The sequence below is a fragment of the Flavobacterium frigoritolerans genome, assembly GCF_025847275.1.
In the GTDB taxonomy this organism is placed as follows: domain Bacteria; phylum Bacteroidota; class Bacteroidia; order Flavobacteriales; family Flavobacteriaceae; genus Flavobacterium; species Flavobacterium frigoritolerans.
In genome coordinates, this window is the sequence record NZ_JAOZEV010000006.1 from 1 (window position 1) to 57,671 (window position 57,671).

General features: G+C 32.1%; 53 protein-coding genes and 1 tRNA gene (1 of these 54 running past the window's edge). 30 read left to right on the forward strand and 24 right to left on the reverse strand.

What is annotated here, in order from left to right:
- Positions 1-211: 211 nt before the first annotated feature.
- Positions 212-925: a hypothetical protein gene (locus tag OIU80_RS09425; protein WP_264286771.1), complete on the forward strand. Its 714-nt coding sequence runs from the start codon at positions 212-214 to the stop codon at positions 923-925.
- A gap of 206 nt (positions 926-1,131) precedes the next feature.
- Here the strand turns inward: OIU80_RS09425 and OIU80_RS09430 are convergent, their stop codons facing one another.
- Positions 1,132-1,434, reverse strand: a complete 303-nt coding sequence (locus OIU80_RS09430; protein WP_264286772.1) for a hypothetical protein — start codon at positions 1,432-1,434, stop codon at positions 1,132-1,134.
- A gap of 171 nt (positions 1,435-1,605) precedes the next feature.
- Between OIU80_RS09430 and OIU80_RS09435 the strand changes: the two genes are divergently transcribed.
- Complete coding sequence (locus tag OIU80_RS09435) at positions 1,606-1,833, forward strand: helix-turn-helix domain-containing protein (protein WP_264286989.1); 228 nt, start codon at positions 1,606-1,608, stop codon at positions 1,831-1,833.
- A 234-nt stretch (positions 1,834-2,067) separates the two neighbouring features.
- Here OIU80_RS09435 and OIU80_RS09440 read toward each other — a convergent pair whose 3' ends face one another.
- The 3 genes from OIU80_RS09440 to OIU80_RS09450 form a co-directional block, all read right to left on the reverse strand.
- The gene (locus OIU80_RS09440; protein WP_264286773.1) at positions 2,068-2,955 is read right to left on the reverse strand and encodes an alpha/beta hydrolase family protein; all 888 of its coding nucleotides are present in this window, start codon (positions 2,953-2,955) and stop codon (positions 2,068-2,070) included.
- A 192-nt stretch (positions 2,956-3,147) separates the two neighbouring features.
- The gene (locus OIU80_RS09445; RefSeq protein WP_264286774.1) at positions 3,148-3,954 is read right to left on the reverse strand and encodes a formylglycine-generating enzyme family protein; all 807 of its coding nucleotides are present in this window, start codon (positions 3,952-3,954) and stop codon (positions 3,148-3,150) included.
- 238 nt (positions 3,955-4,192) lie between these two features.
- Positions 4,193-5,008: a DUF5694 domain-containing protein gene (locus tag OIU80_RS09450; protein ID WP_264286775.1), complete on the reverse strand. Its 816-nt coding sequence runs from the start codon at positions 5,006-5,008 to the stop codon at positions 4,193-4,195.
- A gap of 488 nt (positions 5,009-5,496) precedes the next feature.
- Here OIU80_RS09450 and OIU80_RS09455 point away from each other — a divergent pair, with 488 nt between their 5' ends.
- The 5 genes from OIU80_RS09455 to OIU80_RS09475 all read left to right on the forward strand — a co-directional run bounded on the left by OIU80_RS09455 (position 5,497) and on the right by OIU80_RS09475 (position 11,815).
- Positions 5,497-6,195 carry a pseudouridine synthase gene (locus OIU80_RS09455; protein WP_264286776.1) on the forward strand — a complete coding sequence of 233 codons (699 nt, stop codon included), beginning with the start codon at positions 5,497-5,499 and terminating at the stop codon, positions 6,193-6,195.
- A 200-nt stretch (positions 6,196-6,395) separates the two neighbouring features.
- Positions 6,396-7,607, forward strand: a complete 1,212-nt coding sequence (locus OIU80_RS09460; protein ID WP_264286777.1) for a PQQ-binding-like beta-propeller repeat protein — start codon at positions 6,396-6,398, stop codon at positions 7,605-7,607.
- Positions 7,608-8,115: 508 nt separating this feature from the next.
- Positions 8,116-9,381 carry a DUF2268 domain-containing protein gene (locus OIU80_RS09465; protein ID WP_264286778.1) on the forward strand — a complete coding sequence of 422 codons (1,266 nt, stop codon included), beginning with the start codon at positions 8,116-8,118 and terminating at the stop codon, positions 9,379-9,381.
- A gap of 592 nt (positions 9,382-9,973) precedes the next feature.
- Positions 9,974-10,045: transfer RNA gene (locus OIU80_RS09470), tRNA-Glu, on the forward strand.
- A gap of 828 nt (positions 10,046-10,873) precedes the next feature.
- The gene (locus tag OIU80_RS09475; RefSeq protein ID WP_264286779.1) at positions 10,874-11,815 is read left to right on the forward strand and encodes a hypothetical protein; all 942 of its coding nucleotides are present in this window, start codon (positions 10,874-10,876) and stop codon (positions 11,813-11,815) included.
- 77 nt (positions 11,816-11,892) lie between these two features.
- On the opposite strand, the gene OIU80_RS09480 is transcribed toward OIU80_RS09475, so the two are convergent.
- On the reverse strand, positions 11,893-13,602 hold the full coding sequence (locus tag OIU80_RS09480) for a hypothetical protein (protein WP_264286780.1): 1,710 nt from the start codon (positions 13,600-13,602) through the stop codon (positions 11,893-11,895).
- Between the two features lie 265 nt (positions 13,603-13,867).
- Here OIU80_RS09480 and OIU80_RS09485 point away from each other — a divergent pair, with 265 nt between their 5' ends.
- The 3 genes from OIU80_RS09485 to OIU80_RS09495 all read left to right on the forward strand — a co-directional run bounded on the left by OIU80_RS09485 (position 13,868) and on the right by OIU80_RS09495 (position 15,824).
- Positions 13,868-14,587: a S24 family peptidase gene (locus OIU80_RS09485; protein WP_264286781.1), complete on the forward strand. Its 720-nt coding sequence runs from the start codon at positions 13,868-13,870 to the stop codon at positions 14,585-14,587.
- 186 nt (positions 14,588-14,773) lie between these two features.
- Positions 14,774-15,274 carry a GNAT family N-acetyltransferase gene (locus tag OIU80_RS09490; protein WP_264286782.1) on the forward strand — a complete coding sequence of 167 codons (501 nt, stop codon included), beginning with the start codon at positions 14,774-14,776 and terminating at the stop codon, positions 15,272-15,274.
- Between the two features lie 133 nt (positions 15,275-15,407).
- Positions 15,408-15,824 (forward strand): hypothetical protein, encoded by a 417-nt coding sequence (locus tag OIU80_RS09495; RefSeq protein WP_264286783.1) that lies wholly within the window; start codon positions 15,408-15,410, stop codon positions 15,822-15,824.
- 161 nt (positions 15,825-15,985) lie between these two features.
- Here the strand turns inward: OIU80_RS09495 and OIU80_RS09500 are convergent, their stop codons facing one another.
- A complete protein-coding gene (locus OIU80_RS09500; protein ID WP_264286784.1) occupies positions 15,986-16,291 on the reverse strand; it encodes a hypothetical protein in 306 nt (101 codons plus the stop codon).
- Positions 16,292-16,588: 297 nt separating this feature from the next.
- On the opposite strand from OIU80_RS09500, the gene OIU80_RS09505 reads away from it, so the two are divergent.
- A complete protein-coding gene (locus tag OIU80_RS09505; protein ID WP_264286785.1) occupies positions 16,589-17,077 on the forward strand; it encodes a DUF1761 domain-containing protein in 489 nt (162 codons plus the stop codon).
- 137 nt (positions 17,078-17,214) lie between these two features.
- On the forward strand, positions 17,215-18,360 hold the full coding sequence (locus tag OIU80_RS09510) for a peptidogalycan biosysnthesis protein (RefSeq protein ID WP_264286786.1): 1,146 nt from the start codon (positions 17,215-17,217) through the stop codon (positions 18,358-18,360).
- A 44-nt stretch (positions 18,361-18,404) separates the two neighbouring features.
- Here the strand turns inward: OIU80_RS09510 and OIU80_RS09515 are convergent, their stop codons facing one another.
- Positions 18,405-19,274, reverse strand: a complete 870-nt coding sequence (locus tag OIU80_RS09515) for a diacylglycerol/lipid kinase family protein (RefSeq protein ID WP_264286787.1) — start codon at positions 19,272-19,274, stop codon at positions 18,405-18,407.
- 61 nt (positions 19,275-19,335) lie between these two features.
- Between OIU80_RS09515 and OIU80_RS09520 the strand changes: the two genes are divergently transcribed.
- Complete coding sequence (locus OIU80_RS09520) at positions 19,336-20,304, forward strand: App1 family protein (protein ID WP_264286788.1); 969 nt, start codon at positions 19,336-19,338, stop codon at positions 20,302-20,304.
- Positions 20,305-20,501: 197 nt separating this feature from the next.
- On the opposite strand, the gene OIU80_RS09525 is transcribed toward OIU80_RS09520, so the two are convergent.
- The gene (locus OIU80_RS09525; RefSeq protein WP_264286789.1) at positions 20,502-22,409 is read right to left on the reverse strand and encodes an ABC transporter ATP-binding protein; all 1,908 of its coding nucleotides are present in this window, start codon (positions 22,407-22,409) and stop codon (positions 20,502-20,504) included.
- A gap of 461 nt (positions 22,410-22,870) precedes the next feature.
- Between OIU80_RS09525 and OIU80_RS09530 the strand changes: the two genes are divergently transcribed.
- Positions 22,871-23,254 carry a DUF983 domain-containing protein gene (locus tag OIU80_RS09530; protein WP_264286790.1) on the forward strand — a complete coding sequence of 128 codons (384 nt, stop codon included), beginning with the start codon at positions 22,871-22,873 and terminating at the stop codon, positions 23,252-23,254.
- A gap of 66 nt (positions 23,255-23,320) precedes the next feature.
- On the opposite strand, the gene OIU80_RS09535 is transcribed toward OIU80_RS09530, so the two are convergent.
- The 8 genes from OIU80_RS09535 to OIU80_RS09570 form a co-directional block, all read right to left on the reverse strand.
- Positions 23,321-24,373, reverse strand: coding sequence for an NAD(P)/FAD-dependent oxidoreductase (locus tag OIU80_RS09535; RefSeq protein ID WP_264286791.1), 1,053 nt, complete (start codon positions 24,371-24,373; stop codon positions 23,321-23,323).
- 96 nt (positions 24,374-24,469) lie between these two features.
- Positions 24,470-25,459 (reverse strand): type IX secretion system ring subunit PorN/GldN, encoded by a 990-nt coding sequence (gene porN, locus OIU80_RS09540; RefSeq protein ID WP_264286990.1) that lies wholly within the window; start codon positions 25,457-25,459, stop codon positions 24,470-24,472.
- A gap of 50 nt (positions 25,460-25,509) precedes the next feature.
- Complete coding sequence (porM, locus tag OIU80_RS09545; protein ID WP_264286792.1) at positions 25,510-27,048, reverse strand: type IX secretion system motor protein PorM/GldM; 1,539 nt, start codon at positions 27,046-27,048, stop codon at positions 25,510-25,512.
- Positions 27,049-27,096: 48 nt separating this feature from the next.
- A complete protein-coding gene (gene porL / locus OIU80_RS09550; RefSeq protein WP_264286793.1) occupies positions 27,097-27,744 on the reverse strand; it encodes a type IX secretion system motor protein PorL/GldL in 648 nt (215 codons plus the stop codon).
- A 76-nt stretch (positions 27,745-27,820) separates the two neighbouring features.
- The gene (gene porK, locus OIU80_RS09555; RefSeq protein ID WP_264286794.1) at positions 27,821-29,212 is read right to left on the reverse strand and encodes a T9SS ring complex lipoprotein PorK/GldK; all 1,392 of its coding nucleotides are present in this window, start codon (positions 29,210-29,212) and stop codon (positions 27,821-27,823) included.
- Between the two features lie 265 nt (positions 29,213-29,477).
- Complete coding sequence (locus OIU80_RS09560; protein ID WP_264286795.1) at positions 29,478-30,629, reverse strand: formimidoylglutamase; 1,152 nt, start codon at positions 30,627-30,629, stop codon at positions 29,478-29,480.
- A 3-nt stretch (positions 30,630-30,632) separates the two neighbouring features.
- Positions 30,633-33,152 carry a type I DNA topoisomerase gene (gene topA, locus OIU80_RS09565; RefSeq protein ID WP_264286796.1) on the reverse strand — a complete coding sequence of 840 codons (2,520 nt, stop codon included), beginning with the start codon at positions 33,150-33,152 and terminating at the stop codon, positions 30,633-30,635.
- 195 nt (positions 33,153-33,347) lie between these two features.
- Entirely contained in the window at positions 33,348-34,121 is a 774-nt protein-coding gene (locus OIU80_RS09570; protein ID WP_264286797.1) for a DeoR/GlpR family DNA-binding transcription regulator, read from the reverse strand.
- 153 nt (positions 34,122-34,274) lie between these two features.
- Between OIU80_RS09570 and OIU80_RS09575 the strand changes: the two genes are divergently transcribed.
- The 12 genes from OIU80_RS09575 to groL all read left to right on the forward strand — a co-directional run bounded on the left by OIU80_RS09575 (position 34,275) and on the right by groL (position 46,577).
- Positions 34,275-35,864 carry a glycerol-3-phosphate dehydrogenase/oxidase gene (locus OIU80_RS09575; RefSeq protein ID WP_264286798.1) on the forward strand — a complete coding sequence of 530 codons (1,590 nt, stop codon included), beginning with the start codon at positions 34,275-34,277 and terminating at the stop codon, positions 35,862-35,864.
- Between the two features lie 12 nt (positions 35,865-35,876).
- Positions 35,877-37,373 carry a glycerol kinase GlpK gene (glpK, locus tag OIU80_RS09580; RefSeq protein ID WP_264286799.1) on the forward strand — a complete coding sequence of 499 codons (1,497 nt, stop codon included), beginning with the start codon at positions 35,877-35,879 and terminating at the stop codon, positions 37,371-37,373.
- 28 nt (positions 37,374-37,401) lie between these two features.
- Positions 37,402-38,130 (forward strand): MIP/aquaporin family protein, encoded by a 729-nt coding sequence (locus OIU80_RS09585; RefSeq protein ID WP_264286800.1) that lies wholly within the window; start codon positions 37,402-37,404, stop codon positions 38,128-38,130.
- 26 nt (positions 38,131-38,156) lie between these two features.
- Positions 38,157-38,948, forward strand: coding sequence for a hypothetical protein (locus OIU80_RS09590; protein WP_264286801.1), 792 nt, complete (start codon positions 38,157-38,159; stop codon positions 38,946-38,948).
- 172 nt (positions 38,949-39,120) lie between these two features.
- Positions 39,121-40,566, forward strand: a complete 1,446-nt coding sequence (gene miaB / locus OIU80_RS09595; protein WP_230604481.1) for a tRNA (N6-isopentenyl adenosine(37)-C2)-methylthiotransferase MiaB — start codon at positions 39,121-39,123, stop codon at positions 40,564-40,566.
- Between the two features lie 33 nt (positions 40,567-40,599).
- Entirely contained in the window at positions 40,600-41,211 is a 612-nt protein-coding gene (locus OIU80_RS09600; RefSeq protein ID WP_264286802.1) for a hypothetical protein, read from the forward strand.
- A 23-nt stretch (positions 41,212-41,234) separates the two neighbouring features.
- Complete coding sequence (locus tag OIU80_RS09605; RefSeq protein ID WP_264286803.1) at positions 41,235-42,494, forward strand: sigma-54 interaction domain-containing protein; 1,260 nt, start codon at positions 41,235-41,237, stop codon at positions 42,492-42,494.
- Positions 42,495-42,562: 68 nt separating this feature from the next.
- Complete coding sequence (locus tag OIU80_RS09610) at positions 42,563-43,066, forward strand: LptE family protein (RefSeq protein WP_264286804.1); 504 nt, start codon at positions 42,563-42,565, stop codon at positions 43,064-43,066.
- 88 nt (positions 43,067-43,154) lie between these two features.
- Positions 43,155-44,093, forward strand: coding sequence for a tetratricopeptide repeat protein (locus OIU80_RS09615; protein ID WP_264286805.1), 939 nt, complete (start codon positions 43,155-43,157; stop codon positions 44,091-44,093).
- A 3-nt stretch (positions 44,094-44,096) separates the two neighbouring features.
- On the forward strand, positions 44,097-44,438 hold the full coding sequence (gene secG / locus OIU80_RS09620; protein ID WP_129537349.1) for a preprotein translocase subunit SecG: 342 nt from the start codon (positions 44,097-44,099) through the stop codon (positions 44,436-44,438).
- 142 nt (positions 44,439-44,580) lie between these two features.
- Positions 44,581-44,856, forward strand: a complete 276-nt coding sequence (locus OIU80_RS09625; RefSeq protein WP_129537348.1) for a co-chaperone GroES — start codon at positions 44,581-44,583, stop codon at positions 44,854-44,856.
- Between the two features lie 92 nt (positions 44,857-44,948).
- Positions 44,949-46,577: a chaperonin GroEL gene (gene groL / locus OIU80_RS09630; RefSeq protein WP_264286806.1), complete on the forward strand. Its 1,629-nt coding sequence runs from the start codon at positions 44,949-44,951 to the stop codon at positions 46,575-46,577.
- 299 nt (positions 46,578-46,876) lie between these two features.
- Here the strand turns inward: groL and OIU80_RS09635 are convergent, their stop codons facing one another.
- From OIU80_RS09635 to xrtF, 8 genes are all read right to left on the reverse strand, one after another.
- Positions 46,877-47,560, reverse strand: coding sequence for a DedA family protein (locus OIU80_RS09635; protein ID WP_230604475.1), 684 nt, complete (start codon positions 47,558-47,560; stop codon positions 46,877-46,879).
- 131 nt (positions 47,561-47,691) lie between these two features.
- Positions 47,692-48,081 (reverse strand): heavy-metal-associated domain-containing protein, encoded by a 390-nt coding sequence (locus tag OIU80_RS09640; RefSeq protein WP_264286807.1) that lies wholly within the window; start codon positions 48,079-48,081, stop codon positions 47,692-47,694.
- Positions 48,082-48,303: 222 nt separating this feature from the next.
- On the reverse strand, positions 48,304-50,310 hold the full coding sequence (locus OIU80_RS09645; protein ID WP_264286808.1) for a TonB-dependent receptor plug domain-containing protein: 2,007 nt from the start codon (positions 50,308-50,310) through the stop codon (positions 48,304-48,306).
- Between the two features lie 72 nt (positions 50,311-50,382).
- On the reverse strand, positions 50,383-50,784 hold the full coding sequence (locus tag OIU80_RS09650; protein ID WP_264286809.1) for an HYC_CC_PP family protein: 402 nt from the start codon (positions 50,782-50,784) through the stop codon (positions 50,383-50,385).
- Between the two features lie 70 nt (positions 50,785-50,854).
- On the reverse strand, positions 50,855-52,210 hold the full coding sequence (locus OIU80_RS09655) for an MBL fold metallo-hydrolase RNA specificity domain-containing protein (protein WP_264286810.1): 1,356 nt from the start codon (positions 52,208-52,210) through the stop codon (positions 50,855-50,857).
- A 36-nt stretch (positions 52,211-52,246) separates the two neighbouring features.
- On the reverse strand, positions 52,247-53,077 hold the full coding sequence (locus OIU80_RS09660; RefSeq protein WP_264286811.1) for an ATP cone domain-containing protein: 831 nt from the start codon (positions 53,075-53,077) through the stop codon (positions 52,247-52,249).
- Between the two features lie 61 nt (positions 53,078-53,138).
- A complete protein-coding gene (locus OIU80_RS09665; RefSeq protein ID WP_264286812.1) occupies positions 53,139-53,582 on the reverse strand; it encodes an exosortase F system-associated membrane protein in 444 nt (147 codons plus the stop codon).
- Positions 53,572-54,111, reverse strand: coding sequence for an exosortase family protein XrtF (xrtF, locus tag OIU80_RS09670; protein WP_264286813.1), 540 nt, complete (start codon positions 54,109-54,111; stop codon positions 53,572-53,574). The genes OIU80_RS09665 and xrtF overlap by 11 nt, the downstream gene beginning before the upstream one ends.
- A 71-nt stretch (positions 54,112-54,182) precedes the next feature.
- Between xrtF and OIU80_RS09675 the strand changes: the two genes are divergently transcribed.
- The 4 genes from OIU80_RS09675 to OIU80_RS09690 form a co-directional block, all read left to right on the forward strand.
- Positions 54,183-54,638, forward strand: coding sequence for a GAF domain-containing protein (locus tag OIU80_RS09675; RefSeq protein ID WP_264286814.1), 456 nt, complete (start codon positions 54,183-54,185; stop codon positions 54,636-54,638).
- A 13-nt stretch (positions 54,639-54,651) separates the two neighbouring features.
- Positions 54,652-55,608 (forward strand): energy transducer TonB, encoded by a 957-nt coding sequence (locus OIU80_RS09680; RefSeq protein ID WP_264286815.1) that lies wholly within the window; start codon positions 54,652-54,654, stop codon positions 55,606-55,608.
- Between the two features lie 98 nt (positions 55,609-55,706).
- Positions 55,707-55,973, forward strand: a complete 267-nt coding sequence (gene rpsO, locus OIU80_RS09685) for a 30S ribosomal protein S15 (RefSeq protein WP_129537341.1) — start codon at positions 55,707-55,709, stop codon at positions 55,971-55,973.
- Positions 55,974-56,130: 157 nt separating this feature from the next.
- Positions 56,131-57,671, forward strand: the 5' portion of a protein-coding gene (locus OIU80_RS09690) for a polyribonucleotide nucleotidyltransferase (protein ID WP_264286816.1). The gene runs 595 nt beyond the window's last position; only the first 1,541 of its 2,136 coding nucleotides appear in the window; it begins with the start codon at positions 56,131-56,133; its stop codon lies beyond the right edge, outside the window.

Sequence of the window (57,671 nt, forward strand, 5' to 3'; positions counted from 1 at the left end):
TTTAAGAAGGTCGATAAAAGAATCTTGCATTAGGGAGTAATTTTAAAACACAAATATCTAGATTTTAATATTTACCCACAACAATATGTATTGATCCATTGCGAGTGCAAAGTTAGCAGACATTAAAAGCTTTTTTTAAAAGAACTCCAAGCGAGCAAAAATTAATAAGCCAATACTTTGATTTCTTTTTAAATACTTTAAAAATCAAAAAATGGGATATTGGCGTACTTTACATTTATTTGACGACAAGAAATTTTACAAGGAGGTGGTTCCAGAACTCAAAGGAGAAATTGGTGATTTGACTCAATCCTGTCTGGAATTTTTAAAATATTATACTACTGGAGGTATTTCTCATTTATCTACTGAAAAACTAAATAGTCTTGTTGAACAGAATATTCAAAGAATTATTTCGATTTCGAACTCACTTGACGAAACATTTAAAATTCACCATGAATTTCATAAAATTACTAATTATGATAGTCAAAATCTTTTTCTAAGCAGTTTAGACGGTCATTATGAGTTCTGTAAATTTCTGGAATACTATTTATTTAAGACCTGTGCTGACTTCAATCCGCATTTAGGACTGGGTAAAGGTGGTATATCCCGAAACTTTAATATCCATATAAAAACACTCTCATATAATATTATTGAAGAACTTGATGATTGGAATGATTTTTTATCTCAGGATAGTATGGGTATTACAAATTGGATAACAAATGAAGATATTCAATTTCTTTTTCTTGATAAAGAAAATTTACATTTTGAAGACAATGACCTGGCAAAAGCTTTTCTGACATTGCTGGATATTGCACATAAGAACAAACTTGGCTTTATTATGGGAGTAGATATGAGAGAAAGCGAATTGGAATTACTATCGAAAAACAAATTACTAGTTAACGATTTATATTCGCACAAACCTGAATAATTTATAATTAAAAACACACAAAGAATATAAGTTTTTGCTTTTGTAATCTTTACGATATCTGAACGAAAATTATTGCTACTCAATGATATTTATTCTTTTTAAATCATCTATAAAATGGTTCGAAAATTGGTCCTGTTAGGGCTACTAAGACAAAGCTTCAGAGAAATCTGGAGCTTTTTTGTTTTAAGCTACTCTCCTCTATATCATCATTTATTTATCTCACGCATCTTATCCAGCAACTCCATTTCATCGTCAGGAAGAAGCTGTAAAGCAATTTCAAGTAATATTATTAAATCAATTGTAACATCAGAAGAAATATCTTTTTTAAGTAAACCAATACATGTTTTAAGTAAAGAAGAAACCGTTAGATTTAATTCATAATAAGAAGATAATTTTATTGGTACACAAAACGAATTATTTTCAGCATCGGGTTTTAGTTTTGTGAAATAGTTCATTTTACTCATTAATTCTAAAATAGTTGTCGCTAATTCTTTTTGTTGCGTTTCCATAATTTTAATTTTTAATAATCCTGCATTTTATACTCTACACTGGATTCCTCATTACATTTTTTTAGTACGATTAAACAAATATAGATAAAAAAACAGACTTATTTGACTGGATATATACGTTCCTGTTTTTTCAGCTACTTAATTATAATTTTCAAGTCTTAATAATAAGTGATGAGAAAAACTGAAGTACCTGAATCTGTGAAGATTGTTGGAAATAACATAAAAGAGATCATTAAAGAGAAAAATCTTAAAGTACGCAATGTAGCTCATGATGCAGATTTAGATATTGAAGCATTAAGAAGATACATGTTAGGTAAACAAATTATGGGTATTGATAAACTTATACGCATCAGCAAAGCTTTAAATGTCGAAATCTCAGAACTGTTTCAGAAAATATAATCTATTTAAATTCTAACCCAGTTGCGTGGATATACACAATAACAGAGTGGAATGTTGCAGGTACAAGTCCTCTTCCCGCTACTAAAAAAGCTTCAGAGAAATCTGAAGCTTTTTTTGTTTTAACTATAAATATGTAAACTTTTTTCAGGACGAGACAAAGAAGCAAATCATCCTAAATACAAAACCAACTATCTATTAAGTCTATTGACCAAATCTGTTGTTGTAAGCAGTGCTTTATTTTGATACTTTAGACTTCTTAATGTTCAAAGCTTTTTGTTTTATCCACTGAATTGAAATATCCACTGGTGCTGTAATATTGCCAGAAGTAGTATTGTGTGCTAATGTTGAAAACAAGGTATATTCGAAAGGTTTGCCTTGAGCTTTCAATGTATTTAATTGCTCCATACACAACTTTACTGGAATCTGTATATCTTTCTCACCAAAAAGCCAAAGTCCTGGAATTGAAAGAGTATTCAGAGAAGTTTTTGGGTCCGTCGCCACGAATTGATATCTATCTGGGTCATTTTTAGTATGTTCACGAGCATCTGATTCTGTATGATTTTCCCAAAAATTATTGTTCCCGTTAGTATAAAACTGAAATCGAAGTTGTTCTAGAGTTGTAATTGTTGGGCAACTAAATAAAACCATAAATTCTATTTGTGGATTTTCACTCGCAGCAATTGGAATTATCCATCCTGCTTGGCTGAAGCCAACTAATCCAATTGGTGTTTTTTTATCTTTCAAATAGGTTCGAAATGTATTTACTGCTGAACTTGCATCCTGAGATAATAAATTAAGATTAGTAGTGTCAATATTATTCGTGCCAACAGATGGCCCTACATATACACCGCCTGATTCTCCAACTCCACGTTTATCATATGTCAATACAGCAATACCTTCTTTGGCAAGACGTTTAGCGAACTCTATTTCTCTTTTTACAGGATCAGACCCATGAACAATTACAACTGCTGCAAATGTTTTTTTAGGCGTTAAAATCGAGCCTGCAAGAGTGACACCTTGACTTTCAAACTTTACATCTTGAATAGTAAAATCGGCCGATTGAGAAAACACCATTTCTGGTAAAGTTATTAATAATAACCAAAGAAATAAGTTAATGTTCATTTTGGTTTAATTTAAAGATTGTTTTGAATTGTCTTGGTCTTCATTAGCATTGCTTACGTCCCATTACTAAAGCGGGGTTTGGGACTAAATTAAGCCCTATTCTGGAATTTACCAAATCATCCCAAACACAAAACCTACTTCCCATTAAGTCAATTGCCTAAATCTGTTATAGTAACTGTTTACAGTAGTTTTTTATTTATTTTTAGCAATTCTAAATCCAAATCCGTCATTTCGTGTCCCTTTTGGAGATTGGTATCTAACTTCTGGCATATGAATTCCATATTCTAATGGCTTTCCATCAGCACCTTGGGTTTCGTAAAACCAACTAACTCCTTTCGAAATTTTATATGCTCCTTCTGTTGCTCCTTGTGGATTTTTTTTACTTACTAAACTATCCTTCTCAGGGTTATACCAATCAAAAACCCATTCACCAACATTTCCAGTCATATCATAAATTCCTAGTTCATTAGGTTTAAGTAAACCAACTTTATGAAAGATGCTGTCTGAGTTTTCTTTTACCCATCCAATCTCAATTGGATTATTACTACCACTATATTTGTAACCTCTAGTTTTCTTTCCACCTTTGGCGGCATATTCCCACTCTGCTTCTGTTGGTAATCTTCCCCCTGACCATTTAGCAAAGTCATTTGCTTCGTCCCAAGTTGCAAGCATTGGATTTTCGTCTATCCATTTATAATATACTTTTATTCCGTGAGCATTTTCAATAGGTGCTTCAGGCATTTTCCTACCTGTTCTTTCGCAAAATTCTCTAAACTGTTTAACAGTTATTTCATATTTACTTATGTAAAAATCATCAAGCTCTACCATTCGGTGTGGACTTGTAAAGCCATTTATTGTGTCGCCTTTGGGGCTGATGACGATTTGGTTTTTACCTTGTTCAAAAGTCCCGCCCTCTACAAAAACATAGTCAACATTGTCTTGTCTACAGGAATTTAACACCAAAAGTCCAAGAAATATTATAAATGTCTGTTTTGTCATAATGCCTTTTTTAAATTACTGCCAACTTTTTTATATCAGTGATAAGCCACACAAAACTACCCAAATTGAGTAGATATATGTGATAAAGTATTATATTTTTTCATCATAAATCATTAAGATTCGCATACTAAAATAGTATAATAATCTGGTTAGATATTTCAATATTACCTGGTACAAAACAAAAGCTTCAAATTTAGCCTAAACCCACCATATTTGCCAAACGGCGCTTAGTGGCAGCTTATTTTAGTACGCTATTTAATTCAACGAGCTCAAAGTCGTCATTATTTTGTAGTAGGTGTTTTAATATAGGAACATGCCCTTGTCCAAATATTAGTATAACGTATTTGTCCGAAGGTTCAACTTGATTTATAATATTTGAATAAATAGCAAGATTTCTTAAATACCAATCTGACACAGATTCTGCTCCTGCAAAATTTTTACCTGCTCCAATCTTTGCAATAAATTTTAGATAAATTGATAAATTTCTTTTTAATTCTTCTGGTTTATTTATGTATTTTAAAACTTCAGTTATTGTGCCTTTTTTTAATTTATTATCATAATCATTTATCATTTTATTTACTTCGGTCCCTAAATCTTTTAGCAAATAAAGCTGATTATTTTCTTTTGCGGTCACAGCCACTAAGCTATCGTGCATTCCATAGAATTTGTCTATACAATTTATTTGATTTAATTTTAATTTTTTACCTAACCTAAAACCAATTTGTTCTCTTTCTGAAACTGTAAGTTTATAATGATCCTTTACATACAAATTATACAAACTGTCGCTAGAACGTTGATTATCAATCGATCTTTCAATCATTACTTTAGTCGCTTTTGTTTGAGACAGAACATTAGTTAATTCTTCTAATTCACTTTGTCGCTTAGCACTAAAAAAATCGTCCACTTTTAGTTCAAATTGATCTGTATGTGGGGTTTCAAAATGAATAGTTCCTATTAATAAGATTTTAGTTTTATGTTTAGATTCTTGCCCAAAAGTTGTTGTTACTAATAAAAGCGTAATTAAGAATGTAGAAATTGTTTTAATGAAAGTCATTTTTTTTGGTTTGTTTTTTAGTTTATTTTATATAGTTGTCGTTCTCTCAAATTTTCACCAAATGTTGATTAGTTATTTCTGTCGCTCGAAAGTGACGCACAACTTAGCTATTCTAGTCACAAAATGGCATCAATATAACTTTTTAAGGTGGTTTTGAGTTATTCGGTGGTTTTTTCCAAGCGAATATAAAATATTTTATTACAATATATTAACCTTTTTTAAGGTAAATAAAATCATTATCTTCTCATTTAAATCTTCTTTAAATCATTTATAAAATGGTTCTTTAAGGACTACGAAAATCAATAATGAAAATGGCGGGCGACGAGAACTTAGAACTAGAAAAGTTAGATTGCGTTTAAAATCTTTAAATTCTCCAAACAAGTGGTTCGGAACTGTACCATCAAAGTCTATAATCTTCGAAGAGCCGAGTATAGAAATAAATAAGTCATAAAAGTGATTTTAATCGAAATCTCTTTTATTTTTGCCAAATGTTAGAAATTCTTTACCAAGACGAATATATTATAGCAATTAATAAACCAAGCGGATTGTTGGTTCACAAATCATTTTATGCGCGTGATGCTAAAGTTTATGCTATTCAAGAATTGAGAAATCAAATAGGAGGGCAACACGTTTATCCTATTCATCGGTTAGACCGCAAAACATCTGGTGTATTGTTATTTGCGTTGGACAAAGAGGTTTTAAAAATCATGAATGATCGTTTTGCCACACGCGAAGTCCAAAAAAAATATTTAGCAATTTTACGTGGTTGGTCACCCGAAGAACTAACGATTGATTATGATTTAATCAACGATGATGACATTAAACAAAATGCAATAACATACTTTCATCGTTTGCAAAATGCCGAAGTTGAGTTAGAATTTAATAATAAACCAACCTCAAGATATTGTTTGGTAGAAGCGATTCCTGAAACTGGACGTATGCATCAATTACGAAAACATTTCAAACATATTTTTCATCCCATTTTAGGAAGTCGACCACATGGTTGCAACAAACAAAATAAATTATGGCTGGAGAATTATGATTTAAAAGGAATGATGCTTCATGCACATCAGTTAATTTTTAATCATCCAATAAAAAATGAACAACTGATCTTGAATGCAAAGATTAATGAAGAGTTTAGCAGGATAGGTAATATTCTTAATCTAGATTTGAGTAACTATCAATAGAATAATATTTTAAAACTAAGATGCACATGCTAATACACTATAATAATTTTCAATAAGTCGGTTAGCTATTTCAATATTCACGCTACCAAAACAAAGCTTCGGAGAAATCTGGAGCTTTTTTCGTTTATATTTGCTTGCATTAAATTTATTTTAATAATAAAATACTGAAACCAAATAAGACATTACAATCAGAAACAAAAATGAAAAAAGAACTAATAACTATTTTATTTGTATTTACTGTTATAAATATGTTTGGACAAATTACAACCACTTCTAAACCAGACAAAACGAATTATTCTAATGATAATTTACTTCCTAATGAAGCGGTCACTAATAAGGTTATAAATCCGCTTCAAAAAGTTGAATTAGATGAAGAAGCAATCCTACTTTATGATTACGATGGCTCTATTTTTTCATATGATTTTGACTCCGAAGATATTAATTGGACTGTAAAAGCTACCGATTCTAATACTGAAATGTGCGCTAATAAAGTAACACTACATGATGGTGTTATATATGTGCCATTTATAAACGGTGAAATTTTCGCAATAGACAACGTAACTGGTGAGGCTTTTTGGAAATCAAGATTAGGCAACATTACAGATCAAATTATTCTAAAAGATCAAACTCCAATTATAAATGGGGGAAAACTATATATAACTGCTCAAAATCAAGATCAAAGCAGTAACATATACGCCCTTAATCTAAAAGATGGTAGTTTATCATGGAGCTACAAGTTAGATTCGCCAAATAATGACATTCCTGTGCTCTTTTTTGACAACAAAATTTTCACCCAAAGTGCGTCGAATGTTTATAGTTTTGATGCAAATACAGGAAAAGTTCTTAACCAAAAAAGCTTTGAAGAACCTATGCATGGAAAACCTGTAACTGATGGTGAGAATGTATTTATAGCAAATGAAAAAGAGGTGCTTTTTGCCTTAAGTCCTAACAAACTAGATATTTTATGGCAATTTAAATTAGACGAAAATCAACATAATATAAAGGAACGTATATTCTGCAAAGACAAAAAAGTATATTTTGCAGCACAAGGTTCTACCGTTTCTTCTGTATACGCTGTTGATTCAAAAACAGGAACTCAGCTATGGAAAACTGATTTTAAAGATGATACTATCGAATATATTACCGAGCATGATGATACTCTTTGGGGATATACTCGTAAAGGAAAACTTTTTAAACTAAACTTATCAAATGGTGAAATCGTATTAGAAATAAAGCTAACAACCATACCTGTTTCAAACATTGAATTTCCTGATGATGATAACTTGTTTTATTATTATTGTGACGCTGGTTTAATTGAATACAATTTAAAAGACAAAGAGGAAATCGTATATTATATGCGAACCTCACTTAAGGACGATATTTATAGCGCCTATATAAAATTAATTCGATAACAAAAAAAAAAGAGCTCACTGCACTACGAAGCTTTTATTAAAATAAATTATTCTATACCAATCTTCAATAAAATGGTTAGACATTTTTAATATTTCTAACTACTAAAACAAAGCTTCAGAGAAATCTGAAGCTTTTTATTTTAAGCTAAAACGTAAAAAAACCTGAATCTTTTATCAGGTTTTAATTTCCATAAGAACATCTAAAAAATTGCGCAAAATCAGAGCCATTTGCGCCACTTTTCATTAGAATACTTTGGAGAACTGGCTGAAATCTCAACAAACCCATATAGACACTAAATATCAATCAATTACAAACTTTAAAATGCCTTAAAAATTTTATAGCTTTTATCTTTTGAAAATGAACTTTCTATTTTTGTCTCAACAAGAAATATAGCAACAAAATCAATTACATTTACTCAAAAATGATGTTCACACCTCTTTAAACGAACTCACCTTGTGTGCCATCTAAACGAAATTTTCCAATAAACCAATAAATAGAAATTTGACAATGAAACATTTTAAAATTGTATTGCTTTTACTCTTATTTAACATTAATAGTTTCGGACAAAACGAATCTTTAATAAATTATAATTCCATTGCAGATAGTTTATACCAAGCAAAAAGCTACAACTCAGCTACAAATTTTTATATAAAAGCATCACAGTTTGCTGAATTCCCCAATAAAAAAGGAAGCAATTTATATAATGCGGCTTGTTGTCTGGCTCTTCAAAATAAAAAAGACAGCGCTTTAATTTTTATAAACAAAGCCGTAGATTTAGGCTATAATGATAAATTAAATATTTTAAACGACTCTGATTTAAATTCACTTCATGGAAATAGTGAATGGGATAATCTTGTAAAAAAACTTAAAGTAACAAAACCATTAAACGACAATCCTGCAAAAGTTACATTTTTTACAGAAGATATCCATAGATTTTGGAAAGCATACGATTTAGCCAATAAAAACCCGACTCAGTACAAAGAGATTTTTAAGACTAATTACTTTGACAAAGCAAGCATTGGAATGAATGATTATTTTAGTAGTAAAGTTGGCTCTATTGATCAGTTTATAAACCATATACAATCTGCACCGAAGTTCTACCAATCTATCCGAAAAAACACTTTAAAAGTCGATGATTATAAGAAGGATTTTAAAAGATCATTTCAAAATTTAAAAGACATTTATCCTGCTGCCAAATATCCAGATATTTATTTTGTAATTGGTGCTTTTACAAGTGGCGGAACCATTTCAACAAATGGCTTATTAATTGGCTTAAATCAAACAAGTCAAAGTGACGAGATACCAACAGATGAATTAAGCGAAGGTCTTAAAACAAGATTAAACAAAATTAAATATTTACCCAACTTAATTGCTCATGAACTTATTCATTTTCAACAAAAAACAAAGAGAGACACCATTACCTTAGGTTATGTAATAGTTGAGGGATCGGCAGATTTTATTGGTGAGTTGATAAGTGGAAACACAGCAAATCCAGATTTAATGAATTGGGCAAAAGGAAAAGAAAAGGCTATTTGGGAAAAATTTACAAAAGACATGTATTTTAACAGATACAATAATTGGATTGCAAATTCAAAACAATCTTCAAAAAACAATCCACCTGACCAAGGTTATTGGATTGGTTACCAAATTTGTAAAGCATATTACGAAAATGCAAAAGACAAAAAGAAAGCCATTTCTGAAATACTGAATATTCAAGATTATAGAAAATTTTTAGCTGAAAGCGGTTGGGAGGAAAAAGTAAGCAAGCTCTAATGAGGTAGTCTCTCACTAACTTACATAGCCTTATGAAAAAGAAGATTTACTATCGAATAAATTCTTAATCAAGAACAAAACATTTGCATAGCGATATATACTTTAAAGAAATAGGTTCAAGATTTATCCCTTTAGGGCTACTAAGGCAAAAGCTTCAGATTTCTCTGAAGCTTTTTTGCTTTAGGTGCTTTGTTACTTAGTTTAGAGAATACAAATTTTACTTACTTGATTAAAATTACAAGAGCAAAGTCGAGAAATATTAACGTAGCCTCTCATTAAAACCCTTCGAATAGTCGGTATCTTTAAAAAAACACGACGTAAAAGTTATAAGAATACACTTTCAAAATAAATAATTGTCAATTTTATTAAAAATTATATTTTTGATATTAAGATGAACAAAATCCTCTTCACCCCTTTTTTCTTCCAAAACAAACCATTATTAATCAAATAAATACACCTTGATTAATTCAATCAGTTTACGATTTATTATCTCTAAATGCGGTATTTCCTGAATAACTAAAAAATATTTTTTTTAAATCTTACTTGCGTATCTTAAAATTAGTTCTAATTTTGCACCCGCATTAGAAAAGTAGGCCCGTTCGTCTATCGGTTAGGACGCATGGTTTTCATCCATGTAAGAGCGGTTCGATTCCGCTACGGGCTACTAAAAACAAAGCTTCAGAGAAATCTGAAGCTTTTTTTGTTTACGATAATTTGTTTCTTTGCTTTCTCAAGCAAAAATCAAAGAAATTGAATGATAAATACTTTAAAAAATAAAGATAACTTTCGGTCTAATGCAAACTCACTACTCGTTTTATTTTCCATTCTTTATCTTTGTTTTCCCAGACAATTAAAAAATGTCCAACTTTTGAAGGTGTTCCAATTGGCTCCTGATTATTATGAAATTTTTGCAAACCAATTTCAATTGCACCAAAATCTTTAATTGGATAAACTTCTACACTTCCCTTAACTATTTCCCTTGTTACCTTTCCGCAAATATATTTTTGAGTTGCAGCACTAATGGTAAAATTATTATCTTAAAATACTTCATTGCTTTATCTTGATATTTATAGTTTAATTTGGTTTCAATTTCTGTATTGCTATTGAATATAGCAACCTACTTTACTTTGCACTCTTTTTTATTATACTTTTTACACTTATGCTACTACATTCGTTTACAAACACAAAGACTGGTTTTTATTAAACAAATATAACAAAATCGAACAGTACGAAGAATGGTTTCTAAACTATAATACTTAAAACGATAGCCTAAATTAAATCCAAATATTGCATGATTTTTAAGAAATAATTGAATCCCATTTATCATTTCTATAAGCAGATTTGTCTAGGTAATATCCATATTTGTCCATTGCCTCCATATAATGATCTCCTTAATTTTGTATATAAACACTATCGTTTCTTATTATATCGACTCTAAATGAACAAACATAAATTAATCCGATACCTATTTGCTCTCATCATGATTGGTTTAATGATAGGAGTTTCGGAATGGCTAGATGAAAAAGAAGTTCTATTTCCTGAGATGGCAGCTTTAGTTCTTGGTTTATGGGTTATAGATAAAAAAATATGGACTGTAAGCAAACCGATGTTTATAATACTGATGACTGTTTGTGCTTTTTTCGGAATTCTCCTTGTCCGTTACTCTCCCTTTCCATTGTTGGCAAATATTGCAATTTCATTTGTTTTTACTTCGCTCTGCCTCATCATTACACGTACCACGCTAATTCCCATAACGTCTGCTACAATGTTGCCTGTGTTAATGGGAACTCATTCATTGGTTTATCCTGCTTCTGTTTTTGTTATGAGTATTTTAGTCGTTACTGGACAGTGGCTTCTTGAGAAAAATAAATTACGCCAAACAATTCCTTTAAATATAAAAAAGAGTGCCATTCATAATCCAAAGCACTGGATCAAGCTGTTTTTTTGGCTATTACTCATAGCTGTAATTCCTGTTTCTACAGGTCAAGTATATTTTATAGTACCTCCGTTGGTGGTGATGTTTATAGAATTTAGTTCTTCTTCTGCAGGTTTTCGCAATCGCCCTCTCCAGGTTTATTCGATAATGGTAATTGCTGCAGTTTTAGGAACTCTCTTTCAATATTATCTTCATACACTATTGGGTTTACCTCTTGTATATACGGTGCTATTACTATTTTTATGTCTTTTTATCTCTTTTGAAATCGCTGGAAAACCTTTTGCTCCTGCTTGCGCAATTGCCCTTGTCCCAATGATTATTCCTCAAGAAAAAGTACTAGCCTACCCTTTTCAGGTGGCTGTTGGAACGGCTGTATTCTTATTTGTAGCAATGTTCTTTTTCCAAAAATGTTACCGCTGGAAACGTGCACATCTCCTAGTTTGCTTTATTCCTCATCCGATAAGATTAAAAATGGAACGTCCAAAACGCAAAATATAGGTGATTAGACTAATCAAATTACAATAAGATCATTAGGCAATATAAAATTTTATTAGAAGCCTATAAATACATCCATTTTATGAATATTGTTTACTCTCGTTCTCTAGTCTTTTAAATTCTATTTCGGCTATTTTCTTAGCTTGCTCAAAGAAAATAATACATTCATCTTCTAGTAGTTCACTACATGTTACAACAGTACTTTGTGTATTTTTTTGTTTTAACTTTTTTGTATTTACAGCTCTCAATTGGTAGATTGGATTATCTTTTTCATCTACAAAATCAAAAGGAAACTCGATTTCCTGTATATATTTCAATAACGAGAATAAGCAACTCCATGAAAACTTTCCTGTGTGATACCCTAAAAACAAATGAATATGTCCAATTGCAATTTGCTTCATAGCCTTATACAAAAAATCATTTTTCATTGCAACAGTATCGTCATTGAAGCAATTCTGCCCAAGACTAAGAAATTGTTGTGCCAGTACCATTTTGCTATCATAAATTTTTTTCACAAAATCGATCTCTCTTTCTAATTCAAAAGTTTTAGAATAAACAAGAAACAAAGAGTTGTTATATATCAAAAGCCCATTTGATATAATTGCATTAAAAAAATATTTCTGATTGCAATTTTTCTTACGCAAATGATTAATACTATGATTCAGAATAGTCACTTTGTACTTACCTTCAAACTTTTCTCGTATCAAAGCTTCTACTGATGCTACTCCATTTTCGATATGTTCTAAATTAAGTACCAGTAAATAAAAATGATAATTAGGAAGTTGATTGCTATAATTTGCACTTTTGTCTGTATTATCCTCATGAATTGTAGTGTATCCAAAACAATGTATTGCTCTTATTTTCTTAAAAGAATCTGTAATTACGTCACTTATCCTTAAGAATGCGTCATCCATGATGTAATTAGACTGAATTCTATTATTAAAAATAGATTTTCCTAAAAAATCCTGATTGTTTAACTCTTTTACTTTTTGCTTACATAACTTTATATATTCATGAAAGAGCCTGTTTATTTCTCTTTGCATTAATTCGATTTTAGCTTTTGCTATATCTATCAATGTAAAATCTATAGCTCCCATATCAAGATTTTGCTGTATACTGTTATAAGCCGTATTTAGCATTATTAAGATTTCTTTATCTTCCTGAATATCTTTATTTAATATGGTTTTAAATGTGGGTGCAAAATCAATAATATAATCGTAGTGTATCAATAAGCAGGTAGAACTAATAAATTCTGGCATAAGAAACTCTGAAGCACATATGTAGATGTAACGCAACGTTTGATGCATTGCAAAGGCTGCATCTACACTCTTATTACTTCTTCTATAAATTGACACATTGCGGAATACTACCACTGCTGATTCAATATCTATATCAAATCGCCTTTTGGCTTTTTTGGATAAATGTTTTGATGTATTTACCCTTGGATAGAATACTTTTGAATTTGGCTCAAAATAAACCAGCTCTTTATAAGTGCAATGTTGTATAAAAAATAGTTTGCCTTTTCTAAATCCGTAATCAGCCCATTTAGAATTAATGAATTTGAAAACAAAATCAGGATATAATTTTATAAACTTAAATGCTGTTTCTCCTAAAGCGTCTCCCTCCTGAGTACAATTTTCCTTGAGTATAAATGTTACTATAACATTATTATTACCATTACAAGACACGTAAACCGCTCCAGCTTCAATAAACAGAAGTAAGTCTGTAATTGCTTTTTCTAATTGTTCATAATGGGGATTGCTTTTTGGTATTTTAATCGGATACTCCATAATTTATTTTTGCAGACTAAAACAACTACCTCTTTTGATGACTACCTAATATTATCTCTTTAATCTTCTAAATACTACCGTACTTAAAAAGTTTGTCAATGCTTTTTGTCAATCAAAGCGTTAATGTAGCAGGGTCTTAATCATATTTGTACTTTTTTTTGTACGTTTGTCATTTACTTAATACTTTTCTTATATTATTGCAAATATATAGAGTTTATCCTACATATCACAATAAATTGAGTAAATAATCTATAATTAAAATACAATGATAGTCGATAGAATACTACAATTTATTGAATACAAAGGGATTAACAAACGTAAATTTTATATCGAAACGGGACTTTCTAATGGTTTTTTAGATAAGGTTAAAGATATTGGTGCTTCAAAAATAGAGCATATACTCAATGCCTATCCTGAGATTTGTACGGAATGGCTTTTAACTGGAAATGGGGATATGCTATTAAAATCGCATAAGTTTGGAGGCCAATTAAATATAAAAATTGATTCAGTTCATGAACCTAATACTACTTCTTACAAGCCTGAGAATAAGGAGTCCATACAAAAACAGCAAATTCCATTATACAACATACAAGCACCAGGAGGAATTGCCTCTTTATTTCAAGATGCAAATCAAGATCCAATAGAGTTTATATCAATACCTTATTTGCCTAAATGTGATGGTGCAATTCATGTAAATGGCGACAGTATGCATCCTCTTTTAAAAAGCGGCGATATCGTTATGTATAAAAGGATGAACAATGTTATTGAGAACATCTTTTGGGGCGAAATGTATTTAGTTTATCTAATAACCGATGATCTTGAAGAATTCGTTATGATTAAATGGATACAGAAGTCTGACAAAGGTGATGATTGGATAAAATTAGTAAGCGAAAATCCTCAACACCAACCTAAAGAAGTTCTTTTCACAAATATTAAAGGATTAGCCTTGGTTAAAGTATCGATCAGAATAAACGCTACGTATTAATTTTAAGTCACATAACCGTATGTTTAAGAGTTATTCTCTTTGCACTACAGTTGCTACCCAAATAAAGAAAGCTTCAGAGAAATCTGAAGCTTTCTTGTTTCATACCATTCCTATATAAATCTAAAATCAAAATAAATCATATATTAGCTAAACACAATCAGAACCAAACAGTTAAAGCCAAAAATAATGAATTTACCTCCTTACTCTAGTTTTCCAAATATTGTTGGCAATACAATTTCGTTGCGACAAATTACTCCCTCTGACATTAAAGATATTATTGAGATTTCATATTATGATGCCGTTCAAGCAACAACCGTAGATCAAGCTTCAGAAATGCAAGCCAAAATTAACAATGACTACAGTGACGGCAACTCAATTCATTGGGGTATTGCAGAAAACATTACAAATAAAATTGTCGGAACTTGTGGTTATTATCGCGGACTTGACATAGGAGCTGGCGAACTTGGTTGCGTTTTGTTACCTAAATACCGCGGTCAAGGCTTTATGTCTTTAGCAATGTCTTTAGCCATAGAATTCGGTATCAACCAAATTGGCTTAACCCGTATCTGGGCCGAAACATCTCAGGATAACGAGAACGCAATAAAACTTTTGGAGCGACTTAATTTTATCAAAATTGCCGATTTAGCTGATAATTACATTGAATACGAATTAAAACAAAATCTATAAATAGAAAGTCTCAATAAAATCATAACTCATTAATTTTTAACAATATATCATAAACACAAATACATTATATATTAGCTAAAGAATTAATAGAATCTTTTTTTAGTCTTTTTAGCGCCCAAAAAACTGAGAACAAATGATTAGTAGCATCAAATTAATAATAACTAAACTTGCCTCTAAGCCAAAGAATATTTTTCTTTTGGATAGTATTGGAGCTTTTATAACTGCTTTCTTGTTAGGGTTTGTCTTGGCGAAATTTCAAGATGCTTTTGGGATGCCTCAAACAATACTTTATTTCTTATCTGCACTAGCATTGGTTTTCGCAATATATTCTTCATGCTGTTATTACTATGTTACTACCAAATGGCGTTCCTATCTATATCCAATTATGATTGCTAATGTTTTATATTGTTGCCTCACATCTGGGCTTCTAATTTATTATTTCCATAAACTAACCATCTTAGGTTTAATTTATTTTATACTCGAAATTAGTATTATAATCTGCTTGGTTGTTATAGAAAGAAAAGTTCAAAGGGACCGAGTAACGAAGTAGCAAAGGTTTGGATTAAACATAAAAAAACGCAATATTATCTTTTGATGACAATATTGCGTTTTCGTTATATAAACACAGGCTTTATTTCTTTGAATATAAAAACTTTAGAATCTCCGAAGAAACCTTTTGAACCTTTGAGACTCTGTATCTCTGCCCCTTTTTTAAGCCATAAACAACATATTTTTATTATAATTATACAATACTAAGTCATACGGCACTACGTTTGGCAGTACTTTTTCAGAAGAGGCATCTAACTTAATGTTATTTGCTTTTCGGAATAAGTAAATATCTTTTAAACAATTTGATAAACTCTGATGAATCATTGATGAAGTCATAGGCAGTTTATTATCTCCTACCAATAAATCTATTTGATAATTGGAACTAGATTTAGAAAGATTATTACCTATTATTCTTATTTCGAATGTTGTAGGTTTCCCGTTATGTTCTCCCTGATATTGTACTCTCATAGTTTATCAATTTAAATTAAGTATAATTTCATTTATAAGGTTTTTTTATGCCTTTTGAAATATAAATTTACTAATAAAATTCTTTTTCAATCATAATTAATTCTGAAATTTAAAAAAACACAAATGCAGCTAACTATTATTATTTCACTTAAAACTCTTTTAGCAGCCAATTATCAATATCTCATAAAATCTGTAAATTAAAAATCAAAGCTGTAGTTATTTATGATAATTTCACGGGATGTAATTAGTATTTAATATTTTATTAATTTTGAATAACTAATCTTAAACCCTAATCTCATGGAAATGAATTTCATAGCATTTTTTGCTTCAGCATTAACAACCCTTGTTACTGGTTTCATTTGGTACAACCCAAAAGTCTTTGGAACAATCTGGATGAGAGAAGCCAGAATAACTCAAGATGATCTTAAGAAAGGAAACATGCTAAAAATTTTCGGATTAACTTATATCTTTTCCTTAATGATGACAATAATCGTTTCGGCATTAACAATTCATCAATCGGGCGCATTAGGAATGATTGGAGGCCCTCCAATGCTAGAGAGTGCAAAACCATCTTTTGCTGCTTTCATGGCCGATTACGGAACTGCTTACCGTACTTTTAAACATGGTTCGCTTCATGGATTCTTAACTGGGGTATTCTTTGCATTCCCAATGCTGGCAATTAATGGTTTATTTGAAAGAAAATCTTGGAAATATATTTTTGTACATGCTGGATACTGGATTCTTACCTTAACCATAATGGGCGGAATTATTTGTGCTTGGGCATAAAATCGAAATATAAAAATCCGTTTGAAAAATAAAAAATCAAACGGATTTCTTTTTTTAAGTATACTGTAGCTAAATAAGCCATAAATTATAATATTCTATTATTATTAAGTAAATTTGAAAAATATAGTACTCCTACCTTGAATGCATCTTATTCCTTCCAGATTTACAACAATACTGCGTCACTTCCTATATCATGGAATGATTTGGCTAGCCATAATATTTTTTTATCCAAAAAATATCTAGAGGTATTAGAAAAATCGGCGCCAACCAATATGTTGTGTCATTATATCGGACTTTTTAAAGAGTCTGAATTAGTCGGTATTGCGCTCACACAATTTTTAGATTCTAATCAACTAGAATCATTTGGTGAACGTGATCAATGTGTAAAAACTTCGGTTCGAAATTTTGCCTTCAAAAAATTTGCTTCTCATGTTTTGTTTGTGGGCAATAATATGCTTACTGGACAGAACGCATTTTCATTCTCTGAAAAGATAAGCGAGCCTAAAGCGATTAAATTATTGCATAAAGCTATTAATGCCCTAAAAAAAGATTTCAAATCAAAAGGCAAAAAAATTCACATTACGACTATCAAAGATTTTTCGACAAAAGAAATTGATATGCTCTCTACCGAATTTAAAAAAGGGTACACGTTTTCTATTCAGCCTAATATGATTTTTAAAATCAATGAAAGCTGGGAAACTGAAACCGATTATATTGATGCCTTATCCAAAAAATACCGTGACCAATACAAACGTACTCGCAAAAAAGCTTTGGGCATAGAGAAACGAAAAATGGATCTAAATGATATCATCACTTTTGAAGATACGATTTATGATTTGTATTATCATGTTGCCAAAAATGCTCCATTCAACACTTTTTTCCTGGCAAAAAATCATTTTAGAGTTTTTAAAGAAACATTAAAAGAGAAGTTTCTTTTTTACGGCTATTTTATTGACGGAAAACTAATTGGTTTCAATACTTTAATCATGAATGGAACCGCAATGGACACTTATTTTTTAGGTTACGACGAAAGCATTCAACGTGAAAAAATGCTGTACTTAAATATGCTTTATGATATGATAGCATTTTCTATAAACAAAGGTTTTAAAACCATCATTTTTGCAAGAACTGCTCTAGAAATAAAAAGTTCTGTGGGTGCAAAACCTGTAAAAATGTATGGGCTTATCACACATAGCAATGCTTTAATCAATCATAATATTGCCAAATTATTTAACTATCTAGAACCCAAAACCGATTGGCAGGAACGAAATCCGTTTAAATAATCATATCCCATCTTTGACAAAATTTTGAACGTTACCAAAGGTTCTTAAGGAATGGCAATTTTCATTTGCTTATGCAAAATATGGATATCTAGTTCAGTTTCTGCTCCACAATATTCTCCATCGACTTGAAAACTAACTGGATAATTTGTTTTCATTACCGCTCTATCTGTCGAAATAATAACAATATCCTCTGAATCAATAGGCATATTTCCTGTAATTATTTTTCCAAGAATTATTAAATCGAGGTTTTTTAAAACTACCAATTCAAATTTACCGTCATTTACAGTACCATTTGGATTAATTACAACGCCTGTCCCATATTTTTGAGAATTAGCAATTACAACCATCCGTGCTTCGTGTTCTACTGTTTGGTTATTTGCCGTAATAGCCACAACAAAAGGATCTCCTGACTCTTTTATAGTTGTGTAGGCCTGTGATGCATAACCCCAAAATCCTCTTATATTACTTTCTTCATAGTTCTTAATTAAATCGGCATTCAGCCCAATATCACTTAAATGAATACTTTTTTTACCATTAATAGAAATCATATCCATTTCGATATAATTACTATGAAAAGCAATACTCAAATTTTCCTCAAGTGTTTTTGGCAAATTTAAATCAACCGATAAACCATTAGCTGATCCTGCTGGTAATATACCAACAACAACATCATATTGCTCCATAGCTTCGGCAACCATCTTTACAGTTCCATCTCCGCCCGCAACAATAATACGAGCAGGCAAGTACTCTTTATGCAGCTCTCTTATTCGAGTAATATCATTCTTTCCTGTAGTTTCATAAACTTTTAAATTAATATGACAGGTTACCGCATAGGATTTTACTGTTGTAATAAGCTCTGACTTATCCAAATCACCCGAAATAGGGTTTACAACAAATAAGATATTTCGTTTCAAAATTTTATCTTTATATTTATTCAAAAGTAATTACACTAGTTATTCCAAAAGTACACAATTAATGAAACCTATTTTAAAATTATATCGCGGATATGCCAATGATCAGGAACTAATTGTCATGGGACATATTTTTAAACCATCAACGGCTAATGATTATGATTTTCAAAAGAAAAATTTCAAAAATGCTACTTCTGTTCTTAAGCTTTTCCAGATAAAAACGATTCCCAATTACGATGTTTATTTAAAACATGGAGATCGACAAATTCATACCAAAACCCTTGATGATGGTTTTTTCAAATTTTGCATTCCTCTAAAACAAGAAACTGGTTTTGGATGGATGGATTATGAAGTTAGTATTACCCATAAAAGTGAAACAATAACATCTTCTGCATCTTTCATCAGACCTCATGAAGGAAATTTAGGAATTATATCAGATATTGATGATACTTTCCTGATTTCGCATACAAAGAATTTTTTCAAAAAATTATACATTCTACTCTTTAGAAACGTAAATGATCGCAAAATATTTGATGATGTTGTACCCCACTACCAAGCACTAAGTTCTGCTGGAAGAAACAATAAAAATGAAAAAAATGCTTTTTTCTACATTTCAAGCAGTGAATGGAATTTGTATCGATTTATTATCCAGTTTACTAAAATACATGAATTACCAAGAGCTGTAATATTATTAAAGGATATTAAAACTGGAATATCCGACTTTTTTATGAGTGGCAGAGGAAATCATGACCATAAGTTTGACAAAATTAAACATGTTCTGGAGTTTTATCCAAACCTTAAATATGTTTTACTAGGCGATGATTCTCAACATGATCCAATATTATACGAAAGAATTTGCAAAATATTTCCTGTAACTGTGAAAGCAGTTTATATAAGACAAACCGGTAAACATAAAAAGGAAGCAACGGAAGCTATTATGAAAAATTTAGAGAACCTTGAAGTTTCTGTTTGCTATTTCAAACATAGCAGTGAAGCAATTGAACATTCTAAAAAGATTGGTATTATTGCCTGAATTATATGTTAGATGCAAGATGGCAGATATTACATATCAGATAAAAATACAAAGTAAAAAACTGAAAACTAAACCAACGAAAACCTAGAACAAAAAAAAACTGCATTTCTTGTTTTAAAAAAGTGACTTTAGATCCTCTTTTAATAACATTAGAAATGCAGTTTTTTGTGAATACTTTTAGCCGAAGCTAAAACAACTTACAAGTTATCTATTTCTTCCTGAACTACTTCCCATTCTGAAAGTAATTTATCTAATTCGGCTTTCTTTTTATTGTATGCCATAAAAAATGAAGCATCTTCAATATGCTTATCATAGTTTGAAGCTAACATTTTATCATCGTGCTGAATATCTTTTTCTAATTGTTTGATTTGACTTTCAACTTTACTCAAGCGATTCTGCAACGCTTTATTTTTCTTTTGGTCTTCGTATGAAGCTTTATTACTTTCTTTAGGAGCTCCTGCCTTTGTCGCATCTTTTTTCTCTACTTCACGCATGTTTTCTAAGTTGCGTTGTTCTAAGAAATAATTGATGTCTCCTAAATATTCTTTTATTTTTTGATCCTTAAATTCATATACCAAATTAGACATTCCCTGAAGAAAATCTCTATCGTGAGAAACAAGCAATAAAGTTCCTCCAAATTTTTGAAGCGCTGCTTTTAATACATTCTTAGATTTTATATCCAAGTGATTCGTAGGCTCATCCATCAACAAAACATTTATAGGTTGCAACAGCAACTTACATAATGCCAAACGGTTTCTTTCTCCTCCCGAAAGAACTTTTACCTTTTTTTCTACATCATCTCCACGAAACAAAAATGATCCCAACATATCACGAACTTTTGATCGGTTGGTATCCATTGCAGCATCTTCCATTGTTTGCAACAATGTGATTTCTCCATCTAAATATTCTGCTTGATTTTGGGCAAAATAACCCAACTGAACATTATGTCCTAATTTTATGCTTCCTTGGTATTCAAATTCATCAACAATCGCTTTGATAAAAGTTGATTTTCCTTGTCCGTTCTGTCCCACAAAAGCAATTTTGCTTCCACGTTCTACTAACAGATTTATATCTTTAAGTATAACTTTATCTCCGTAAGCTTTTGTAACACTATCAGCTTCGACCACTACTCTACCCGGCTCTTTAGAAACTGGGAAAGAAATATTCATTACCGAATTATCATCTTCATCTACCTCAATACGTTCTACTTTATCTAATTTCTTGATAAGCGATTGCGCCATTGATGCTTTAGAAGCTTTGGCACGGAATTTCTCGATTAACTTTTCTGTTTCTTCAATTTTCTTGGCTTGATTTTTTTGAGTAGCCAATTGTTTTTCACGAATTTCATGACGTAACAATAAGTATTCTGAATATGGTTTATTAAAATCATATGCTTTACCTAATGAAATTTCGATAGTTCTGTTGGTTACATTGTCCAAAAACATCTTATCGTGCGATACAATCACCACAACTCCTGGATAATTACGCAAGAAACTTTCTAACCAAATGATACTCTCAATATCCAAGTGATTCGTAGGCTCATCCAGTAACAAAATATCGTTAGACTGTAATAATAATTTTGCTAACTCAATACGCATTCTCCACCCACCTGAAAAGGTTTCGGTTTGGTTATTAAAGACTTCTCTCTTAAAACCTAAACCTAAAAGAATTTTCTCTGTATCTCCAACATAATTATACCCTCCTAATAATTCGAAACGGTGTGTATAATCAGATAAATCTTCAATAATCTGGCTGTATTCTTCACTTTCATAATCGGTTCTGGTTACCAATTGATGATTGATTTGCTCTAATTTTTTCTCTACAACTTTTATATCTGTAAAAGCTTCGTAGGCTTCTTCTAGTACTGTTCTTCCTTGTTCAAAATCGATATCCTGACGCAGAAACCCCATTCGTACCTCTTTCTCTGTTGCAATTTGTCCTGAATCTGGTTTAAAATCGCCTGCAAGAATTTTTAGCATTGTTGATTTTCCAGCACCATTTTTCCCTACAAGACCTACTCGATCTCCTGCACCTAAACGAAAAGTAACTTCCTCAAACAAATAAGATCCCCCAAACGAAACAGATAAATTATGTATATTAAGCATTTATTATTGTTATTTTATAACTAATTGATTGTGTAAATTAATATTTTCAAATTAATGAAAATCTAATTTTTTGTAGACATTAAAATACTTTTTCCTGAACAACTAAATGTTTTTCAAGCTTACCAAAGCTTTAATTTTACATTTAATTGACCCGTAATCCGTATTTTTGATTCTTGATTTTCTAAAACATATAGCAATTTATATTGCGTTTTACTTATAATTTTAAAAATGCAAAGGTAGTGAAAAGGAATGTATTATACTATAAAGTTAAAAACCCTGTTTACAACATACTTAGCCTCTCTTATTTATGCATTTTAGGATATTAAGAATCGAAAATTGTTAATATGATAATCAATGATTATCTTTGATCTAAATTCATCATTTTTTATTTAAAACAACTGTACTTCATAACTTCGGAATTGATACAGTATACTTTTACATATCACAAAAACTTACCCAAAATGTTCAAAAAAGGATCTAAACTAAATAGTATTTTAAAAGGCACTTGTCCTAAATGTCAAAACGAAAGTATGTACGAAGACAAGAACCCGTTACATTTAACTAAGGTTTTAAAAATGAATGAATCTTGTAGTCATTGCGGATTTGTATATCAAATTGAGCCTTCCTTTTTTTACGGAGCGATGTATGTGAGTTATGGTTTAAACGTTGCTTTAGGTATTGCAGCCTTTGTTATATCTTATGTTTTATTAAACTCAAGCATTGAAACTTCGTTTATAGCAATTGTAATAACTCTTATTCTATTATTTCCTTTTGTATTAAGATGGTCAAGAAACATTTACATTAATATGTTTGTTTCTTACGACCCAACTACTAACATAAAATAATTAGGTAATAACTAGAAAACTAAAATTCTGTATACAGTTCAGATAGCACAGTCGAACTTAGATAATCTACTTATTCTTCTTTCTATAAAATCGTTGGATATTTATTTCATCATCCAAAGGCACTTCATTTTCAATATTTTCAAATAAAGCTTTTGCCATAGCTGGTCCAAGCATGACCCCACGTGTCCCTAGCCCGTTAAGGATATGAAGCGATTTATGCATATTATGTGTTCCTACCAATGGCCTTCTGTCTTTTACAGTTGGGCGAACTCCCGCAAAATGCGCTACGATTTCAAATTCGCAAGTAATAATTTCACGAATACGCTCTAAAAGTTCCTGTTTAGCTTCTTCAGTAGGCAAATCCGTTTTATCCTTCCAGTTGTACGTTGCCCCCACTTTAAACAAATCATTGCCTAAAGGCAATATAAATACACTTGTATTTACAATTACATCTAAATTTAAGCCTACTGCTTTTATGATAAACAATTCTCCTTTTGTTCCATCCAAAGGCAAATCATTAAAAAATGGATTCTTATGCAATCCAAACCCTTCTGCAAAAATGATATGACGTGCTCGGATGTTTTTATATTGTATACCTGAATCTAAAAACTCTATTTGATTATAATCAAACGATTCTTGCAGCAACAAATTATTAGTAAGTAAATATTCACTATATTTTTCTAATAATAAAGCGGTATCAACATAACCTGTATGCAAAACTTCGCCATAATCATATGGAGAATCTATACTATTGTATTTTTTAGAAATTAACTTAGTAGACAAAAATGGTGCTAAGTTTTTTTTATCTGAAGCACTAAACCAATTGTTTTGTTCTTCTATCGAAAAAAACTTTCTCAAGATTGGTAGTTGATAGTTAAATTTTGTAGCTAGTTTACTTTCTATAGCTACATAAAAGGAATCCATTAAAACAAGCTGTTCTTGTGCTTGCCATACTTCACTAAATCTTTTTAAAATTACTGGATTATACAATCCTCCTGCAATTTTTGAAGAGTTTTGTGATTTATCATCTACTACCAAAATAGATTTATTGTGCGACAATGCTTTTTCTGAAAAAGAAATCCCAGCCAAACCTGAGCCAATAATTAAATAGTCAATCATTAAAAATAAATTAAACTGTTACAGCCATCAAACTTAAATAAAAAAAAACTCTTACCACGAATGGTAAGAGTTTATATTAAAGAAGGAAATTATTTTTTAGTAATTCCACATATCTGATTCGAAATTTCTAATTTTCTCTTTCACTCTCTCAGATTCTAACAATTGATTCTGAGCATTATCCTTCATGTATTCTTCTATAGCTCTATCTCCATAAACATTTTCTTCTTTATAGATTGTACTATTAAAACGTCTAGAGTTTAAGATTTGATCAAAAGAAATTGGCATTGCAGAGTTCTTGTCATTAAAAGCTTTAGCTTCATGCAAGACATTTCTAGCATCTGGGAAGAATACCCAGAACAATTCGATATAATCTTTTTCTTCACTATTAATAGTGTAAACATCTGGAGTAACAGGACAAATTCCTAATAGACGATACTTCAATTCACTTTGACGCTTGTCAAAATACCAATACCCTTTAATTTTATATTCTGTAACATCTTGAGCTGTTAAATCAGTTTTCAAGATATACTCAGAAGATATCGTTTTAGATGCAGGAACAGTTACTGTTTCACTTGTAGTTACTTTGTTCTTTCCTTTACCTGTTGTCTTCTTTTTTTCGATCGTTTGCATAACATACGCACCCGGATCTTGATTCAATTGCTCTCTACCTGCATCTGTTGTATCGATACGTGATAAAGAAGCCTGAATATCTTTCATAGACTTTTTGGTATTGAAATAACTATCAGTGTATACTTCAGTAATTTTACCATTTTTAATTGCCTTTGTCAAGACATCGTACATAGAACGTCTGTCTGAACCGATATTTGCTGTATCAATTGGAAAATATAGTGAGAAGTTGATTTTTTCGTTCAAATCAATGATTTCCCAAACCGTTTTTCCCATCAAAACATCTCTATCGTGTACGTAACCATAAGCTAATGGTTTGTCATTATCTGAAATAAGTTGTGCTGGCGTTTTCAAACCAATTTCTGCAGGTGTTTTTGCATTAAGCAAATTCGACTGTGCAAATGTGGTATAACTCCCTGCAACAGAGATAATAGCTATTAAAAAATTTCTTACATTCATCATGGTATCAGTATAAGATATTGAAGTAGTTTACTTTATAATTCTACTTATTATTGTATTTCAAAAATTACTGGAGAAGTTCTAGGTAATAAATAACTTCCTGCTCCAACAAGTTTAGTTTTAATCTCAGAAATAGTGACTTGGTCACCTCTACCTGCTTTTGAAAGAACTGATTTACATTGTGCATTTAATCTATTACCAGAAACTACAACTGTAGGTTGCCCAGTAACTTTTAAATTAAATCCAACAACATCTAATCCAACTTCAAAATCAAAATCAACTAATTTAGCTCCTATTGTTGCTACTTCTAAGTTTGATTTAGGTCCTTTTACGATACCCATTTCTCCTCTAATAGTTCCACTTGGTCCAGGAATACCTTTAATTCTGAACGTTTTCTTATCAGAAACAGTAGTTCCATTTGGCAATGTACCTGTAACAGAAATTGTAGTTTCTGTACCTGTACCTGGATTCATATTATATTTTCCTGGTTTACCTGCAGAAGACAATCCTGGAGCACTTGCTACAACTTTATTATCAGCAACTCCAGCAAATGAAACTGAGATAGGGTTAACAACACCTCTATAAACTACATTCATTTTATCAGCAGAAATAGTAGCTGAATTTGGTTTTGGTACTACAACATATTTACCTTCAAATTTAAGTGGAATCGTTTTCCCATCTTCTAAGAATGTAAATTGTCCGTTAATACTTTGCTCTCCAATTCCACCAGCAGTCATCGAAATAACAGCTTGTCCATTAACAATTTTACCTGGTCCAGAGAATGAAGTAGGTTTTGTGTTTTCGTCATAACGACCTAAAACAACTTTACCTGTAACAGTTTCTCCTTGAAAGTAAGCACTTTTATCAAGAACAACAATTGCTTTATAATTACTATAAGAAGCTGCTGCTACTGCTGCTTTTCCTAAAGCTGAACTATATACATCAGATTCTGCTTTTTTAACATCACTTTGCCAAGCTGATAATTTTGCAACTGATGCAACAGCTGGGAAACCTTTAAAATGATAAGTTAAAAATTTATCTTTTAATCCTTCTTGGTTTTTAACGTCAGAAGTATTAAATTTATTTTCAATCTCTGCTACAATTGCACTGTACTTTTTATCGCTCAATGCAGCTTTCATGTCAGCTTTGTACTTATTTATTTTTGCAACAATCTCGTTACCTTTTGCAGTATAACCTTCTCCAGTAAACCAATTGTCGATATTATCTCCTTTATCCATATTTTCATATGGTAACTTTCCAGTTGCTGCGTCTTTTTCGAATCCTTTTAAAACATCACCTTTTAATGAGCCAATGTAATCATAAAAGTCCTTAGATATAGCTTGTACTTTATGTGCTGTTTGAGAAGCCATTTCAAACTCTCCTTTTGCTTCAGCCGCCTTTTGATCTAATGCTGTTAACATTTGCTCATTAGACATATTTGAAGCTTCGTTTGCACTTTCAAATTTTTCATTCATTAAGCCAAAAGCTGATAAAACTTCTTTTGACATATTCATTGCTAACATTGCGATAAAAACCAGATACATCAGGTTTATCATCTTCTGTCTAGGGGTTAATTTTCCTCCTGCCATATTTTCTAAATAATTAGTTTTTTATTAATAATAATTGTTTTTAACTAATTATCCTTTATTATTCATAGCCGAAAGCATACCACCATATACATTGTTTAAAGAAGCAATATTTGCAGTCATTGATTGCATTTGCTCTTTTAATTTTGTTGCATTTTCAGCGATTTCTTTGTTTGCTTCTGCATTTCTTGAAGCACTTTCTAATTGAACTTTATATAAACTATTTAATGATTCCATTTGTGCAGCTGCAGTAGATAATTCTTCGCTGTATTTTTTAGTAGAAGCAATTGAATCAACTGTAGGCGAAATACTTTTGGCAGCAGATTCAAAGTTTTTGATACTGTTACCTAAGCTTGACATTAATTCTCCGTCAATTTTAGCTTCTTTAAGCATAACGTCTAATTTTTGAGATAATAAACCTTGCGCATCAGATGGTGTTTCAACTTTTGCTACTTTAGCTTTTGCTGATCCATTTGCCAATTCTGGATAAACTAATGTCCAATCTAATTCATCATCAACTGGTTCAAAAGCAGATAAAGCAAAAATTAATGCCTCAGTTACTAATCCGATTGAAAGCATCAAGGTTCCTGTTAACGGCCCGATTTCAAAGTGAGTAATTTTGAATAAAGCTCCAATAATTACTACTGCTGCTCCCATACCGTAAGCGAAGTTCATCGCTTTTTTACTTAATAATGCCATAATTCTGTTTGTTTGTTTTAGGTTTTAAAATAAGGATTTGGTTATTGTATTTAATTTACTTTCTCTTAATAATTAATTATTTTTTATTTCCAGTTGATTGCGTTCCCATATAATCTTGAACAGTTCTAAAACCGATAAAACTTCTTGCAGAATCTGCGTATTCAAAATCTCTAGTACTTACTTGCAAGAAATAAGCAACATCTTTCCATGAACCTCCACGCACTACTTTACGTTTGTTTGAAGTATCCTGTACATTAGGATTCATAGTTGATACATATTCGTAAGCATTTGGACTATAAGATGAATCTGTCCACTCTGCAACGTTCCCTGCCATATTGTACAAATTGTAACCATTTGGATCATATGATTTTGCTTCTACAGTATACAAAGCATTATCTGCAGCATAATCTCCTCTATTTGGCTTAAAGTTAGCCATAAAACAACCTCTATCATTTCTGATATAAGGACCTCCCCAAGGATAAGTTCCAGACTCCAGACCTCCTCTAGCAGCATACTCCCATTCTGCCTCTGTTGGCAATCTGAAAGAGTTTACTAAATCATGTCCTTTCTTTTTTGATTTGATGTATGAGTTTTTATTTAAAGTTCTCCAAGCACAAAATGCTTTTGCCTGAGTCCATTTTACTCCTACAACAGGATAATCTCCATATGCTTTATGCCAGAAATAATCATTATGCATTGGCTCATTATATGAATAAGTAAAATCTTTAATCCAAACTGTTGTATCTGGGTAAACCTTAACTTCTTCTGTCTTAACGAAATCTTTTCTTTTTCCTACTTTAGCTTTAGCTGCAGCCTGAATATCCATCCAAGAATATCTAAATTTCAACTTGTTAACATCCATCGTTCTTAAACCATTATATGATTCTTCAACAGGAATATACATAGAATCCATTACCTCTGCATAATACTCATCTGGATATGCTTGTGTACTCTTAGGTAATTTCACTTTTTTGTTTAACTTTCTTCCAGCGTAAGGATCATCAGCAGTACCTATACTATAATAATTATCGTACATATACTTATCATAAGCTGTCATCTTTTCTGGATCTGAATCGTTAAAAGCATAATCACCTATACTTCCACCTTTTTTACCTTTAGATTCACCTGGTTTTTGCCCCATTTCGTCAGCCATAATAGCCAAACGAACTCTCATAGTAGAATCTTTAACCCATTCTACAAATTGACGGTACTCACTATTTGTTATCTCTGTCTCATCCATATAAAAAGAACGAACGGTAACGGTTTTAGTTGGCGCATCCTCTACTTGAGCCAAGTCATCATCTGACTTACCCATGATAAAAGATCCTCCTGGAATCAAAGTCATTCCATAAGGTTTTTCTGGATACCATTTCCCGCCTTTAACACCTACCAATTCTCCTTTGTCACTTGACCTACCACAACTAATCATTAGTGTTAAAAATGCCGCAAATGCAATAAACTTCTTCATATATATTTGGATTATCTATTCATTATTATAAGTCCGTAAACCTATTTATTATTTTTTAAAAAAACAATAGCTTTTTGTGTAATTTATTTCACGGTCCAAAATTAAAGTTAAAAAAAATAAAAAAAAAATATTTAGTCGATAAACTGCTACGAAATACCGCTAAAAAACGTTAAATTTTAATATTTGTAAGTTTAACCCTGCTAATAAAACCAAAAACAAGTATTCAAAAAACCCTTAAATCATTAGCATCTTATTACGAAAACGATTACACAGTATTTTTCCGTTGTGCTTTCCACCATCTTTCAGGTAATTCCTGATTACAAGCTATCAAATATTCATCATAAGAACAAGATAACAACGTATTTCTCTTCAATTTATTATTCTCATTTGAAATAAATGGTATCTCTATCCACCAACGGTCTGTTTTGTCACTTTTATAAAAAACCAACTCCTCTTCCTCTAATGGAACTATATATTTTAAATAGTTTTTTCGGCTACCATATGGATACTCATTTGAACGATAATGATACCCTTCGATGAAATACCAAACTATTTGCGCTATTATTGGAGCTTCCTGCAATGTATTATTATGATTAAATACTCCAAAGGTTGAGACTTTATCACTAATTCCAGCATATCTCGCAAGCGAACAGATTTCTTTACCATCAAAACCATTAGGTTCAAAAGCAAAAGTATTCCCTGAATCGGCAGATTTAACTGAATTTAAATCGAAACTTACTAAATCGGCATCTCTAAAAACTGGCTCTGCTAGCGCAATTTTATTTGAAATCTCACCCAATCGATAAGCATCAAAAAACAATTTCTCAATTAAATCTATCTCTTCTTGCGAATTATAATAAGTCTGATATCCGATATTACAGTAATTAAATAAATTGTTAGGTGCGTCTACTATAATTTTAGTTAAATAAGAAGTTGCTGAAGAATCTTCGCTTTCTTTTCCAAAATCAAATTTATTATCGACTGCAACTAAGTTAACCATCTGCTCTAAATCATCGTAAGCACGATATAATGCATAAGTTAAATCCTGAGATCCACCTATCACGATAGGCACCACTCTGTTTTTTATTAAAGCTGCTGTTATTTTCTTCAAAAGATAATAAGTATCATCTACCGAATCTCCTGGCACAATATCTCCTAAATCAGCAATAGACATATCCCAATTTCCGGGAAACATGCCATATAGTTTTTTCCGAAATGGATTTAAATCCACATCATTAATCGCTGATACATCTCCGCGATTATCCAAAACCCCAATTATAGCTATATTAACCTTAGTTATATCCGGAAATTGATCTTTGGTATGCAAAACTATTTTACTTCCCAATTCTTGAGAAGACAAGGTACCAACGTAGTTTAGAATTTCTTCGGCAACTGGTTGTAGAAAATCAAATTCCATTTTTTATTTCTTTTTTGCTACTGTTTTTTTCGCTACAGCTTTTTTAGCCGCTGGCGCTTTTTTTGCAGCTGTCTTTTTTACTGGGGTTTTCTTAGCTATCATTTCCTGAACTTCAGCCAAAGTCAATTTTGTAGCATCAACATCTTTACTTAATTCAATTTTAATTTTACCTTTTGTGATAACCGAACGTCCCCATCGTGCTTTTTCAACTAAGATTCCTTCTTCTTCCCAGTTATGAAGTACTTTATCAATATTTTTCTGAAGTTTATCTTCAATCAAAGCTTCAATATCCGATTGTGACAAATTATCAAAATCGTATTTTTTACTTACATTAATAAACAATCCATTCCATTTGATAAATGGGCCAAAACGACCTACTCCTTTTTGCACTCCTTCTCCTTTATAAACAGCAATAGGAGCATCAGCAAGTGCTTTTTCATCTATTAACTCTTGTGCTCTGGTAATTGTTACATCTAATGGATCTTCTCCTTTTGGCAACGAAATAAAAACACTTCCATGACGGACATAAGGCCCGTAACGTCCATTACTTACTTCTACTTCTTCTCCTTTATATTCACCTAAGTTTTTAGGCAATAAAAACAAATTCAAAGCTTCTTCCAACGTTATGTTTCCAATATTCTGATCAGCCATTAAACTGGCAAATTTCTTATCTTCATCATCCGGCTCTCCTATTTGCGCCATTGGACCAAACTTCCCTAAACGAACTGAAACTGGTCTTCCTGAAACTGGATCTTTTCCTAATATTCTCTCTCCACTTTCTCTTTCAGCATTCGCCTCTACATCTTTCACATTTGGATGGAATTTATCATAAAACTCCTGCATCATTTGTGCCCAATCAATATTTCCCTCAGCAATTTCATCAAAATCCTGCTCTACTTTTGCTGTAAAATTATAATCTAATATTGTCCCAAAATTCTTAACCAAGAAATCTGTAACAATTGTTCCGATATCAGTTGGAACTAACTTTCCTTTATCCGAACCTGTATTTTCTTTAAGCAACTTCTCTCCTACCTTATTAGATTGCAAAGTAAGTTGTGTATAATTACGTTCTTGTCCGTCAAGATTTCCTTTTTCAACATAATTTCTGTTGATAATAGTCGAAATAGTTGGTGCATAAGTAGAAGGTCGACCAATACCCAACTCTTCTAATTTCTTCACCAAAGAAGCTTCTGTATAACGCGCTGGCGGTCTTGAATATCTTTCAGTAGCCGTGATGTAGTTGTTTATTAATTTTTCATTCACTTTCATTGCTGGCAACATTCCTTCTTGCTCCTCCTCGTCATCGTCATGACCTTCAAGATACACCTTTAAGAATCCTTCAAAAAGCAAAACTTCTCCAGATGCTGTAAATATTTCACTATGATTATTAGCTTCAATTTTTACATTGGTTCTTTCTAATTGCGCATCACTCATTTGTGAAGCCAATGTTCTTTTCCAAATCAAGTCATACAAACGCGCTTGATCTCTGTCAATATTCACTGTATGACGCGACATATCTGTAGGTCGAATCGCCTCGTGTGCTTCTTGCGCTCCCTTACTCTTGTTTGTGAAAGTTCTCGGTTTTGAGAATTCTTTTCCGTACGATTTAATAATTTCTGCCTGAGCAGCATCCATCGCATCTTTAGAAAGATTAACACTATCAGTTCTCATATAAGTAATAAGTCCTGCTTCGTATAAACGTTGTGCTAACTGCATTGTGATTCCAACTGGCAAATACAATTTTCTCGCTGCCTCTTGTTGCAAGGTAGAAGTTGTAAATGGTGCTGTTGGTGATTTTTTGGTAGGTTTCGTTTCTAAGTCTGAAACCTTATATGAAGAACCTATGTTTTTATTTAAAAAATCTTCAGCTTCTTTTTTTGTATTAAAATTTTTAGGCAATTTAGCCTTGAACGTTTTTCCGCTTTCATTAGTAAACTCCGCAACAACAGAATATGATGCTACAGCTTTAAAATTCTGAATTTCACGTTCTCTTTCAACAATTAAACGCACAGAAACTGACTGCACACGTCCTGCTGATAAACCTCCTTTAATTTTCCTCCATAAAACAGGAGACAATTCATATCCTACTAATCTATCTAATACACGACGCGCTTGCTGTGCATTAACCAAATTATAATCTATTTCTCTTGGATTTTCAATTGCTTTTAGGATAGCCGATTTTGTAATTTCGTGAAAAACAATTCGCTTGGTTTTTTTTGTATCCAATTTCAATTCCTCAGCAAGATGCCATGAAATAGCCTCCCCCTCGCGATCCTCATCACTTGCCAACCAAACCATTTCGGCATTCTTAGATAATGTTTTTAGCTTACTAACCAAAGCTTTTTTATCTGGAGAAACTTCATATTTAGGTTTAAAACCATTCTCTACATCTACACCGATTTCTTTCGAAGGCAAGTCGGCAATATGCCCATAACTTGACTCTACTTGAAAATCACTTCCTAAAAATTTCTCTATCGTTTTTGCCTTTGCAGGTGACTCAACTATTACTAAATTCTTTGCCATTACTCTATTTTTCTGGAACAAAAGTATCTATTTTTTTTAAATATTGCGCTTTAGTAAATTTTAAAAATATTTTATACTATTAATAAGTGCCCAAATATAAACAAAATTACATGTTTTTTCTTACAATACAAATACTCAAATACACCCAAATCATTCACCTTATAAAATGACCAAAATAAAACAGCCCCCTATAAACTAAAATTTTCCAGCAATAACCACATCAATTCCAATTTCTTCCAGTTTTACCTTAGTTTCCGGATCAATACCATCATCAGTAATAAGCACATCAATTTTATTCAAATTACAGATTTTACCAAAACCTCTTATATTCATCTTCGTAGAATCTGCAAGTACTATAACCTTTTCTGCTACTTCAATCATAGCCTGATTTAAATGTGCTTCTAAAGCATTTGATGTACTTAAACCGAATTCTAAATGAACACCGTCTGTACCTAGAAATAATTTATTGCAAGAAAACTGACTCAATGTTGCTTCGGCTATCGGACCAACTGCTGAAGTAGAACTATTTCGAACATCTCCACCTAACTGTATCGTATCAATATTCATTTCTTTACTAAGTTCTAGAGATACTTTTAAAGAAGGTGTAAGCACCGTTAGTTTTTGAAATCCAGTAATTATTCGAGACAAATAATGAATATTCGAACCTGAACCTAATATAATATAATCGTGTTCACTAATATACTTTAAAGCTTCTTTGGCTATTTGCTTTTTTTGTTCTACCTGCAAAGTTTCCTTATCACTAACATCTCTTTCAAAAGCATAAATCGGCTTCTTGCTCGCCCCTCCATGTGTACGATGTAGTAACTTTTCATTTTCTAAAAAATTCAGATCCTTTCGTATGGTTACGGTTGAAACATTATACATTTCACATAAATCAACCACATTAACATATCCTTTCTGATCTAATTCTTTAAGTATATCTTCTTGTCTTCTGTTGATAATGGTCATAATGCAGCTTTAATATTAAGATTCTTCATGGCGAAAGATACAAAAATAAAATAATAAAATAAATTTCACTTTATTTTTTTTGGTTTCGTTTAATTTCATTATGTTTGTTATTCGAAAGCATTTTAAGAAATACGAAACAAATAAAACCGAACAATGAAACGAATAGAACAATTAGCAAAACTAAAGCAAACCTCCGAATGGGATGTAATTGTGATTGGAGGAGGTGCTAGCGGACTAGGGACAGCTCTTGATGCCGCAAGCAGAGGATACAAAACTGTTTTGATTGAAGCAGTAGATTTTGCCAAAGGAACTTCTAGCAGAAGTACTAAATTAGTTCACGGAGGTGTTCGTTATCTAGAGCAAGGAGATATTTCTCTAGTAACAGAAGCTTTAAAAGAAAGAGGACTAATGGCTCAAAATGCAGGCCACTTAGTTAAAAATCAATCTTTCGTAATACCTAATTACAATTGGTGGGGAGGCTACTTCTACACCATAGGGCTTACTATTTATGACTTACTAGCAGGAAGACTAAGTTTAGGCCGATCTAAATATATTTCAAAGAAAAAAACTATCGAGCTACTCCCTACTGTAGAACCAAAAGGTCTGGTAAGTGGTGTTATCTACCAAGATGGTCAATTTGATGATTCTCGTTTAGCTATAAATATTGCACAAACTGCAGTAGAAAATGGCGCTTGTCTTTTAAACTACGCTAAAGTTATTGGCTTATTAAAAAATGACAAAAACCAAGTTACAGGTGTTGAAATAGTAGATCATGAATCTGGTGAGAAATACGAAATAAAAGGTAAAGCGGTCATAAACGCAACTGGAGTTTTCACTAATGCAATAATGAAACTAAACGATACTGTGTACAAAAAATATATCGTTCCAAGTCAAGGAATTCACCTTGTATTCGACAAATCTTTCTTACCTGGCGATCAAGCATTGATGATACCAAAGACAAGCGATGGAAGAGTTTTATTTGCAGTGCCTTGGCATAATAAAGTAGTAGTTGGAACAACAGATACTTTAATTAAGAAACACAGCTTAGAGCCAATTGCATTAGAAACAGAAATTGAATTCGTATTAGAAACAGCACAACGCTTCTTAGTTAAAAAACCTACACGTGCGGATGTTTTATCTGTTTTTGCTGGATTAAGACCATTAGCAGCACCAGAAAAAGAAGGGAAAAGCACCAAAGAAGTTTCAAGAAGTCACAAAATAATTGTTTCTGAAACTGGATTAATAACCATAACTGGAGGAAAATGGACTACCTACAGAAAAATTGCTGAAGACATTATAGACAAAGCAATTACTGTACATAATTTACCGAAAGCAAAATGTAAAACTGAGCACATTGCAATTCACGGAAACAAACAAACCGATACAAAAGCCCGAGAAAACCACTTATATATATACGGAACTGATATTCCTAAAATATTAGAATTACAAAATAACGAACCCGAATTAAAAGAAAAATTACATCCGGATTACGACTACACTATGGCAGAAGTAGCTTGGGCAATTCGCTATGAAATGGCAAGAACCATAGACGATGTACTAGCCAGAAGAGTTCGTTTATTATTTTTAGATGCTCGTGCAGCTATCGCTTCAAGTGAAAAAGTTGCCCTATTATTAGCTAAAGAATTAGGCCACGACGAAACATGGGCACAAAGACAAATATCAGAATTTAAACATCTTGCAAACGGATTCATTTTATCAGATTTTCAAGAAAAACACCATTAACAGTACACCATTATGGAAAACAAATTTATCCTAACACTAGATCAGGGTACTACCTCCTCTAGAGCCATCATATTCAACCATGATGGCAAAATTGTAAGCATTTCTCAAAAACCTTATGAACAAATCTTCCCAAAACCAGGATGGGTAGAGCACGATCCCAATGAAATTTGGTATTCACAAATTAGTGTTGCTGCCGAAGTTATTGCAAAAATGGGAATTTCAGGAAAAGAAATAGCTGCAATCGGAATCACCAATCAACGTGAAACAACAATCGTTTGGGATAGAGAAACCAGCGAACCTCTATACAATGCTATTGTTTGGCAAGATCGTCGAACTGCAAAATATTGTGACGAATTAAAATCTCAAGGTCTTTCAGACATGATCCAAGAAAAGACTGGATTAAAACTAGATGCTTATTTTTCTGGTACTAAATTAAAATGGATCTTAGATAATGTTGAAGGAGCGCGCGAAAAAGCAGAACAAGGAAAACTATGCTTCGGAACTGTAGATACATGGCTTATCTGGAAACTAACCAGAGGAAAAATGTTCATGACTGACGTTTCTAATGCAAGTAGAACCTTACTACTAAACATTCATACATTAGAATGGGACACTGAATTATTGGAATTATTTAATATTCCAAGAGCAATGCTACCTGAAATAAAACAAAGTAGTGAAATATATGGTGAAACTTGTACAACATTATTTTCTACAAAAATTCCAATATCTGGTGTAGCTGGAGATCAACAAGCAGCTCTTTTTGGGCAACTATGTACTGAACCCGGAATGGTAAAAAACACTTACGGAACAGGTTGCTTTATGCTAATGAATACCGGAGACAAACCTGTTTATTCTAAAAATAATTTACTTACAACTGTTGCCTGGAAAATAAACGGAAAAACTACTTATGCTTTAGAAGGAAGCGTATTTGTAGGTGGAGCAGCAGTACAATGGTTACGAGATGGTGCAAAAATGATTGATTCATCTGACGAAATCGAAACTTTAGCAGCAACTGTACCCGACAATGGAGGTGTTTATTTTGTACCTGCTTTAACAGGATTAGGCGCCCCTTATTGGGATCAATATGCCAGAGGAGCAATTTTTGGCATTACCAGAGGAACAACAAATGCACACATAGCCCGTGCAACCTTAGAAGGAATTGCTTACCAAGTATTTGACTTAGCAAAATCAATGGAGGCTGACTTTGGAAATGAAGGAAAAGAATTAAGAGTAGATGGCGGAGCTGTTGTCAATAATTTAATGTTACAATTTCAATCTGATCTATTCGGCTTTAAAGTAATTAGACCCAAAACCCTAGAAACAACAGCATTAGGAGCTGCATACTTAGCTGGATTAGCTGTAGGTTACTGGAAAAGTATAGACGAACTGCAAGAACAATGGTCTATTGACCGTGAATTCTCACCAGAAATGCCAAAAGCTGAAGTAGATAAATTGGTACATAACTGGAACAAAGCCGTAGGTCGTACTACAAATTGGATTGAAGATTAGAGGATAAATCAATAAAAAAAACAAGAAGATGTCACCATTTATTGCAGAAATTATCGGCACAATGCTCGTTATCTTATTAGGTAACGGAGTTGTAGCAAACGTGGTTCTTAAAGGAACAAAAGGAAACAACTCTGGATGGATAGTAATTACTACCGGATGGGCATTTGCTGTCTTTGTAGGCGTAACAGTTGCAGGACCAATTAGTGGTGCACATCTAAATCCTGCGGTAACAATTGGATTAGCTATCATAGGGAAATTTGCTTGGGGGCAAGTAGCTTCATACATCATTGCTCAATTAATAGGTGCTATGCTCGGTGCGTTCTTAGTTTGGCTATTTCATAAAGACCATTTTTCTATAACCGAAGATGAAGGTTCAAAACTAGCCTGCTTTAGCACAATACCCGCCATTAGAAACAACTTTTCAAATTTGATTAGTGAGATAATCGGAGCTTTCGTTCTTATCTTCGTAATCTTCTACATTGCAGGTCCAGAACTCAGCATAGGTACCGCTACTGACGCTAAAATTGGACTAGGTTCAATAGGCGCTTTACCCGTTGCTATTTTAGTATGGGCAATCGGACTTTCTTTAGGCGGCACTACGGGTTATGCAATTAATCCCGCGAGAGACTTAGGTCCTCGTATCACACACGCTCTTCTTTTTAAAGGAAGTAGTAACTGGGACTACGCATGGATTCCGATTATAGGCCCTATCATAGGATCAGGTTTAGCAGCACTCTTATATATGGCACTACTTTAAATATCTTTTTTATAAAATAAAAAATCATGAAAAAAATACTATTTTTCTCTATAATCTCGATTATAGGGCTAACTGGATACGCTCAAAAAACAGCGGCCTCAGATAGTAGTTTCGTTTCAACAGAAAATACAAAACCCTCCCGTTTAGACTTTAATGCTGACTTAAAAACAAGTCACCTATGGAGAGGTCTTGTTATTAATGACGGTATGACTGCTACTGGAAATATTCATTACACATTTGATAAAGAAAGAAATTTCACTGTCGGAATATGGGGTGGTGCAGGATTTGACGGGAAATACCGTGAAATAAACTACTATATTCAATATCAAAAAAATAATTTCTCAATTGGATTATGGGATTTATTCAACACTACTGGAATTGAAAATCCTGAAGTATTTAATTACAATAAACTTACAAGCACACATCTTATAGACTTAAGAACTTCTTATCGCTTCCCAGAATCATTCCCTTTGCGAGTAGAAGTTGACATAATACTTTACAGCGGCTTAAAAGATAGAGAACTGAACAGCGATAACAGCTACAAAAGCAAGTACTCAACTTATACCGAGTTAAGCTATCCAGTCATAAAAAATCAAAAAGTAAATCTGGATATTTTTATGGGAGCAGGTTTTGCACTTGATGGAGAGAATTTCTTATACTCAAACAAAACAGAAAGTAGTTTCGGAATTGTAAATACTGGAATAAAAGCTACCAAGGAAATTTCTGTATTTAATTATAAATTGCCCGTTTCAGCAACTGCAATGTGGAACCCTGAAAACAAAATTGCCAGAGTACAATTAGAAGTTAATCTATTCTAAACTCATTTCGTTTTTTAATTTGTTAGCTAAAACTCTCTTTATTCTAAAGAGAGTTTTTTCATGTTAAGCAAAATTACAAAACAATGTTAAATCTTCGTCTGACATCTTGTCATAATCACGCAAATAATCGTACATTTGTGGCCTTATTAAAATACACTTTTGAAAGTGCCTTATGGAAAAGATTATTGAAGAAAGCAAACAAGGCGAAAGTCTTGTTTTAGAAAATAAACCTGAGAATACTAAGAAACTCTTTATAGAAAGCTACGGTTGTGCGATGAATTTTTCGGATAGCGAAATTGTAGCTTCAATTTTGTCAGACGGTGGTTATAATACAACTTCGGTTCTTGAAGAAGCCGATTTAGTTTTGGTAAATACCTGTTCTATACGTGACAAAGCCGAACAAACAATTCGTAAACGTTTGGAAAAATACAATGCCGTAAAACGCATTAACCCAAAAATGAAGGTTGGAGTTTTGGGATGCATGGCTGAACGCTTGAAAAGTCAGTTTCTAGAAGAAGAAAAAATAGTAGATCTTGTTGTTGGTCCTGATGCCTACAAAGATTTACCTAATTTATTAAGCGAAGTCGAAGAAGGTCGTGATGCTATAAACGTAATTTTATCAAAAGATGAAACCTACGGTGATATTTCACCTGTTCGATTAATGAGCAACGGAATCACGGCTTTAGTTTCAATTACCCGTGGTTGTGATAATATGTGTACGTTTTGCGTGGTGCCTTTTACCCGCGGACGTGAACGTAGTCGCGAACCACAGAGTATCATGAATGAGATTCAGGATTTATGGAATAAAGGCTTTAAAGAAATTACACTATTAGGTCAGAACGTAGATAGCTACTTATGGTATGGTGGTGGATTGAAAAAGGATTTTGTTAGTGCATCAGATATGCAAAAAGCAACTGCAGTAAATTTCGACCAATTATTAGAAATGGTAGCTGTGACTTATCCTAAAATGCGTATTCGTTTCTCGACCTCAAATCCACAAGATATGCACGAGAGTGTTTTGCACATTATTGCAAAATACCCAAATATATGTAAACACATACATTTACCAGTTCAGTCTGGAAGCAACAGAATATTAAAGGAGATGAACCGCTTGCATACACGTGAGGAATACATGACTTTGATTGACAAAATCAAAACAATAATTCCAAATAGTTCAATATCGCAAGATATGATAGCAGGTTTTCCAACAGAAACAGAGCAAGATCATCAAGACACAATGAGCTTAATGGAATATGTGAAGTATAATTTTGGTTATATGTATTCCTATTCCGAACGCCCTGGGACTTTAGCTGGAAGAAAAATGGAAGATGATGTTACCGAAGAAACTAAAGCCAGAAGATTACAAGAAATTGTTGATCTACAACAAAAACATGCTTGGTTTCGTTCTGAAGAATTTATCGGGCAAACTGTAGAAGTTTTAGTTGAAAAAGTTTCTAAAAAATCAAAAGAAGAATTCTCTGGAAGAAATTCACAAAGTATTACAGTAGTTTTTCCAAAAGAAGATTATAAAATTGGTGATTTTGTAAATGTAAAAATTACAAGTTGCACCAGTGGAACATTAAAAGGTGAAGCTGTTGGATTGAGTAACATGAATTGATTTTTTTAATGCCACGTAATTAATAATCATAAAATGGTACTTAAAACAATAACTTTAATAGTTTTCATATCTTTAATTTCTTGCTCTTCTATTAAAAACAAGACAGAAATCAAAGAGGTTTCAAATCAGTTATTTTTTAAGCCAGATGGTATATATTCAGAAAAACTTGATAACAATTCGACAAACATATATTATTTTAGTTCTATCGATAGTATTGTCTATTTTTCGAAAATAACAAAAGACCATAATGATTCTGTTGGCAAACAAAAATTATCAACAATACCATTTGGTAGATATTTAGTAAGCGGCAACAACATTAAAGTACAACAGGATATTGACAAATTGGTAAAAATTAAACCAAAAAGTAGTTACAATTTTCTTTTTATGTTTTTACCTACTAAATTTGGAAGTAACAGAAATGTAACGCTGATAGATAAAGAAATTATTACCGAAGGAGAAGTAAAAAAAGATAGCATTATTTTAACAAAAGAATATCTAGGTACTGAAGAGTTAAATTTTAAGAAACGAAAAGGCTCTAAAACAATTCCTAAAAATTCTTTATTAATTTTCAATGCGAACCTAAAAGGCATCGTTACAAAAGAAAGTAAATACAGCGCGAATAAGGCAACAATAGTATCAAATTAATTTGTGACAAAAAGAAAACATAAATGGAGACAGTTCAAGCTATAAAACAACGTTTTGAAATTATTGGAAATGATCCTAAGCTTAATCGCGCCATAGAAAAAGCAATTCAGGTAGCACCAACCGATATTTCGGTAATGGTAACTGGAGAAAGTGGTGTCGGTAAAGAAAGTATTCCAAAAATAATACATTCACTTTCACATAGAAAACACGGAAAATACATAGCTGTAAACTGCGGTGCAATTCCCGAAGGAACTATTGATAGTGAATTATTCGGTCATGAAAAAGGAGCTTTTACAGGTGCTACAAGTACTCGTGAAGGTTATTTTGAAGTTGCCGATGGTGGAACTATTTTCTTAGATGAAGTTGGAGAATTACCCCTTACCACACAGGTAAGATTACTTCGTGTACTAGAAAATGGGGAATTTATAAAAGTAGGTTCATCACAAGTACAAAAAACAAATGTGAGAATTGTAGCTGCAACGAACGTAAATTTATTTAATGCTATCGAAAAAGGTAAATTTCGTGAGGATTTATACTACCGTCTGAGTACAGTTGAAATTACTTTACCTCCTTTACGTGAGCGAAAAGAGGACATTCACTTATTGTTTAGAAAATTCGTATCCGATTTTGCTCATAAATACAAAATGCCTCCATTAAAACTAGATGATGATGCTGTACAACTATTGCAAAAATTTAGATGGAATGGTAACGTTCGTCAATTACGAAATGTAGCCGAACAAATTTCGGTTCTAGAAACGAATCGTGATATTACACTTGCAACATTACAATCTTACCTACCTACTGAGGGTCCAAATTTGCCTTCAGTAATTAATGACAAGAAAAACGATAGCGACTTTAATACAGAAAGAGAGATTTTATACAAAGTCCTTTTTGATATGAAAAGTGATTTGCATGACTTAAAGAAACTTACATTAGAATTAATGCAAAATGGTAGTGCAAATGTGCAAGAAACCAATAAAAATTTGATCAAAAAAATATATGGTTCACAAGAAAATGATAGTGAAATTGACTTTGAAGAAGAACCTAGAACAGCTGTTATGACCACTCCTAATCGTGAGGAACAATATCAGTCTTCAAACGATGATAATTATTTATTTGCAGAAACAATCGAAGAAGAAGAGGTTTTACGATTGGAACAAAAAGAAATCGAAATGATTAAAAAATCATTAGAAAAAAACAAAGGAAAACGAAAAGCTGCAGCAGACGAACTAGGAATTTCGGAACGAACTTTGTACAGGAAAATAAAACAATTTGATTTGTAAAATAACACCTCTAAATTGTATAAAAATTGACAACTAAAATAAATACCTTTGGGCTTTTAAAAAATAAAATGAGAAATATACAGTACCTAATTATAATTGCAATTGTTTTTACCTTTAGCAGCTGTTCAGTTTACAACTTTACAGGAACTGGTAAAATTGACGCAAAAACATTTCAAGTAAATTACTTTCAGAACAATGCTGATTTAATTGAACCAGGATTGGATCGTACTTTTACTTTACAATTACAGGATTTAATCCAAAATCAAACTAATCTAAACTTAGTGAGCTCAGGTGGAGATTTAGTTTACGAAGGAGAAATCACAGACTTTCGAATTAGCCCAATGACCGCAACTGCTGATCAGCAGGCATCACAGAACAGATTAAAAATTCGTGTAAACGTACGATTCACTAATAGAAAGAAAGAAACAGACGATTTTGAAAAATCATTCGAATTCTATTATGACTATCCTGCACAAGATCAACTTATAGGAACTATAAAGGACACTGCTATTAAAGAAATTCTTGACCGTATTACCCAAGATATATTTAATGAGTCTTTGGCAAAATGGTAATTTTAGGTTTAATCGTAAAACTGATAAAACCGATTAAACAATAGCCGATTAAACGAATAAACAATTTCAACGATTAAAGAAAAAAGTAATGAATGTTAACGATTATACTTACCTAATAAATAGACCCGATGCTATTACCGAAAAGCAAACGGATGAGTTAGGCAATGTATTGAATGAATTCCCATATTTTCAAAGTGCAAGAGCATTGCGATTAAAAGGTCTTTATAGTCAAAACAGTTTTAAGTATAATTATGCCTTAAAAGTTACTGCCGCACATACAACAGATAGAGCTATTTTATTTGATTTTATAACATCTGAAACTTTTTCAATTATTCAAAAAGAATATTATGACAAGAAAGCTTCGGCTCTTTTGAATATAACCGTAATTGATAGCGAACATCTTTTGCCTGAGATTGTAATAGAAGAAGTAATAGAAAAAGTAGAACCTAAATTTACAAATCCTATTGAGCAATCAATTCTTACTTCAATAAAAGAAGCTTCAATACCAAATATTGAAGTAAATGTAGAAGCAACAGAAGAGGCTATAGAAATTGCAGAAGAAAATCTAGAATTAGGTAAACCTCTGGATTTTTCTGCAAAAGAAAAACACTCCTTTCAAGAGTGGCTTCAACTTTCTAGAACAGAACCTATTGAACGAAAAGAGGAGAAAAAAGAAAAAGAACGAGAAGTTTTACCTATTGAAACAGACGCTGTATTAATCGAAATTAACGAAGAGAAAAAGAAGAAAGCGGAATTAATTGACAAATTCATCGAAACTAGTCCAAAAATTTCTCCTGTAAAATCGACCACAACAGTTGCAGCTAACATTCAGATAGACATCAATAAAGATGACAATACCTACCTAATGACTGAGACTTTGGCTAGGGTATATTTGGAACAAAAAAAATACACAAAAGCAATACAAGCATATGAAATATTAATTTTGAAATATCCAGAAAAAATTAGTTTCTTTGCAGACCGTATATCGGATATTAAGACATTACAACAAAATAACAATAATAATTAAACAATGAGCACATTTTCAATTTTTTTAGTTTTAATCACAATAGTTTGTTTTCTATTGATCGTAGTAATCATGGTTCAAAACCCTAAAGGTGGAGGATTATCTTCAACAATTAGTGGATCTCAAATGTTAGGTGGCGTACAAAAAACAACTGACTTTTTAGACAAAAGTACTTGGACGTTAGCTACAATCTTAATTGCATTAATCTTACTTTCTAGTTTAAGTTTTACGGGATCATTAAGCGATGTAGAATCTAAACTTATCGAGAAATCTGCTACTACAGCTCCAAGCACTACGCCTGCAGCTCCAGTTCAAGAAACACCTGCTGCGACTAACCCAGCAAAATAATACATTCTTTATAAAATATAAAAATGCCAGCCTGTCAAAGCTGGCATTTTTTATAAGAAATAATGTCAGTTTATCCAAGGTGGCATAGTTTCTGAAAGTTTATAAGCAAACAAAATTATAAACATAACATAATTATAAAATCATGACTTTAAACATTAAACCGCTTTCAGATCGCGTACTTATTGAGCCAGTTGCAGCAGAGACTAAAACTGCGTCAGGGATTTTTATTCCAGATACTGCCAAAGAAAAACCACAAAAAGGAACTGTTGTAGCAGTAGGAAATGGCACTAAAGACCACACTATGACTGTTAAAATTGGAGATACAGTACTTTATGGTAAATATGCAGGAACTGAATTAAAACATGAAGGAACTGATTATTTGATTATGCGCGAAGATGATATTCTTGCAATAATATAGCTTCATGCTATAGGCAATAAAAAACATAAATAATAATCGCAGTAAGGAACAAGCCTAAGGCTTATAGCCTACTGCCTAAAGCTAAATAAAAAATGGCAAAAGATATAAAATTTGATATAGAAGCACGTGACGGATTAAAACGTGGTGTAGATGCATTGGCAAATGCAGTAAAAGTAACTTTAGGACCAAAAGGTCGTAACGTAATCATTGGAAAATCTTTTGGTGGACCAAACGTAACCAAAGATGGTGTTACTGTTGCAAAAGAAATCGAATTAAAAGACCCATTAGAAAATATGGGAGCTCAAATGGTTAAAGAAGTAGCTTCAAAAACTAATGATTTAGCTGGAGATGGTACTACAACTGCTACAGTTTTAGCTCAAGCAATCGTAAAAGAAGGTTTGAAAAACGTAGCTGCTGGAGCTAACCCAATGGATTTAAAACGTGGAATTGACAAAGCTGTTGAAACTATCGTTGCAGACTTAGCTAAACAAGCAAAAGTTGTAGGAAGTGATTCAGAAAAAATAAAACAAATTGCATCTATCTCTGCAAATAACGACGAAGTAATTGGTGAATTAATCGCTACTGCTTTCGCAAAAGTTGGAAAAGAAGGTGTTATTACTGTTGAAGAAGCAAAAGGAACAGATACTTTCGTAGATGTTGTAGAAGGAATGCAGTTTGACAGAGGATATTTATCTCCATATTTCGTTACAAATCCTGAAAAAATGGAAGTAGAATTAGAGAACCCATATATCCTTTTGTATGATAAAAAAGTTTCTTCTTTAAAAGAACTTTTACCAGTTCTAGAGCCAGTAGCTCAATCAGGAAAACCTTTATTAATTATTGCTGAAGATGTTGATGGAGAAGCTTTATCAACTCTTGTAGTTAACAAATTACGTGGAGCCCTTAAAATTGCTGCTGTAAAAGCACCTGGTTTTGGCGACAGAAGAAAAGCAATGCTTGAAGATATTGCTATCCTAACTGGTGGAACTGTAATCTCTGAAGAAAGAGGCTATACATTAGAAAACACTACAATCGAAATGCTAGGTACTTCTAAAAAAGTAACTATCGATAAAGATAACACTACAATTGTAAGTGGTGCTGGTGAAGCAGACATGATCAAAAATCGTGTAAACCAAATTAAAGGTCAAATGGAAGCTACAACTTCTGATTATGACAAAGAAAAATTACAGGAACGTTTAGCTAAATTAGCTGGTGGTGTTGCTGTTCTTTATGTTGGTGCAGCATCTGAAGTAGAAATGAAAGAGAAAAAAGACAGAGTTGATGATGCATTACATGCTACTCGTGCTGCTGTTGAAGAAGGTATAGTTGCTGGTGGTGGAGTTGCTTTGTTAAGAGCTAAAAACGCTTTAAGCGAAATAAAAGCTGACAATGCTGATGAAGCTACAGGTATTCAAATCGTATCACGTGCTGTAGAAGCTCCATTAAGAACTATCGTTGAAAACGCAGGTCTTGAAGGTTCTGTAGTAGTTGCTAAAGTTGCCGAAGGAACAGGTGATTTTGGATACAATGCTAAAACAGATGAATATGTAGATATGCTTAAAGCAGGTATTATTGATCCTAAAAAAGTAACACGTGTAGCTTTAGAAAATGCAGCTTCTGTAGCAGGTATGATCTTAACTACTGAATGTGCTTTGATTGATATTAAAGAAGATAATGCAGGCGGAAACCCAATGGGTGGAGGTATGCCAGGAATGATGTAATATTATTTCTGACTTAAGTCTGAAAAATAAAAAATCCGAAGTTTATAGCTTCGGATTTTTTTTGCTTTGATTCAAAATTTATTTATCTATTTCTGTAGTTTAAAACTACAACTATACTTAGTCAAAAAAACTATTACAATTAATGCAAACTTAATTTTTTAGTTATACTATTAACGAAAATAGCACAAGCAGTAATCTAACGGATTATAGCACGCAATGAATAATCCTATCTTATTCCTGACAAAAGTCTAGAAACAAAAAATCCGAAGTTTATTAGCTTCGGATTTTTGTTTTAATATCTATTCTATTTTATCTGCCGGTCTTTTCTTTAATAATTTCATTAAAACTGGAAAAGTCGTTATGATAACAATAATTATAATAATGTATTCGATGTGTTGCTTTAAATCAACTCCTTGTTTCAAAAATATCCCATAAAGGTAATGCCCTGAAAAGATTAGGATAAAAGCCCACAAAAATGAACTTAATATATTATAAAACATAAATTTCTTTTTATCCATAGATACGATTCCAGCAACTATAGGAGCAAATGTTCTAAAAATTGGTAAAAAACGAGCGTATATTATAGCTTTACCTCCATATTTTTCAAAGAAATCTTTTGACTGCAATAAGTATTTCTTCTTGAACCAAAAAGTATCTTCTTTTTTAAATAAATAATAACCGCTTTTGGCTCCAAACCAATATCCAGTCATATTACCTAAAATTCCTGAAATAGCAACCATTAAAGAAAGAAGAAAAACATTTATAAAATCATTTTCTATATAAACCATGTTCTGAATTAATTCACGGCTATAAATTCCAGCTAAAAAAAGTAAGCTATCACCTGGTAAAAAGAAACCTGCAAAAAGTCCTGTTTCGGCGAAAACTATAAATATAACAATGTATAAACCAATTTGAACTCCACCTAAGGTAAGGGTAATATAAAACTCTGGATTAATTAATTGAGTCCAATCAAAATTATTCATATAAGCGATTTATTCGTTAAATTTATAAGTTGGTGAAAGTAATAATAAATTAGTTTAACCACAATAAATTGGGATATTTTAAAGTTTTATTAACGCTAAAAAAAGCCCAAATTCTAAGTTAAGTCCTAATATTAATTTCTTTCATATTTACAACACGTCGGAAGCCCATCATAAACATCTTGTGTAGCCTTTGCAACGTCAGTATCATGACCTGATTTAGCTATAGCATTTTTCACATCAACAGGAGAGGTTTTCTCTTCATTCAGTATTAAGCTTAATTTATGAGTACTAACATCCCATATTGCAGATTTCACTCCCGAAACACTAAAAGCAGCTTTTTCTATTCGTTTTTTACAGTGCTCGCAATTACCGCTTACTTCTGTTTCATATTTCGCATTTTTATTCTTTTTATCTTGTGCCTGAGCGGCAAATGAGAAAAAAGTAAGCAGTAGAACTATTATTACATTTTTATTCATCATTTTTCTATTCTTTTTTTGGAATTCATGGATCTTCGGTTTCATTTTGCTTTATTTTTAAAAGGTTCTATTATAATTATTTAATTGATTTTACAAAAAATTGAGAGTGATTCACAAAACTTAATTTAACACATAGAGACATAGATTTTATGTATAAAAAAGAGCTCAAAAAGAAATACATTTCTTTCACATAGCCGGGCTCTGTGCATTTTAAACAAATGAAATATCTCTATGTGTTGAAAATTAATCACACCCAATGGTTAAATTCTATTTTATTTTAAATCGCAATCCTGCGTAATACATTTGACCAAAAACTGGAGCATATACAATTGAAGCATCAAAGTCTGACCCAAACGGGTTACCACTTCCTAAGATTGCTTTGTCTTGTCGATAATTTCCAATGTTCTCCCCTCCTACATACACTTCAAAAGTATCCGAAAAAACTCTTGTTACTTGTGCATTCATTAAAGAATAAGAAGGCGAAAAATTAGGCAATCTATCCTTATTTAGATTCGAAGCTGTATTTGGTAATTGTTGTTGTCCAATCCAGTTAAAAGTATAATCCATTCTCCACTGCTTGCCGTCAACTAGATTTGTTTCGTATTCCAGATTACCAAAAAAACGATGTTTTGCCTGCAAAGGTCTTTCGAAATTTCCTGACAAATAATCGGTTCGGATATCATAATATTTATACGCCGAACGAAAATTAAAATTCTTTAGTAATTCATAATTAAACTCAACCTGTAAACTATTTGCATATGATTTCCCTTTTAAATTATAAAACAAAACTTCTTGTGGGCTCTGCATTACATCTACAACAACTTGATTTTGGAAATCGGTTCTGTATAAATCAAAAACTACTTCGGCATGCTTATCAAAAAGAGAAAACCTTTGCGAAAAGCTCACCCCATAATTCCAAGCAATCTCTGGATTCATCCCATAAATTTTACCGTTTTTATCCAGAATCGAAAATACTCTAGAACTAGCAAATAGCTGTTGGTTCTCAGCAAAGATATTAGCTGAACGTTTTCCTCTTCCTGCCGATAATCTCAAAACTGCTTTCTCCCAAGGATTATACCTCACATGTAAACGTGGCGTTACAAAAGTCCCTAAGCGATTATGATTATCAATTCTCCCTCCTAAAATAATACTAAAATTATCTGTGTTATCATATGTATATTCAAAGAAAGCTCCAACAGAGTTATCGATTCGGCTATAATCATTTACGTTTACAAACTCCTGATATTGATCGTATGCAAAATTTAATCCTGCTGCAAATTTATTCTTAGTATTATCGATAATCGAATTAAAAATTAAATTAGAATAATAACTATTCTGTTTGATATCGTATTGGTTTAAACCAAAATAAGATCTCTGATTGTGGCTGTTAAATGCATTCTGAAAACCAATACTCTGATAAGGCATATCTGGAAAAACATAACCTATTTTAGTAGCTACATCAATTCGCTCCGTGTTAATTTCGGATCCCCAATAATTTGTTGTCCCTTTATCACGATCCTTATCAAAATCGAGCTCTCCTGTTTCTTTCTTATCATTCATATATCTAAGATTGACAAAACCAACCCAGCCTGTTTCGGCATTAGTATATTGATAACGATTTAAAATATTGATTTGCTTTGCCAATGGATTATCCAAGAATCCATCATGATTCATGTCTGTTTTTGCAACACGTGCATTACCGTGAACTAATAAACTTGTTGCCCATTTATCTGAAAGCTGTTTAGTAAAATGAGTATTTAATTCAAAACGAGAATCTGTAGAACCATACGCATTTAAGAAAAATGGAATATCATTCATCGGTTTTAACAACTCTGTATTTATTTGTCCTGAAATGCTTTCATACCCATTTACCACACTTCCTGCTCCTTTGGTAATCTGGATACTTTCGACCCAGGTTCCAGGAGTAAATGACAATCCGTAAGCTTGAGAAGCCCCTCGAACAGATGGAACATTTTCTTCGGTAATCATTAAATACGGACTTGTGAGTCCCAACATTTTAATTTGCTTTGTTCCTGTTAATGCATCTGAGAAATTAACATCAATAGATGGATTTGTCTCAAAACTTTCGGCGAGATTACAACAAGCTGCTTTAAGCAATTCTTTACTTGTTATAAGTGAAGTATTTCCTGTAAGGGTATATGATTTTTTAATTCCTTTTTGCTTTTTAATAATTTTAACTTCTTCCAAATTTTCTTGTGCGAAAACAGGAATACAAAGTAAAAGCACAGCAAAAAGTGCTATATTTTTTTTCATGAGAATAATTTTAATGTTTAAAAAAGTAGATCCAAACCATACAAGATGATTTGATTTTAAAAAACATTAAAATCAGGCGTAAAATATATATTGTTGATAGAGCTTAAATAGCGGAGGTGCATGAGCATCGCTATAATAAGTAATTAGCTGTTTACTTTTAAATTTTGGAATAAAGAAAAAAGCAACTGTTTTGAATTCTTGTAGCGTAAAAGGAAAATCAAGCTGGAATAAGAATGTTTTAATAGTAGCTGTATCTGATTTTTTTTCAAAATGAACTACTTTGTCCTTGCAACAAGATGATTTTTTTTTGACAGCAATCCCGCAGCATTTTTTGACTGGGGGTGCTTCTACAGTTTTGTTCAATGAAATAGAAGATAACTTACCTCCACAATAATGCACATCAAAAGCAAGTCCTACATTGGAAACCAATAGCAGAAATGCCAAAAATAAACTAGTGCATCTTTTTATATTCATATCACCTACAAAATTAGCATTATAATTAATTTATAAAATGAAATTCCTGTTAAAAATTTAAAAATCATTTTCACAATTCAAATTCCTGCCCCATTAAAGGAATCGTGCAATTAAAACCATATTTTTCTTTAATTTTTATACGAAGTGCATCTGCTGGAACATTTTCTCCATGAACCAAGAATATTTTTTTAGGCTTATTTTCTAATACCGAAAGCCATGCAAGCAAATCATCCTGATCTCCATGAGCTGAAAGCCCTCCTATTTCTAAAATTTTTGCTTTAACTGGAAAATATTTCCCCCGGATTTTAATTTCATCCGCACCTTCTAGTAATTTTCTTCCTCGAGTACCTTCAGCTTGATAACCTACAATAATTACTGTTGTTTCCCGCATTCCTATATAATGTTCAAAATAATTCAAAACCCTTCCTCCTGTAGCCATCCCACTAGCAGCTATGATAACTTTTGGGCTTTTGTTATAAATGACATCCATTGTTTCCTGATAATCCGAAACTAGAGAAAACATTTTTGTCATGCCTGTACATTCTTCCAACGTAAGCTTATGCCATTCTTTATTATTAATAAATATTTCCAAAGCGCTAATTCCCATAGGCGTATCTATAATATATGGAATGTTTGGAATCCTATCTTCTCTCTTTAACTGCCACAACAAATACATTATACTTTGCGCTCGCTCTACAGCAAAACTGGGTATAATTACTGTTCCTTTTTTTTGAAATGCAGCATTGATATATTTTTCAAGTTCTTCTTTTGCATCTGTATCGGGATGCAATCGGTTCCCATAAGTGCTTTCTAAAAATATATAATCTCCCTTTTTGGGCTTTTCCGGAGGGAATAGCAATACATCATCATCTCGGCCAATATCTCCCGAAAACACTAAAGTTTTCTTCTCAACCGTTAATGCAATACTACATGCTCCCATTATATGCCCTGCAGTAGAAAAAACTGCCGAAATATCAGCTTCTAAAAGAAAAGGTTCATTAATCTTAACCACTCTAAAAAGTGGGAAAACTTTCTTAGCCTGTTCTACCGTATAAAGAGGTTCAGCAATTTCATGACTAGAATATCGCTCTTCGTTGGCCTTATTAGCTTCTTCTTCCTGAATCTTGGCACTGTCTAAAAGAATAAGTTTGGCTATTTCTTTTGTAGGCCCTGAACAATATATCTTTCCTTTAAATCCCTGATACACCAATCTAGGCAACCAACCACAGTGATCTAAATGTCCATGAGTAAGCAACACAAAATCTATTGTTGAAGGCAAAACCGACAAAGGCTCCCAATTAAGTTCACGCAAAGGTTTTATCCCTTGAAACTGCCCGCAATCAATTAAAATCCTAACACCATTACTCTCAATCAATGTTTTTGAGCCTGTAACAGTTCCAGCACCACCAATGAATTTGACTTTCATTTGATTTGAATTTAAATTACATAAAAAACTATATCCTTAAGAATACCTACACAACTCTGATGCTTCTTTTATTATACCTTTTATTCTTTGAGAACTCAATCCAATTTCTTCTAAACAATTATGATTGTTTAACAACTCTTTTACCAAAATTACATCCAAAGCCAATAATTTATCTTTTTCAGCGAGCGTAAGTGTAGTTAAACAAGTTATAGGGTATAGATTATTATTCTCATTCTTTGTTCTTAAATTATTATTTACAGGATAATCCCAACTCAGTAAATTCAATCCTGAACACGTTCCAAAAGTCATTGCATCTAATGTAAATCGGTTGTTTGTAACAATCCAACATTCAGAAATAGCATCTTTATCAGTAAAGACAGAATGTTTTTTTTCTTTAAGATCATTAAATCGAGATAAAATATACATCGGTACTTTTACATCTGTAGATGCTTCTTTTCCCATATGAAATTTACATTCAATCATTGCAATAACACTATTTTTCTTTATCAAAACATCTATTTCGTGTGAAACACACTTGCCTTGTAGCGTTAAATTAGTTTTTGTTTCATAATTTTCTATCGAGAAAAGTCTGGCAATATATTTTTCGAAGTAAAAACCAGCAGGACCCAATAACTGAATGGCTTCTTTTAAGTTATAACGTGCAGCATGAGAATTGGATTTTTTTCTTAAAAGATTAAAAGCCATCTTATAGATTCTCTTAGTAGAAATACCTTCGTAAATTTCTTTTTCGATTATTTGTAAAACTTCTTGAACAATTGATTGATTTGCCCCTGAATTCAACAAAGACTTTTCTAGTTTCTTCTTATCAAAAACAACAAATTCTCCTGATTTTTTTACAACTTTCATCTGTTTCCTGATTTGATAATTAAACAAATACAAACCGACTAATAAAGGTACAAAAAAAGAGCTATTTATTTAGCTTTTGATAATAAAATCCAGGAATAAACAACAGTATAAGAATGGGTTGGATTAAAAAACGACGTACATAAAAAAGCATCAAATTATTTTGATCGGCATAAAAATAAATGATACAATAAAAAGCAACAATTAAAATAAGAAAAAAAATAACATATAAAATCGAAGCAAATTTCACCAATTCAATTTCTTTAAAAAGCACATAAATTACCCCCAATGACACAATTGTATTTAATGCATATCGAAACAGCAATCCGAAAAACAAACGAATCGAATCGAATTCAGGCAGAGGAAGCGTTTTATAATCTCTTTCAAAATAAACTAGAAAAGGATCATAAAACAACTGATTTTCAAAAGCTCTTATCCCTACCAAAAGAAGCACAAGAAGAATCAAAAGAAAAACCTTTGATTTATTTTTAAGAATATCATTTAGCATATCTGGAAAATTTACTTACCCAAACAATCCACAAAATAAAAACCAAGCCATAAATCACCAGTGGAAAAAGCACGCCATGCAAAAAATGAGATTTCTCTGGAAAATAATACAACAATGCACACAATGAAGCAATTCTGCAAATATTAAGAATATAAATAAAAAGACTTCCCCCTAAAACATAAAGTAAAGTTGATTTTAATTTTCCTGAAAAAGCAATTATAAAAGATACGAATAAAATAATCACACTAATTGCATTACAGCCCTCTACAATTGAGGCAACAATCTTCTCGTTATATGATATCCTTACATACGGTTCCGAGGGAATTTTCTCGAATTTAACATCATCATTAAACAATTGTAATAATCGTTCGGTATGATTCCCTACTAATTTTGTTATTCCATCTAACTCACCAGCAGTTCCAAAACGGCTCAAATAATATTGATAAATTAACGTCAACAAAACATAAGCTACAAAAAACACCCCTATAAAAAGAAGAAAAGGTTTGTACTGGATTAAATATTTTTTCAAGAGAAATTTTTAACAAATTTATGTAATTTTTGATTTGGCTTTAAATACTTTTGTATAAAAACTAAATTAAGATGACATTTCAAGAATTACAACCAAAAATAACTGCGATTATAGCAGACACAGATCACTCAAGAGACGAAAAACTATTAAATATTTGTCAATTATTAAGTGATACTATCGATTATTACAACTGGGTTGGGTTTTATTTTGCTAATCACGAAAACAAAACATTGCATTTAGGTCCATATGTAGGGGCTGAAACTGACCACACTGTGATTCCTTTTGGAAAAGGAATTTGTGGACAAGTCGCTGTCTCTAACGAAAATTTTGTTGTACCAGATGTTGCTGCTCAGGATAATTATATCGCTTGCAGCTTTACTGTAAAATCTGAAATTGTTGTTCCTTTATTTGTAAATGGACAAAATATTGGGCAAATCGACATCGACAGTCATGTCCTTGATCCGTTTACCGAAGCTGATGAAAAGTTTTTGGAATTTGTAAATCAGGAAGTAGCTAAACTATTTTAAAAACAAAATTTACATGAAATTTCGACTTCATTATTATTTTACGATTGCATTTTTTCTATTAGTAACGACAAAATCGTTCTCACAAGGCTCCATAGACCTTAACAAAATGATTTACATGGATTCTACATATACAGAAGCCACTGCAGAAAACTATAAATACATTAGGATTGTCGAGGGATATTATCAAAACAGAACATCTTATGTTTTTAAGGATTACTATAAGTCTAAGATTCTCAAAATGATTGGAACATCTACAGAAAAAGATTACCTCAGTAAAGAGGGACAATTTGTTCATTATTATGAAAACGGAAAAAAAAAGTCAGCAGTAAATTACGTCAAAGGAAAAAAAGATGGTAAAGAATATAGTTGGCACGAAAATGGAAATTTAAAATCTGAACTTGAGTATTTTAAGAACAAAAAAGGTAAAACCTTTTTTAAAGTAAACAATTACTGGAATAATCAAAATGAACAAAAAGTAACATCTGGAAATGGTGATTATGAAATAGCAGATGATCGCAACGAAGAAAGCGGAAAAATAAAAAATGGCTTTCCAGACGGCATCTGGAAAGGAAAAAACATAAAATCTAATTTTACTTTTACAGAGAATTATGAAAACGGCGAATTAGTTTCTGGAATAAGCATCGATTCTTTAAACATCGAGCATTCTTATAAAGTTGCTTACGATCAGCCTGTTCCAAAAAATGGAATAGAAACTTTTTATAGATATATTGCACGAGAAATGTTTATTCCGATAGAAGCCAGAAATAAAGTTTATGGAAAAATATACATGACCTTTATTGTGGATAAGGAAGGAAATCTAACTGAACCAAAAATAGTAAAAGGAATTGGTTACGGATTAGACGAGAGCGCAATTAGCGCAATTAAAGGAGCTAAAAAATGGAAACCAGGATTAGAAAGAGGCATTCCGACAAGGGTCATTTATTCATTACCCATAACAATAGTAAAATAAGGGACAATAAAATTTATTTTTAAAAAAAAAAGTACTATTTTTGCACCCGTCTTACAATAGATGTATGACATACATAAAAATCATTAAATAATATTGGAATGTATTTAACTAAAGAAATTAAAGAAGAGATTTTCGCAAAACACGGTGAAGCAACAAACACTGGAAAAGCAGAAGCTCAAATCGCATTGTTCACTTACAGAATTTCACACTTAACTGAACACTTGAAAAAAAATCGTCACGATTATAACACAGAACGTTCATTAGTACTACTAGTAGGAAAAAGAAGATCATTGTTAGATTACTTGAAGAAAAAAGAAATCAACAGATATCGTGAGATTATCAAAGTATTGAATATCAGAAAATAATCAATATAAAAAAGAGGTGCGAGAGTGCCTCTTTTTGTTTTTACACAAAAAAAGAAAAAAAGTTTGGTTTTTCATTGGGTTTTAGGCATTAACTACGCACAACAACAACTACAACACAACTAAAACCCATTGTATAATCAATAAGGAAAAAAAAATTATGATTCCACAATTATTTGTAGAAAAAATCGATTTAGGTGATGGCAGAAGCATCACAATCGAGACAGGACGTTTAGCAAAACAAGCTGATGGTTCTGTAGTAGTAAGAATGGGCGACACGATGATACTTGCAACAGCAGTTTCAGCTCGTACCGCTAACCCAAATGTTGATTTTTTACCATTAACGGTAGATTATCGCGAAAAATTTGCTGCTGCTGGTCGTTTCCCAGGAGGTTTCTTCAAGAGAGAAGCTCGTCCTAGCGATAGCGAAGTATTAACAATGAGATTAGTAGACCGTGTTTTACGTCCGCTTTTCCCAGATGATTACCATGCTGAAACGCAAGTTATGATTCAATTAATGTCTCATGACGAAGAAGTTATGCCTGATGCATTAGCTGGTTTAGCTGCATCTGCTGCTTTAGCAGTTTCAGACATTCCTTTTTACAACTTAATTTCTGAAGTACGTGTAGCACGTATCGACGGAAAATTTGTAATCAACCCAAGCAGAGAAGACTTAGCAAAATCTGACATCGACATGATGATTGGAGCTTCTATGGACTCAGTTGCAATGGTTGAAGGTGAAATGAAAGAAATTTCAGAAGCTGAAATGGTTGAAGCAATTAAATTTGCTCACGAAGCTATTAAAGTTCAAATTCAGGCACAATTGCGTTTGCAAGCTGCTTTTGGTAAAAAAGAAATTCGTACTTACGAAGGTGAGAAAGAAAACGAAGAAATTTACAAAAAAGTAAAAGCTGCTGCATACGATAAAATATATGCTATTGCAAAAGTTGGTTCTGCTAAACACGAAAGAACTGCTGCATTTGCTGAAGTAAAAGAAGAAGTAAAAGCTTTATTTACTGAAGAAGAATTAGCTGCTGATGGAGATTTAGTTTCTAAATATTTCTACAAAACAAACAAAGAAGCCGTTCGTAATGTAGTATTAGAATTAGGTGTTCGTTTAGATGGTAGAAAAACAACAGACATCAGACCAATCTGGTGTGAAATTGATTATTTACCAAGAGTACACGGTTCTTCTTTATTTACACGTGGAGAAACTCAAGCATTGGCTACAGTAACTTTAGGAACTTCTAGAGAAGCTAACCAAATTGATTCTCCATCTGAACAAGGTGAAGAGAAATTCTACTTACACTATAACTTCCCTCCTTTCTCTACTGGTGAAGCAAAACCTCTAAGAGGAACTTCAAGAAGAGAAGTAGGTCACGGTAACTTAGCTCAAAGAGCGTTAAAAAACATGATTCCTGCTGATTGTCCTTACACAATTCGTATTGTTTCTGAGGTTTTAGAATCTAACGGTTCTTCTTCTATGGCAACAGTTTGTGCTGGAACAATGGCTTTGATGGATGCTGGAGTTCAAATGGTAAAACCAGTTTCTGGAATTGCTATGGGATTAATTACTGACGGTGATAAATTTGCTGTATTGTCTGATATTTTAGGTGATGAAGATCACTTAGGAGATATGGACTTTAAAGTAACTGGAACTGCTGACGGTATTACAGCTTGTCAAATGGATATTAAAATTGA

Excerpts from the sequence above, each read along its gene's own strand:
- OIU80_RS09425 (WP_264286771.1), top strand. The coding sequence starts at position 212 with ATGGGATATTGGCGTACTTTACATTTATTTGACGACAAGAAATTTTAC.
- OIU80_RS09430 (WP_264286772.1), bottom strand. The coding sequence starts at position 1,434 with ATGGAAACGCAACAAAAAGAATTAGCGACAACTATTTTAGAATTAATG.
- OIU80_RS09435 (WP_264286989.1), top strand. The coding sequence starts at position 1,606 with ATGAGAAAAACTGAAGTACCTGAATCTGTGAAGATTGTTGGAAATAAC.
- OIU80_RS09440 (WP_264286773.1), bottom strand. The coding sequence starts at position 2,955 with ATGAACATTAACTTATTTCTTTGGTTATTATTAATAACTTTACCAGAA.
- OIU80_RS09445 (WP_264286774.1), bottom strand. The coding sequence starts at position 3,954 with ATGACAAAACAGACATTTATAATATTTCTTGGACTTTTGGTGTTAAAT.
- OIU80_RS09450 (WP_264286775.1), bottom strand. The coding sequence starts at position 5,008 with ATGACTTTCATTAAAACAATTTCTACATTCTTAATTACGCTTTTATTA.
- OIU80_RS09455 (WP_264286776.1), top strand. The coding sequence starts at position 5,497 with ATGTTAGAAATTCTTTACCAAGACGAATATATTATAGCAATTAATAAA.
- OIU80_RS09460 (WP_264286777.1), top strand. The coding sequence starts at position 6,396 with ATGAAAAAAGAACTAATAACTATTTTATTTGTATTTACTGTTATAAAT.
- OIU80_RS09465 (WP_264286778.1), top strand. The coding sequence starts at position 8,116 with ATGAAACATTTTAAAATTGTATTGCTTTTACTCTTATTTAACATTAAT.
- OIU80_RS09475 (WP_264286779.1), top strand. The coding sequence starts at position 10,874 with ATGATAGGAGTTTCGGAATGGCTAGATGAAAAAGAAGTTCTATTTCCT.
- OIU80_RS09480 (WP_264286780.1), bottom strand. The coding sequence starts at position 13,602 with ATGGAGTATCCGATTAAAATACCAAAAAGCAATCCCCATTATGAACAA.
- OIU80_RS09485 (WP_264286781.1), top strand. The coding sequence starts at position 13,868 with ATGATAGTCGATAGAATACTACAATTTATTGAATACAAAGGGATTAAC.
- OIU80_RS09490 (WP_264286782.1), top strand. The coding sequence starts at position 14,774 with ATGAATTTACCTCCTTACTCTAGTTTTCCAAATATTGTTGGCAATACA.
- OIU80_RS09495 (WP_264286783.1), top strand. The coding sequence starts at position 15,408 with ATGATTAGTAGCATCAAATTAATAATAACTAAACTTGCCTCTAAGCCA.
- OIU80_RS09500 (WP_264286784.1), bottom strand. The coding sequence starts at position 16,291 with ATGAGAGTACAATATCAGGGAGAACATAACGGGAAACCTACAACATTC.
- OIU80_RS09505 (WP_264286785.1), top strand. The coding sequence starts at position 16,589 with ATGGAAATGAATTTCATAGCATTTTTTGCTTCAGCATTAACAACCCTT.
- OIU80_RS09520 (WP_264286788.1), top strand. The coding sequence starts at position 19,336 with ATGAAACCTATTTTAAAATTATATCGCGGATATGCCAATGATCAGGAA.
- OIU80_RS09525 (WP_264286789.1), bottom strand. The coding sequence starts at position 22,409 with ATGCTTAATATACATAATTTATCTGTTTCGTTTGGGGGATCTTATTTG.
- OIU80_RS09530 (WP_264286790.1), top strand. The coding sequence starts at position 22,871 with ATGTTCAAAAAAGGATCTAAACTAAATAGTATTTTAAAAGGCACTTGT.
- OIU80_RS09535 (WP_264286791.1), bottom strand. The coding sequence starts at position 24,373 with ATGATTGACTATTTAATTATTGGCTCAGGTTTGGCTGGGATTTCTTTT.
- porN (WP_264286990.1), bottom strand. The coding sequence starts at position 25,459 with ATGAATGTAAGAAATTTTTTAATAGCTATTATCTCTGTTGCAGGGAGT.
- porM (WP_264286792.1), bottom strand. The coding sequence starts at position 27,048 with ATGGCAGGAGGAAAATTAACCCCTAGACAGAAGATGATAAACCTGATG.
- porL (WP_264286793.1), bottom strand. The coding sequence starts at position 27,744 with ATGGCATTATTAAGTAAAAAAGCGATGAACTTCGCTTACGGTATGGGA.
- porK (WP_264286794.1), bottom strand. The coding sequence starts at position 29,212 with ATGAAGAAGTTTATTGCATTTGCGGCATTTTTAACACTAATGATTAGT.
- OIU80_RS09560 (WP_264286795.1), bottom strand. The coding sequence starts at position 30,629 with ATGGAATTTGATTTTCTACAACCAGTTGCCGAAGAAATTCTAAACTAC.
- topA (WP_264286796.1), bottom strand. The coding sequence starts at position 33,152 with ATGGCAAAGAATTTAGTAATAGTTGAGTCACCTGCAAAGGCAAAAACG.
- OIU80_RS09570 (WP_264286797.1), bottom strand. The coding sequence starts at position 34,121 with ATGACCATTATCAACAGAAGACAAGAAGATATACTTAAAGAATTAGAT.
- OIU80_RS09575 (WP_264286798.1), top strand. The coding sequence starts at position 34,275 with ATGAAACGAATAGAACAATTAGCAAAACTAAAGCAAACCTCCGAATGG.
- glpK (WP_264286799.1), top strand. The coding sequence starts at position 35,877 with ATGGAAAACAAATTTATCCTAACACTAGATCAGGGTACTACCTCCTCT.
- OIU80_RS09585 (WP_264286800.1), top strand. The coding sequence starts at position 37,402 with ATGTCACCATTTATTGCAGAAATTATCGGCACAATGCTCGTTATCTTA.
- OIU80_RS09590 (WP_264286801.1), top strand. The coding sequence starts at position 38,157 with ATGAAAAAAATACTATTTTTCTCTATAATCTCGATTATAGGGCTAACT.
- miaB (WP_230604481.1), top strand. The coding sequence starts at position 39,121 with ATGGAAAAGATTATTGAAGAAAGCAAACAAGGCGAAAGTCTTGTTTTA.
- OIU80_RS09600 (WP_264286802.1), top strand. The coding sequence starts at position 40,600 with ATGGTACTTAAAACAATAACTTTAATAGTTTTCATATCTTTAATTTCT.
- OIU80_RS09605 (WP_264286803.1), top strand. The coding sequence starts at position 41,235 with ATGGAGACAGTTCAAGCTATAAAACAACGTTTTGAAATTATTGGAAAT.
- OIU80_RS09610 (WP_264286804.1), top strand. The coding sequence starts at position 42,563 with ATGAGAAATATACAGTACCTAATTATAATTGCAATTGTTTTTACCTTT.
- OIU80_RS09615 (WP_264286805.1), top strand. The coding sequence starts at position 43,155 with ATGAATGTTAACGATTATACTTACCTAATAAATAGACCCGATGCTATT.
- secG (WP_129537349.1), top strand. The coding sequence starts at position 44,097 with ATGAGCACATTTTCAATTTTTTTAGTTTTAATCACAATAGTTTGTTTT.
- OIU80_RS09625 (WP_129537348.1), top strand. The coding sequence starts at position 44,581 with ATGACTTTAAACATTAAACCGCTTTCAGATCGCGTACTTATTGAGCCA.
- groL (WP_264286806.1), top strand. The coding sequence starts at position 44,949 with ATGGCAAAAGATATAAAATTTGATATAGAAGCACGTGACGGATTAAAA.
- OIU80_RS09635 (WP_230604475.1), bottom strand. The coding sequence starts at position 47,560 with ATGAATAATTTTGATTGGACTCAATTAATTAATCCAGAGTTTTATATT.
- OIU80_RS09640 (WP_264286807.1), bottom strand. The coding sequence starts at position 48,081 with ATGAAACCGAAGATCCATGAATTCCAAAAAAAGAATAGAAAAATGATG.
- OIU80_RS09645 (WP_264286808.1), bottom strand. The coding sequence starts at position 50,310 with ATGAAAAAAAATATAGCACTTTTTGCTGTGCTTTTACTTTGTATTCCT.
- OIU80_RS09650 (WP_264286809.1), bottom strand. The coding sequence starts at position 50,784 with ATGAATATAAAAAGATGCACTAGTTTATTTTTGGCATTTCTGCTATTG.
- OIU80_RS09655 (WP_264286810.1), bottom strand. The coding sequence starts at position 52,210 with ATGAAAGTCAAATTCATTGGTGGTGCTGGAACTGTTACAGGCTCAAAA.
- OIU80_RS09660 (WP_264286811.1), bottom strand. The coding sequence starts at position 53,077 with ATGAAAGTTGTAAAAAAATCAGGAGAATTTGTTGTTTTTGATAAGAAG.
- OIU80_RS09665 (WP_264286812.1), bottom strand. The coding sequence starts at position 53,582 with ATGCTAAATGATATTCTTAAAAATAAATCAAAGGTTTTTCTTTTGATT.
- OIU80_RS09675 (WP_264286814.1), top strand. The coding sequence starts at position 54,183 with ATGACATTTCAAGAATTACAACCAAAAATAACTGCGATTATAGCAGAC.
- OIU80_RS09680 (WP_264286815.1), top strand. The coding sequence starts at position 54,652 with ATGAAATTTCGACTTCATTATTATTTTACGATTGCATTTTTTCTATTA.
- rpsO (WP_129537341.1), top strand. The coding sequence starts at position 55,707 with ATGTATTTAACTAAAGAAATTAAAGAAGAGATTTTCGCAAAACACGGT.